The 43,793-nt window shown below is 30.4% G+C and carries 34 protein-coding genes, 1 pseudogene and 1 riboswitch; of the genes and pseudogenes, 26 read left to right on the top strand and 9 right to left on the bottom strand.

What is annotated here, in order from left to right; genetic code table 11:
• The first annotated feature begins 347 nt into the window (after window positions 1-347).
• Window positions 348-941, top strand: a complete 594-nt coding sequence (locus tag KPL38_RS07570) for a hypothetical protein (RefSeq protein ID WP_216288541.1) — start codon at window positions 348-350, stop codon at window positions 939-941.
• Between the two features lie 59 nt (window positions 942-1,000).
• Window positions 1,001-1,666, top strand: coding sequence for a hypothetical protein (locus KPL38_RS07565; RefSeq protein ID WP_216288540.1), 666 nt, complete (start codon window positions 1,001-1,003; stop codon window positions 1,664-1,666).
• A gap of 122 nt (window positions 1,667-1,788) precedes the next feature.
• Here the strand turns inward: KPL38_RS07565 and KPL38_RS07560 are convergent, their stop codons facing one another.
• Window positions 1,789-2,544 carry a YdcF family protein gene (locus KPL38_RS07560; RefSeq protein ID WP_216288539.1) on the bottom strand — a complete coding sequence of 252 codons (756 nt, stop codon included), beginning with the start codon at window positions 2,542-2,544 and terminating at the stop codon, window positions 1,789-1,791.
• 103 nt (window positions 2,545-2,647) lie between these two features.
• Complete coding sequence (locus tag KPL38_RS07555) at window positions 2,648-3,637, bottom strand: VgrG-related protein (protein ID WP_216288538.1); 990 nt, start codon at window positions 3,635-3,637, stop codon at window positions 2,648-2,650.
• 366 nt (window positions 3,638-4,003) lie between these two features.
• Between KPL38_RS07555 and KPL38_RS07550 the strand changes: the two genes are divergently transcribed.
• A complete protein-coding gene (locus KPL38_RS07550) occupies window positions 4,004-4,150 on the top strand; it encodes a hypothetical protein (RefSeq protein WP_216288537.1) in 147 nt (48 codons plus the stop codon).
• A gap of 168 nt (window positions 4,151-4,318) precedes the next feature.
• Here KPL38_RS07550 and KPL38_RS07545 read toward each other — a convergent pair whose 3' ends face one another.
• Entirely contained in the window at window positions 4,319-4,843 is a 525-nt protein-coding gene (locus KPL38_RS07545; protein WP_216288536.1) for a hypothetical protein, read from the bottom strand.
• 467 nt (window positions 4,844-5,310) lie between these two features.
• On the opposite strand from KPL38_RS07545, the gene KPL38_RS07540 reads away from it, so the two are divergent.
• Complete coding sequence (locus KPL38_RS07540; RefSeq protein WP_216288535.1) at window positions 5,311-6,675, top strand: fibronectin type III domain-containing protein; 1,365 nt, start codon at window positions 5,311-5,313, stop codon at window positions 6,673-6,675.
• A gap of 172 nt (window positions 6,676-6,847) precedes the next feature.
• A complete protein-coding gene (locus KPL38_RS07535; RefSeq protein ID WP_216288534.1) occupies window positions 6,848-7,360 on the top strand; it encodes a VanZ family protein in 513 nt (170 codons plus the stop codon).
• A gap of 287 nt (window positions 7,361-7,647) precedes the next feature.
• Here the strand turns inward: KPL38_RS07535 and KPL38_RS07530 are convergent, their stop codons facing one another.
• Window positions 7,648-8,550 (bottom strand): cation diffusion facilitator family transporter, encoded by a 903-nt coding sequence (locus KPL38_RS07530; protein WP_216288533.1) that lies wholly within the window; start codon window positions 8,548-8,550, stop codon window positions 7,648-7,650.
• Between the two features lie 241 nt (window positions 8,551-8,791).
• Window positions 8,792-8,960, bottom strand: a riboswitch (M-box (ykoK) riboswitch).
• Between the two features lie 184 nt (window positions 8,961-9,144).
• Between KPL38_RS07530 and sigG the strand changes: the two genes are divergently transcribed.
• A complete protein-coding gene (gene sigG / locus KPL38_RS07525) occupies window positions 9,145-9,918 on the top strand; it encodes an RNA polymerase sporulation sigma factor SigG (RefSeq protein WP_216288532.1) in 774 nt (257 codons plus the stop codon).
• Between the two features lie 129 nt (window positions 9,919-10,047).
• On the opposite strand, the gene KPL38_RS07520 is transcribed toward sigG, so the two are convergent.
• Together KPL38_RS07520 and KPL38_RS07515 are read right to left on the bottom strand one after the other, a co-directional pair.
• Window positions 10,048-12,177 (bottom strand): transglycosylase domain-containing protein, encoded by a 2,130-nt coding sequence (locus KPL38_RS07520; protein WP_216288531.1) that lies wholly within the window; start codon window positions 12,175-12,177, stop codon window positions 10,048-10,050.
• Between the two features lie 127 nt (window positions 12,178-12,304).
• A pseudogene (locus KPL38_RS07515) lies at window positions 12,305-12,652 on the bottom strand (C40 family peptidase); the annotation flags it as partial.
• Between the two features lie 623 nt (window positions 12,653-13,275).
• On the opposite strand from KPL38_RS07515, the gene sigK reads away from it, so the two are divergent.
• The 8 genes from sigK to KPL38_RS07480 all read left to right on the top strand — a co-directional run bounded on the left by sigK (window position 13,276) and on the right by KPL38_RS07480 (window position 24,783).
• Window positions 13,276-13,968 carry an RNA polymerase sporulation sigma factor SigK gene (gene sigK, locus KPL38_RS07510; RefSeq protein ID WP_216288530.1) on the top strand — a complete coding sequence of 231 codons (693 nt, stop codon included), beginning with the start codon at window positions 13,276-13,278 and terminating at the stop codon, window positions 13,966-13,968.
• 141 nt (window positions 13,969-14,109) lie between these two features.
• Window positions 14,110-14,244 carry a hypothetical protein gene (locus KPL38_RS19990; RefSeq protein WP_281419335.1) on the top strand — a complete coding sequence of 45 codons (135 nt, stop codon included), beginning with the start codon at window positions 14,110-14,112 and terminating at the stop codon, window positions 14,242-14,244.
• An 18-nt stretch (window positions 14,245-14,262) separates the two neighbouring features.
• Complete coding sequence (locus KPL38_RS07505; RefSeq protein ID WP_246577863.1) at window positions 14,263-15,717, top strand: sensor histidine kinase; 1,455 nt, start codon at window positions 14,263-14,265, stop codon at window positions 15,715-15,717.
• A gap of 130 nt (window positions 15,718-15,847) precedes the next feature.
• A complete protein-coding gene (locus tag KPL38_RS07500) occupies window positions 15,848-16,903 on the top strand; it encodes a leucine-rich repeat domain-containing protein (RefSeq protein ID WP_216288529.1) in 1,056 nt (351 codons plus the stop codon).
• A 165-nt stretch (window positions 16,904-17,068) separates the two neighbouring features.
• Window positions 17,069-19,663 (top strand): M4 family metallopeptidase, encoded by a 2,595-nt coding sequence (locus KPL38_RS07495; protein WP_216288528.1) that lies wholly within the window; start codon window positions 17,069-17,071, stop codon window positions 19,661-19,663.
• Window positions 19,664-19,867: 204 nt separating this feature from the next.
• Window positions 19,868-21,013: an SGNH/GDSL hydrolase family protein gene (locus KPL38_RS07490; protein ID WP_216288527.1), complete on the top strand. Its 1,146-nt coding sequence runs from the start codon at window positions 19,868-19,870 to the stop codon at window positions 21,011-21,013.
• 67 nt (window positions 21,014-21,080) lie between these two features.
• A complete protein-coding gene (locus KPL38_RS07485; RefSeq protein WP_246577862.1) occupies window positions 21,081-22,043 on the top strand; it encodes an LCP family protein in 963 nt (320 codons plus the stop codon).
• A 373-nt stretch (window positions 22,044-22,416) separates the two neighbouring features.
• Window positions 22,417-24,783: a SpoIID/LytB domain-containing protein gene (locus KPL38_RS07480; RefSeq protein ID WP_216288525.1), complete on the top strand. Its 2,367-nt coding sequence runs from the start codon at window positions 22,417-22,419 to the stop codon at window positions 24,781-24,783.
• Between the two features lie 132 nt (window positions 24,784-24,915).
• On the opposite strand, the gene KPL38_RS07475 is transcribed toward KPL38_RS07480, so the two are convergent.
• Complete coding sequence (locus KPL38_RS07475) at window positions 24,916-26,181, bottom strand: VanW family protein (RefSeq protein WP_216288524.1); 1,266 nt, start codon at window positions 26,179-26,181, stop codon at window positions 24,916-24,918.
• A gap of 475 nt (window positions 26,182-26,656) precedes the next feature.
• Here KPL38_RS07475 and KPL38_RS07470 point away from each other — a divergent pair, with 475 nt between their 5' ends.
• The 3 genes from KPL38_RS07470 (at window position 26,657) to KPL38_RS07460 (ending at window position 30,686) form a co-directional block, all read left to right on the top strand.
• Window positions 26,657-28,438, top strand: a complete 1,782-nt coding sequence (locus tag KPL38_RS07470; RefSeq protein ID WP_216288523.1) for a hypothetical protein — start codon at window positions 26,657-26,659, stop codon at window positions 28,436-28,438.
• 241 nt (window positions 28,439-28,679) lie between these two features.
• The gene (locus KPL38_RS07465) at window positions 28,680-30,050 is read left to right on the top strand and encodes an APC family permease (RefSeq protein WP_216288522.1); all 1,371 of its coding nucleotides are present in this window, start codon (window positions 28,680-28,682) and stop codon (window positions 30,048-30,050) included.
• A gap of 168 nt (window positions 30,051-30,218) precedes the next feature.
• Complete coding sequence (locus KPL38_RS07460) at window positions 30,219-30,686, top strand: S-ribosylhomocysteine lyase (RefSeq protein WP_216288521.1); 468 nt, start codon at window positions 30,219-30,221, stop codon at window positions 30,684-30,686.
• Window positions 30,687-30,814: 128 nt separating this feature from the next.
• On the opposite strand, the gene KPL38_RS07455 is transcribed toward KPL38_RS07460, so the two are convergent.
• A complete protein-coding gene (locus tag KPL38_RS07455; RefSeq protein WP_216288520.1) occupies window positions 30,815-31,378 on the bottom strand; it encodes a TetR/AcrR family transcriptional regulator in 564 nt (187 codons plus the stop codon).
• Window positions 31,379-31,637: 259 nt separating this feature from the next.
• Here KPL38_RS07455 and KPL38_RS07450 point away from each other — a divergent pair, with 259 nt between their 5' ends.
• The 8 genes from KPL38_RS07450 to KPL38_RS07415 all read left to right on the top strand — a co-directional run bounded on the left by KPL38_RS07450 (window position 31,638) and on the right by KPL38_RS07415 (window position 40,931).
• Window positions 31,638-33,287: an NAD-dependent malic enzyme gene (locus KPL38_RS07450; protein WP_312884171.1), complete on the top strand. Its 1,650-nt coding sequence runs from the start codon at window positions 31,638-31,640 to the stop codon at window positions 33,285-33,287.
• 225 nt (window positions 33,288-33,512) lie between these two features.
• Window positions 33,513-34,505 (top strand): LCP family protein, encoded by a 993-nt coding sequence (locus KPL38_RS07445; RefSeq protein ID WP_216288518.1) that lies wholly within the window; start codon window positions 33,513-33,515, stop codon window positions 34,503-34,505.
• Between the two features lie 178 nt (window positions 34,506-34,683).
• Window positions 34,684-35,991: a hemolysin family protein gene (locus KPL38_RS07440; RefSeq protein WP_216288517.1), complete on the top strand. Its 1,308-nt coding sequence runs from the start codon at window positions 34,684-34,686 to the stop codon at window positions 35,989-35,991.
• A gap of 158 nt (window positions 35,992-36,149) precedes the next feature.
• Window positions 36,150-37,442 (top strand): hemolysin family protein, encoded by a 1,293-nt coding sequence (locus KPL38_RS07435; protein ID WP_216288516.1) that lies wholly within the window; start codon window positions 36,150-36,152, stop codon window positions 37,440-37,442.
• Between the two features lie 127 nt (window positions 37,443-37,569).
• Window positions 37,570-38,103: a GNAT family N-acetyltransferase gene (locus KPL38_RS07430; protein ID WP_216288515.1), complete on the top strand. Its 534-nt coding sequence runs from the start codon at window positions 37,570-37,572 to the stop codon at window positions 38,101-38,103.
• A gap of 195 nt (window positions 38,104-38,298) precedes the next feature.
• Window positions 38,299-38,871, top strand: a complete 573-nt coding sequence (locus tag KPL38_RS07425) for a hypothetical protein (RefSeq protein ID WP_216288514.1) — start codon at window positions 38,299-38,301, stop codon at window positions 38,869-38,871.
• A 176-nt stretch (window positions 38,872-39,047) separates the two neighbouring features.
• Window positions 39,048-39,461 carry a MerR family transcriptional regulator gene (locus KPL38_RS07420; protein WP_216288513.1) on the top strand — a complete coding sequence of 138 codons (414 nt, stop codon included), beginning with the start codon at window positions 39,048-39,050 and terminating at the stop codon, window positions 39,459-39,461.
• Between the two features lie 3 nt (window positions 39,462-39,464).
• Window positions 39,465-40,931 (top strand): MFS transporter, encoded by a 1,467-nt coding sequence (locus tag KPL38_RS07415; RefSeq protein WP_216288512.1) that lies wholly within the window; start codon window positions 39,465-39,467, stop codon window positions 40,929-40,931.
• A 219-nt stretch (window positions 40,932-41,150) separates the two neighbouring features.
• On the opposite strand, the gene KPL38_RS07410 is transcribed toward KPL38_RS07415, so the two are convergent.
• The gene (locus KPL38_RS07410; RefSeq protein ID WP_246577861.1) at window positions 41,151-42,767 is read right to left on the bottom strand and encodes a PAS domain-containing sensor histidine kinase; all 1,617 of its coding nucleotides are present in this window, start codon (window positions 42,765-42,767) and stop codon (window positions 41,151-41,153) included.
• Between the two features lie 383 nt (window positions 42,768-43,150).
• Between KPL38_RS07410 and KPL38_RS07405 the strand changes: the two genes are divergently transcribed.
• Window positions 43,151-43,636, top strand: a complete 486-nt coding sequence (locus tag KPL38_RS07405) for a DUF6241 domain-containing protein (protein ID WP_216288511.1) — start codon at window positions 43,151-43,153, stop codon at window positions 43,634-43,636.
• Window positions 43,637-43,793 lie beyond the last annotated feature (157 nt).

The raw sequence follows: 43,793 nt of genomic DNA, 5'->3' as shown, positions 1-43,793 counted from the left end.
TAAAGAATTCTTCTAAAAATGTTTCAACAAAATTTTGATATTGAGTATGTGAAGCCTTAACAGTTAACATAAAAATCACTCCTTATAAATGAAAAATGGTAATAATATACATAATTCATTTTGCGAAATTTTTACTACTGTCAAGTCTTATTACATACTATTTAATTTAAATAAATCAATAATACTAAGGATAGCTTAGATTACCTATGCTATCCTCAAGATAGAAAGCTCGAAGAAATTCTGGGGTGAAGTTGATATATGCATAAAAATGAACCTAGAATTAGCAATGGCTTGAGAGTTTCCGAGAGTACTATGTATTATCTGTGGGGTGCGCAAAACAAGCAACAATGCCGCCGAAAACCACTCCAAATGTGGTGAATACAGTTCCAAACACGGTAAATAAAGTCGAAGAAACTGCTTTTGAAAAATCTATAAGTAGCAAAGGAACATGGATTATTGCAGTTACAAAAAATTTAACTATCAACAAAGATCTTGCAGTTGATGGTGTATATAAAAATGACAAAAATGTTGTGCAACGTAAGATAACTCTATTTAGTCTAGACAAAGCTAAGAATAAAACTTCTAAATTTACTTTGACTGTTCCAAAATTAATCATTAATAGTCCCCAAACAAGTATAGAATATGGAACTTTTAAAGGAGACCTTTATGTTTCAGCAAATAACTTTAAATTAGTAGATACAATAGTTGAAGGAAATGTATATTTTACTACTAATGAAGCTAAATCTACATTCAAAATGGATGCTAAAAGTAAAGTAACTGGGAAACAGGAGTTAGCAACAAATCCAATGGTAAGTACTGTAGTTGCTTTTGAAAAGGCTATAAGTAGCAAAGGTACATCAGCTATTGCATTAACAAAGAACCTAACTACTGATAAGGATCTTGTGGTCGATGGTGATATAAAAATGATAAAAACATTATAGAACGTAAAATAGATTTATATAGTCAAGACAAAGAGATGAATATAACTTCTAGATTCACTTTGACTGCTCCAAAATTAACTATTAAAAGTTCTAACACTAGTATAGAACATGGAATTATTAAAGGTGACATTTATGTGTCATCAAATAACTTTAAGTTGATAGATACCACAGTTATGGGCAATGTATATTTTACTACGAATGAAGCTAAATCTACATTCAAAATGGATGCTAAAAGTAAAGTGACTGGAAAACAGGAATTAATGCCAGAAAAAATAAGCGCAAATGTAGGAAACACAGTATCAATAGTAAGTACCCCAGCTGCTTTTGAAAAGGCTATAAGTAGCAAGGGAACATGGATAATTACAATAACAAAAAATTTAAATATAAATAAAAAACTTGTTGTCGATGGTGAATATAAAAATGGTAAAAAAGATGCTAATGGTAAAGATATTATACAACGTAAGATAGATCTATTTAGTCAAGATGCAGACAAGAAGATAACAAACAAATTTACTTTGACTGTGCCAAAATTAACTATTATTAGTCCTGAAGCTTGTATAGAGCATGGAACATTAAAAGGTGACCTTTATGTTTCAGCAAAGAACTTTAAATTAATAGATGCCAAAGTTGATGGAAATGTATATTTTACTTCAGATGAAGCTAAATCTACATTCAAAATGGATAGTAAAAGTATAGTTACTGGAATACAGCAATTAAGAAAATAGTTTTTAATTTATTAAGGATAACTAATAGATTATAGAAGCAAGCCAGACGGATTTTCTATAGTGGATGATCCGGCTGTTTTGAGTTAAGGAGAGAGTCGTATCTTAATCTGGTAATATCTTTATTATTTCTTTATTATTAATTGAATTATACCTAAGTATTCATGAAATGCTTCGCAGGAATAACTTAAACTTGAATATGATGGCACGAAAGAATTAAAATTTATAGATAATGTTTTATTTGTAGTGTAATCAGTGGGATAGATTTGAAGATTCTTTATTTCAGAATTATTAAAATTAACTACTGCTCGTGGCATATGAAAAGCAGAGGTTAGAAGTATTGGTTTGGTATAGTTATATTTTTTTAATAAAACTGAGGTAAATTTAGCATTTTGGGTAGTATTCAAACTCTTATTTTCCATAATTATAGAATTTTTGTTTAGTCCTAAATCTAACAACTGACGTTTTGCAATTTCAGCTTCATTTCCGCTAGTTTTAAAAACCTGACCACCTGTAAAAAGTATAGGCAATCCAGTTTTCATATGTATTCGGGCAGCTGTAAGCAAACGATTGCCTGCGGAATTGTAAAGATTACCGTTTCCACTTAAATCGGGAGAAGTTAAAGTAGCACCACCACCTAATACAATGATGACATCACCATTCACTTTACTAGGTTGTTGATATTTGTATTCGAGTGAATGCATTAATAAGTTTGAGGTAAGTGGTATTGATATTATATAAAAGGGAATTAATATAGCAACAATAAGTTTAGGTAACTTTTTATTTTTTTTGTAATACAACACAATATATATAAACAAAGCAATAATTAAGCAACCTGGTGGCAAAATTAGATTAGCAATAGTTTTAATTAAATATAACATTAATTTCATCCTTTCATTTTACGTTATTGGTTTAATTATACTATATATGTATAAAGTCTCAATAGAAGTTGTAAAAAATATAGACATAAAAAAAGAAACCGTCTTATTTGACGATTCCCTTATAACTATTATACATATCTATCACATCATCTTTTTCAGATAAAGCACGATTTTTAAGAAAATTATTATTTTTACTTTCAGCATGCTCAATTTTTAAATCATATATCTTTGTAATCAATTCTTTTTCTTTTTTGTTAAGTCCAGCCTCTGTGAATATATCTACTGCACCTTTTGTAGTCCCATTTCCTTTTATTCCATATTGCACAGCAGTGGACCAAAGTGCTTCTTTTAGAGCGAGACTTTTAGTACTTATATCAAAATTATATTTGTTTTTCAACATCAATGCTGCAACGTCATAATACTTTGTTTTAACAAATTTGTGTTGTATTTTAAAAAACTTACTCCGGTTATTGGTGGCTAAACTCTGCCATGTCTTGTCAAAATTAGTGCTGTATTTATTGTTGTCGGAGGCTTTAGCCTTAATAAGTTTATCATAAAAATATTTTCCATCAGATTTTGTTCCCAAATACTTTAAAAATACATCTAGGGTGCCTCTATTAGATGAGAGGTGGTATAATCCATAAGATTTACCACCTGCATCAAAAGTGTTGTTAGATAGTGTACCAGGGTCACGAAAGCTTGTTAATATATTCCCAGTATATACAGTAGACTCATACTTAGAAGAAATAAATCCTAGGTAACTATCAGTTTTATCATCCCTAATTGGCATAGTAAATAATGCATATACATAGCCATCTTTTAGAATACCATTATCATTGTACTTAATTTTATACCATTCTCCAAGATCATCAACAATATAAAAGTGATCCGATTTCATTAGAATACCTATTTTATTATCATCACTTTTCATATCTGGAGTTGATCTTATGTTTATAGATTGACCAATGGCGAGTCCTAAACCAAAATTTAAATTGTTAGACTTATATAAATCTTTAGCAAAGGTCTGTGAAAAACCAGAAATAAATATGTAAAATAGTGTTGTTAAAGCAGTAATTTTAAGTAAACTCTTCATGTTGTATCCTCCAATAAGTTTTGTATATTAAGCTTCAATTTAAAAAGCTAAAATGGGACTTATGTGTACAATTATACATAAATATAGAGAAATAACAACAATTTTAACAAAATTAAAGCTAAATTATAGAAATTAATCAAATAAATTAATATTTAATTAAAATTTAAAACAATAAAATTGGGACAAATAGTTAAAATAATGAGCTTATATAAGAAATGTATGGAGAATTCATTAATAAGGGTGATTTGCAGATGAAATATGATTATTGAATTAAGAAGGTTATATTTTTTAGACTATTATTAGGATAAACTAAATATAAAATATAGACTTTTATGATTTGTTGTTTAAATATAGAGAGGTGTTCTAATGGATGCTTATAATAGAATATCACTACACAGAAATATAGCCATCAAGAATGATGGCATAACAGATATTTATGATTGTTTTTCGTATTTAGAGCCATCTATAAAGAAGTTAGTAGATGTATCAATATACCTTGAAGGTCTAAGCTAGGTAACTTGTATATGGGTTTGACATACTAGTATGTCGTTTTAGACATGACTAGCATGTCGTTTTAGACATGACTTGCATGTCGTTTTAGACATGACTTGCATGTCGTTTTAGACATGACTTGCATGTCGTTTTAGACATGACTAATTAGTCCGAATGTTTGAATAACGTTTACAATATAAACTTATCCACGAAATCATCAACAACGCTAATAGTATCAAATTTATTTATATTTTTTGTATTTATTTTAATCTTTTTATTGGTAAAAATTAAACTCTTGTTTTTACTAGATTTTGATTCTTCGTCTATCAAATATCCTGATATATATTTATTGCTTTTAGTATAGTTATGTAAGTATACGCTTTTTTCATATAAGTGTACAATAATTATGTCACGATTAATTGCATCGATGTGTTTTGTTACTTCTCCATTTATAGCAGTATATTTTCTTATAGGAGTTATGCTTCCATTCTCAGTATATCCCTTGCATAAGAAGTAACTGCTGTCTACCTCATTGCTACATCCATCAGAGATTATTAGATTTAATTTGTCATCATGTTTATTTAAATGATTATTCTTAAACAAATATGTTTCAATGGTATTACAATCTTTAATTGCTTTATTTACTTTATGATTAAAAAAAAGTTTAGTGGAAAAAGAAGATTTCCCATATTGTTGTATAGCTTGTTCACTCATGTTATTTGCCTCCATATTAATATTATGCAAAGTTTGAATTAACGATGACCAAGATTTGCATAAATTCTTTTGTATGTTTATATTTTGACTTGTTTTTTAGTCCCAAACATATTTTACATTATTTATTATATAATTCGTATATATTTATGTCAAGTAATTCCTTTTAGCAGATCTATTTTAAATTTATTATTAAAACCTATTTTTTATTGCAAGTTGAAAATATTTACTTTTATAGAAATATATTAAAGGACTATACAAGGCAATTGCCGAATGTATAATTTTGGTGCATTAATAAGTCAGTAACTAAATATTTTTTGATTTTTATTTTTTAATGTTATCATAATGAAAACATTTATTAGCATATAATCATTACAGTTATGTCTTATTAAATAATACAAATAAAATATATAATTAGTGCGTAGAGGGGAAAACATTAGCAACACTAATAAATTTGGGGGAAGATTATAGTGAAATGCAGAAAGAGAGTATTAATGACAACAACATTAGCAGTGGTAACATTCTTAAGCACTAGTATTGGAATAGTTTTAAGTAAGGGGCAAGAACCAGTCAAAAATAATGTTTATGCTGCAAGTCAAAAAACAGTGATATCCACAGTAAGTTCTCACAATACTTTAAATTCAGCAGTTGCCGAAAAAGCTAAACAGACTGAAGCTACAAAATTGGCACAAATTGTCGCAGATAAAGCTAAACAAGAAGAAATTGATAGAATAGCTATTGAGAGGCCAGCTATGTCTAAGCAGGCGAAGATAGCGGGAAATTATAGAACAATGAATGCAACAGCGGCTAAAGCAGAGTTAGCTAGAGTCGCAGCAGCGGGGCCTAATCAAACAGTAATTGGTGCGAAATTATCAATGTACTTAAAATCTTCAACCAATATTAGTAGTGTAATAAACAGAGCTGTTGCATTACATTGTGGGGATCCTCACAATATTTGTGTTTATTTTTCTAGTGAAGCAATGAGAAGCATAGGTGTGCCGGTTCCAAAATCAGTAGCTAATACAGGACTGTATTTAAGTTATCTACGTTCACATGGGTGGGTGACCTCTTATAATATTAAAGAGCTTACGGCAGGTAGTATTTGCTTTACAACTCATGGTAGCGAAGGGTATAATCCAACTCATACTTTTGTATTCATGGGATGGGTTACTCCTGGAAATTATACGTTAGCATATGTTGCGGATAGCCAAGGTACATCTGTTCATGTACGAAACATGGGTGTAACTTCTGCTACAGAGGCTTTTGGATTATTTATGCATATACCGACAGCACCAGCAGAAATTCATGCAGCATCACTAGGATATAACACAAATTATATCCGCTTTAGCAGTGTAGCTGGAGCAAGTGGGTATGAGCTTTATAGAGCAACATCAAGTAGGGGTTCATATGCTTTAATATTAAGAAGCACTGCTAAAAGTTATTACAACACAGGACTTACAACAAACAATACTTATTACTATAAAGTTCGCGCATATAGAATAGCTGGGTATACTAAGGTGTACAGTAATTTTTCAAATACTATAAATTTAAAGTCGATACTTTCCAAACCAAGAGAAATACATGCGGCATTATTGGGATATAATCAGATTTATACTCGTTGGAGTAGCGTAACTGGAGCAAGTGGCTATGAACTTTACAGAGCAACGACAAGCAATGGATTTTACGCTTTAACATTAAGAAGTACTGCACAAAGTTATTACAATACAGGACTTACAACAAATCGCATTTATTATTACAAAGTTCGAGCATATCGAAATGTTGGAAAAATAAGAGTATATAGCAATTGGAGTACAGTAGTACATGCAAAGGCTTAGTATAAAATTAAATTAATTTAGACTAATAATATGGAACCACTAAATTGATGCTTTAACTGTCAATTTAGTGGTTTTCTCTATTTAAAAGAAATCATATTAGTAAAGTAAAAGGATGATATTAAGTTCAAAAAATGGTATAATGTGTGTTATTACAAAATTGGATGGTGGTAAATTGAAAAAATTAGGAATTTTACTATGCTTGTTATCATTGGGTTTTATATTTTATAATTCCTCTAGACCTGGAGCATTATCAAATTTAAGAAGTTATGGAATTGTGCAATCAATACGGGATGTTAAATACGATGTAGAAGGTAAAACTAATACAACTAAAGCAAAAGCTGGAGTATTACCCATAAGCTCACGAGATGAGAAAATAAACTTAATTATTAGAAAAAATGCACATGCATTTGAGTACGCATTATTAGCGGTTCTTGTTTCCAATGTTTTATTTTCTCTTGGACTTAAGGGGAAAAATGCATTAACTACTATAATGTTTATTTGTCTATTATTTGCAGTAACTGATGAATTTCATCAAATGTTTGTTCCGGGTAGGACTTCACTTGTAAGTGATGTTATAATAGATTTCTCAGGTTCTTTAGTGGGCATCGTGTTATTTTATATAGCATATTATAAGATATATGTTAAGCGCTTAATAAAGAATAAAAAAGGGTTAGATATTAAATAAATTAAGTTAAATTAAATTTAAGTTAACTTAACTTAAGATAGTAGACTATAGAAAATAATATTATGAAAAATAGATACCCCAAAGGGTGTCTATTTTTTTTGGGTAAAGAATATCCCACAAAATCATTGAAAATAGTAGAAGATAATTATGCTAAAATGTTATTTAGAAAGTATGAATTTGAAATTTATAAATAAAGGCTTAGGGGAACACTAATGTTACCCTAAGCCTTTTGCTAGTCAATATAAGATTTGTTAAAAAATAACGATATATCTCGGAGAGAAATATTATTATGAAAGTTTATTTATGAGTTCGCTGTTTTGATTAACGGGGCTCATAGACATTTCTGGTTCTAAATGAATCATTACATATGGATTTCCAGGAAAAACATTCTTTATTTCCTCTTCAATTTTATCAGAAAGAGTATGTGCATCAACTAGTGATTCCTTTGCGAAAAGATGGACATTCACGTTAATTTCTCTTGTAGGTCCACTTTTTCTAGTTTTTAAACTATGATATCTAGTTATTTCTGAATGAGAGTCAAGTATGTTTATTATTTTTGAAATATCCTCATCTGGAAGCTTAGAATCTACTAAATCAGTTAAAGATTTTTTGATTAAGTTTATAGAAGTCTTAACTATTAGTAATGCAACAAATATCGCAGTAAGTGGATCAATAATTGGTATTTTTGTTATTTGTAATAATACAAGTCCAATAAACACTCCGAGAGATGTATATACATCTGTTAAAAGATGCATAGCATCAGCCTCTAGAGCAATAGATTCTGTCTTCTTAGCTGTTTTTAATATTACCATTGAGACAGAGAAATTAATTACAGATGCTAAAAGCATTACAAATATACCAGCATCTACATTCTCAACTGTTCCGCCTTCAAACATTCTTTTTATAGCTTGATAGACTATAAGAGCGGCAGCGAGTAAAATTAATAAAGCTTCAACGAATCCAGATACATTTTCGTATTTACCGTGTCCAAAGGGGTGACCAGTATCCTCAGCTTTCGAGGCTGCTTTAATGGAGAAAAAGGCAATAACGCTTGCCAAAAGATCTATAGAAGAATGGATTGCTTCAGATATAACACTAACTGAGCCCATTAATATTCCAGCTATAATTTTAAAAATTATTAACGCACTATTAGAAAATATAGATAATAATGCAGTTTTTTGCTTGTTCATTTTTATTCATTCCTTTCAAATTTAACATAATTGATAATAATTTATGTCAATTACACTTTTACAATTAAATCATCTCCTGGGTCGCAGCAAAATCGACCTGGAAGATGCAACAGCTTCAAAGAAGATGCATCATCTCCTCTATGGAGCTTTAACGACTTCGGAAATGCCGTTAAAGTAAAAAAGCTCTCCACAATGAAGTGGAAAGATTAAATGCTTTTAAATAAAAGCGCACGAATAAATTAACTCATCCCACTCGTTGAGTTTTAGCACTGTATAGCTTAGAGATTTGATACTCAGCTACATTAAGTAAAACCTTAATCCGGTAATACCTGCTGACCCGTTGGCGTCTCTCGACATTTCTGGGCAGTAGCGTGTGTCTTATACAGTAACCTCACCTAACAAGAATATTAAATTGTAATTATCAATTAACATTACCCCTAACAATAGTCCTAATTTTTGATATTGTCAATATTTCAAATTATTTAGAATCAAGGTGGAAAAATTAATTAAATATTGTAGGGTTGTCTGTAGTATAAAAAATAAATCATAGGGACATAATTTTAATACAGATATTCTGAAGGGAATGATGACCTTATGATGTTCAATAAAGTAGAAATATGTGGAGTAAATACTTCAAAATTACCTAAATTAAAAGAAAAACAAATGAAAGACTTACTATTTAGGATACAAAATGGAGAACCTGAGTGCAGGGATGAATTTATCGAGGGAAATCTAAGATTAGTTTTGAGCGTGATAAAGCGCTTTAATAACAGAGGAGAAAATGTAGATGATTTATTTCAAGTAGGTTGCATAGGGCTCATGAAATCAATTGATAATTTCAATTTAAGTCTAAATGTTAGGTTTTCTACATATGCAGTCCCTATGATCATTGGGGAAATAAGAAGATACTTAAGAGATAATAACTCTATAAGAGTTAGCAGGTCCTTAAGGGATATTGCATATAGAGCTTTACAGGTTAGAGAGCGATTGGTGAATGAGAATAATAAAGAACCGACTGTAACTGAAATAGCAAAAGAATTAGAATTGCCAAGAGAAGATGTGGTATTTGCACTAGATGCTATTCAAGATCCAGTATCATTATTTCAACCAATATACCATGATGGTGGGGATGAAATTTATGTAATGGATCAAATTAAGGATGGTAAAAATCTAGATGATAGTTGGCTCGAAGACATATCAATTAAAGAAGGAATGAAAAAGCTAAAAGATAGGGAAAAGTTAATTCTTAATTTGAGGTTCTTCGACGGAAAAACTCAAATGGAAGTGGCTGATGAAATAGGTATATCCCAAGCACAGGTTTCCAGACTAGAAAAAACTGCGTTAAAGCACATGAGAAAGTATGTATGATGTGACATCGTGAGATTATGGCTTATTAAAGTCAGTACATACATAAAAAAATCTTTTAATTTAGGAATAAGTAAAGGAGGAGCGAAAGCTCCTCCTTTACTTATTTACTTATTTAATTAGTTTATAATGTTACTTAAAAAATTTTTTAACGTCATTTAATATAGAATTTATATTTGGTGTAACTTTAACGACTTTATCCTTTGTTTTAATGACTTTTTTCTTATCTTTGGAAGTATCTAATAATGATTTAGCTCCAGCTGGCGGTGTGATATCTTTTACAGGAAGGTTAGCATTTGCTTCCTTCATTAATTTTCCCCAAATTAAAGCAGCATCATTACTGCTTAAATTGTAAAACTTTTTATTATCATCATTTCCTATCCAAACAGCAGCTGAATAATAAGGGCTTAAACCACAAAACCATAAATCTTTTAAATTAGTAGTAGTTCCTGTTTTGCCTGCAATTGGCATAGTGCCATATTTGGCATTGGTACCTGTACCACCAGAACTTACCGGACCCTTTAATAAATCATACATTGTGTAAGCGCTTAGGGGACTAAGTGTTTTTTTAGTTGTATATTTGGTTTCTAATAATACTTTCCCAGTTTTGTCTACAACCTTGGTATATAGTCTAGGGCTTGAATACATACCAGAGTTTCCAAAAACTCCATAGGCGGCTGCCATTAGCAGTGGAGTTTCACCACCATAAAACTGTCCAAGTGCCATGGTAGCAATATTCTTATCGGCGCTTGTAACACTTAGGCCAAACTTTTTAGCATAAGTATATCCTGTGGCTACACCTATTTGATCCTCAAGTTTAACAGCAACTAGATTTTGAGATGTTTTTATAGCAGAACCTATTGTAATTGGTCCCATAGCTTTATTATCATCAGTTGGATTATAGGAAGCTCCATTAGTTTTATATTTATTGGCTATTTTTGCAGATAGAGGTGAGTCATCTATTACGGTACTCGCTGAAGCTTTTTTAGAGTCAATTGCAGCAGCATATACTGTTAAAGGCTTAATGCTTGAACCAGTTGATCTTGGAAAACTTTTGATATCAACTGCTCTATTATAGGATTGAGCTGGCTCATCTCCTCTTCCACCTATAATGGCTTTAACTTGCCCATTGTGGTAATCAAAAATCACTGCAGAGGACTGAATATTTTTACTACTTGTATTTTTAACTTTTTTAAAGACTGGGTCAGTATCCACTATTTTTTGAGATTTAGTTTGAAGATCTTTATTCATAGTTGTATATATTTTTAATCCACCATTAATTAATAAAGATGTAACTTGTGAATTACTATAATTATATTTGGCCATTAAATCAGTCTTAATTTGTTTAACAACGGGGCTTGAAAATGATTCATAGTTATATTTATTTAAATCTTCGTTAGGTCTTGTGAATACAATTTTATTGATTTTTATACTACTGATTGCATTGTCATACTCTTCTTTTGAAATTGAATTAGTTTTATACATATTATATAATACTAATTTAGTTTTATTAATATAAACACTTGGATCTTTTTCATTGTAAGTTGTAAAGGGATAAGATCCAGAAGGACTTTGAGCCATACCTGCGATAAAGGCACTTTCTACTAAAGTTAAATTTTTTGAGGTTTTGTTAAAATACTGGTATGCTGCGGCTTCCACACCATAAGCATTACCACCTAAAAAAATAGTGTTCATGTAAGCGTCTAGTATATTATCCTTTGACATAGATTTCTCCAGGTCTATAGAAAGATAAGCTTCTTGTATTTTTCTTTTATAATCAAGTCTATTGTTTAATGAATCATCTAGGAACATCCGATTTTTTATAAGCTGTTGAGTTATAGTGGATGCCCCTTGAGTACCTTTGTCGCTATTAAGAAGTTTATTTTTAACATCCATAAGTACTGCCCTAGTAATTCCTTTAAGATCTACGCCTCCATGTTTATAGAAACGTTCATCCTCGATAGCTATGAAAGCTTCACCTAGATATTTAGATGTGTTATTTAACGACACATTGGTTCTCATTACAACCTGACCGCTTTCATTTGTGCTAATAATGTTGTCCATTTGGTTTCCTTTATCATCATAAATTATAGAGGTTTGGTTTAAAGCTAATATTTGTTTGGTATCTAAAGGTGGTGACGCTTGAATTATTGTAAAAATTGTACCTGAACCGATTATAATTCCTAAAAATATAATTCCTATAACAATTTTAGTGATTTTATGTGTGCGTTTAATTTTCTTCTTATTTTTTGTTCCTTCCATATACTGTTCTCCTTTACAAAAATACAATATTTAAAATTTTATATTAATAAGTGTGGAAAACTAACTAAATTTTTTATTTGATGAGGAGAAAAAGGAAAAAGGAAAAATGCATTCGATTTTTCCTTTCCTAATTAACTCTGCGACCATATGTAAAATCACTGTTTAGATTCTGAATTCTAATCACAGCTCCTGTGTGAGGTGCATTTATCATTTTACCGTTTCCAACATATATTCCTACATGATGAGCAGGTGTTCCGAAAAACACTAAATCTCCTGGCTGAAGATCAGATCTAGATATAAGTGTTCCTACATTTTGCTGATCCTCGGAAACTCTTGGTAGGTTTATGCCAAAACGTGCAAATACATATTTTGTAAATCCTGAACAGTCAAAACCACCTGAAGGGGTTGTCCCACCCCATACATAAGGGATGCCTAGAAACTTTGATGCATATGCTAAAACTGAATTAGAAGAAAGTTTAGCTGTAACTACAGTGTCCTTATTTTCTTTCGTTTGATTCACAGTAGGACTGCTTGGTTTTGAAATATTAAGAGTTTCACCAATAGAAATAGAATCATTCCATTTATTATTAGCTTTTCTTAATGTATACAATGATTCTCCATTGTCTTGAGCTATTACGGATAAACAATCTCCACTTTTTACAGTATAGGTAAAAGTTTCTAATGTTGCTGCAAATAAATTAAGTGATGCAGTTGCTGATATAGTGATTACTAATACTGATGTTAAAAAAATAGATTGAAAACTCTTAAAGTTAATCATTATTTCCTCCTCCTTGTGCCTACTAGTAAGTATTGATAAAGCAATAATAAACAAGCAAAATTTCCTTAAAAATTAATTTAGATAAAATCAATTCAATATTTTTCCAACTCGATAATGCGTTGGTGTATTTAAATTATAGACAATTTCCAAAAAAAATATTCAAAATATAGTTATTTATAATTAACTATTAGAAATAAATTAAATAGAATGAATAAATAGAATGAATAAATAAAAAAATAATTATATATATTTTCCTTATACAGGCACTATTAATGAAATAAATCATATTATATTAAGAAGCATTATTAGGAGGAATACCTGTGTTTTTCATAAATTGTTTATTGAATATGATTGGGAATGTTACATTTTTGACAGCTTATATAACTGGGAATAATTCATTCCCTCAACCACTTAGCGAAGAAGAAGAAAAATCCTATTTGATAAAATTGAAAGAAGGGGACTTACTTGCAAAAGGCGTATTAGTTGAACGAAATTTGAGACTAGTTGCGCATATAGTAAAAAAATATTCATACCCAGGAAAGGATGTAGATGATCTTATATCTATCGGAACTGTGGGTCTTATTAAAGGAATAGATTCATTTAATATTAATAAGGGAACAAGACTTGCTACCTATGCTGCAAGGTGTATAGAAAACGAAATACTTATGCTTATTCGAAATAATAAGAAAACAAAAGGAGAAATTTATCTTCAGGACCCTATTGGTACTGACAAAGAAGGCAAAGAAATATCTCTTATAGATGTATTAAGTAGTGATGATGATTCTGTTGTTGATATGGTAGAAACTAAAATACAAATCAAAACACTTTATGATAAAATAAATGCATCTTTACTAGATAGAGAGAAAATAGTAATCCAAATGCGTTATGGTCTAGTTGATGGTAATCCTCGAACTCAAAGAGAGATTGCAGTAATACTTGGGATTTCAAGGTCTTATGTATCTAGAATTGAAAAGAGGGTATTAAAGAAACTTAATAAGGAATTAAATCGTTAAAATTCGTATACGTAGGTATACATATAATGAATTAGAATAATTGAAAAGTGCAAACAGCACTTTTTTATTTTTGTAACATTTTAAAGGATATAAGAGAAACTTGTCGAATACTTTAAAAAGAAAGTAAATAAGGGGTATTTTATGAACGTCGTTAGTGCAAGTGTATATGACAGAGACTTTAACAACATAAGAAAAATAAAAGTTATAGTTGGAATAGATAAAAGTAACTTAATAAAAAGTGGAAAAAGAATAGTCGTTTGTGGAAAGAACTTTTGAAAAGTGGGGATAAGTGTTATGGCAAAAAGTAGAAGTAGACGAACTATGATATTTGGTTATATTTCAATTGCTTGTTTATCATTAGTTATAGTATTGTTTAGTATATATAGCATGAATAAGGTATGCACAGAATCAGATTTTGTTATAAAAAAAATACTCCCAGCAAAAATATTTTCAACGGAGATTTTAACATCACTAATAAATCAGGAAACAGGTATAAGAGCATATATTATATCTGATAATAAAGAATTTTTAGAACCTTATTATTTGGGGAGCAAACAAATACCAGGATATTACAATTCATTAGATAATTTGAAAGATACGAATTTGGAAACGGGTCTTACTAATCAACTTATTTCCGAAATGAAATCCATTCAAAGTTTTTATAATCAACAAATAATATTAGTCGCAAGTGGTAAATCAAGTCAGGCAAAATTAAATTTAAATCAAGGTAAAAATTTAGTTGATAAATTTAGGGCAACTGATAATATTTTAATGAATAAAATTAATTTAGAAGTAAATAGTTCGCGAAATAAAGTTGCACATACTCAAATAATTCAGCGATGTTTGCTTGCTTTTTTAGGATTTTTACTAATTGCAGGAAACTTAATATTTATTAAATATATTTATAATTATATGTTCGAAGAAGTTGAGAAAAAAAATCAAGTCAACAAACAGTTACAGGGTGTACTGATTTCACACGAAGAGTTTATTGCAAACATTTCACATGAACTTAAAACACCATTAAATGTAATCTTTTCTGCGATTCAGTTATTTCAGCTGTATTGCAATAATGGGTCATTAGACGCAAAACGTGATACATTTATTAAATACCTAGACTCGATGAAGGTTAATTCATATAGATTATCAAAACTTATTAATAATATAGTTGATTCATCAAAAATTCAGGCAGGGTTCTTTAAATTGAATTTGTCTACTAATAATATAGTTGAAGTTGTGGAAGACATTGTTATGTCTGTAACTTCTTTTACTGAATGTAAGGGGTTAAACATTGTTTTTGATACGGATGTAGAAGAAAAATATATTGATTGTGATCCAGAAATCATAGAGAGAATAGTATTAAACCTTTTATCAAATGCTATAAAATTTTCAGATGAAGGTAACGAAATATTTGTTGATATTAAGGATAAAAATGAATTTGTTGAAATATCAGTAAGTGACAATGGTATTGGTATTGAAGAAAAAAACTTGAGTACAATATTTGATAGATTTAAACAAGTTGATAAATCATTATCGAGGAATGCAGAAGGTACTGGCATTGGTTTAAGTTTAGTTAAATCGATTGTAGAATTACAAGGTGGAAGAATATATGCACAAAGTACATTTGGAAAAGGAAGTAAGTTTACTTTTACAGTTCCATCAGGAAAAATACATGAAGAAAATATTGTACATAGTAATAAAGTAAAAGGTCAAGATGAAAGCATACGAGTGGAACTCTCAGATGTTTATTAATAATTCTTTAAAATTTTGTGGCGACTCAGAAAATAATTTAATAATATAATTCCCTCAATTGCTAAATGATTTTTTTAAATTGAGTATATTGTTAAAGTTTAATTATTACAACAAATGGGGGATTAAGAATATGAAAAATATTTTTTATATGAAAATTAAATTGCTATATGTTTTTGTCATCTCTTTATTAGGCATTGGCATTGTTTATTGCAATTTTGCAAACAGCAAACCAAAACGACAATTAGTTAGCGTATTAGTTACAGATAGTACAGCTATTAAATTCCCAGATAAGAATTTGGAAAAATTAATAAGGGAGAAAATACAATGTCCTACTGGAGATATCTTAAAAGATGATGTGGATAATATAACGAGTCTTCAAAATGCTCAAGACAAACATATTACTAATCTTTCAGGAATTGAGAATCTCACTAATTTAGTTACGCTGAATTTAAGTGATAATAATATTAGTAACATAGCACCATTAAAAGGACTAACTAACATAACTGATTTGAATTTAGCTACTAATAAAATTAGTAATTTGCAGCCTCTAGAAGGATTAACTCATTTGACTAATTTAAATTTAAACACTAATAAGACAAGCAACATCGAGCCATTAGAAAAATTGAAAAGTTTGAGCAAGTTGGATTTAAACACTAATCAAATAAGTAATATAGTGGCATTAAAAGGATTAACTAACCTTACTAGTTTGAATTTAGATACTAATAAGATGAGCAATATAGAAGCATTAAAAGGATTAACAAAGTTAACTAATTTGGATTTAGCCTCTAATAAGGTAAGTAATACAGAACCTTTAAAAGGATTAACTAAGTTAACAAATTTAAGTTCAGATGCTAATCAGGTTAAAGAAACTTCAATAGTTAGTAATTCTAAAAGTATTTTGATGAAAACAGATATACATAATAGCACTTTGACTTCTAAGCAAAATGAAATAAAAGACAGCAATAAATCTACAGAGAGCAAAGCCATTACATTCCCAAATAAGAATTTAGATGAGACAACAAAAGATGATAAAAAAGAACCTGTTGTAGATATAACAAACCATGATTCTGACAAAATAACAAATCCAGAAAACTCCCAGGATAAAAATTCTACGAATATACCGGATGAAGAGAGTTCTACAATTCCAACCTCAAATACTAAACAGGTAAGTAACATAGAACCGTAATCATTTCCTCTTTTATTTTTTTGCGTGCAATTATACCAGATTTAACACTGGATTTTATGGCTGAAAAAAATATATATTTTTTAACAATTAATGTATCATTTTTATAAAGAAAATGTATATAATGGTATACAGTGCATTTATTATTCTAGTTTAAAGGGAGAAAAAATGAGAAAAAATAAATTTATAAAAAAAATTATAGCTGTTACAATCTCTACGTTAATGGTTTTATTAAACACTTCAACTTTAGGCTTTGCAGCAACGACAAGCAGTGCTACCAATATAAGTGTTACAAGCAATTCTATACATAATAATTTTTTAAACAATTTAAAAAAATATAATAAAAGTAATGTTCAAGTAGATGAAAACAATGAAAGCAATGGCGAATTGTTTATATCAGGTATTTTGTCGGACCCAAAAACGCCAAGCGTAAAAGAAGCGTTAACATTTTTAGATCAAAACAAAACAATTATTGGATTAAATAATATTTTTAGTGATTTTAAAGATGCAAAAATAATAGTAGACAATGCAGGATTTACACACATAAAATTATATCAATATATATCAGGTTTACCAGTTGAGGATAAACAGATAACCGTGCATTTTAATAAAGGGGGTATTATAACCTCAGTCACTGGAAATGTAGTTCTCAAAACTGCGATTCCTGTTAGGTCCCTTGCAAAATCATTTATTAATAAGATAACATCAAGTGAAGCTATTTCGATTGCAAAAGGCGAATGCACTAAAATGGACAGTTTAACTTCTAAAAATTCACAAGGGCTATTAAAAGGACAAGCCGCTAAACTTAGCTCAGAGCCAACAGCAAACAAAACATTTTTGGTTATTGGGAAAAAGGTTTATGAGGTATATTTAGTAAATGTAAAATATACAACTCCAATTATAGGAAATTGGGATGTTTATGTGGATACAAGTTCAGGAAAGGTAATTAGTAAGCAAAGTAATATTAGGTATGGAGATGTTCCCGCTATAGGAACAGGTACTGGCGTTAATGGAAAAACTAAGTCATTAAACTTAGAATTAGAAAACAATAAAACATATTTAATGACAGATTTAACTAAACCAATGCTCAATTCTAATAATATAACAACTTTTAGTGCAAATAATGGAGATGGAACTAAAGTATACGAGGGTACTTCTTCTAATGGTAAATTTACATCAGAGAAAGATAAAGCACTTGTTGATGCACATTATAATGCAGGAGCAGTATATGATTTTTATAAAACTTTATTTAATCGTAACAGTATTGACGGCAAAGGCATGGAAATAAGATCTGTAGCTCATTTAGGTTCTAAGTATAACAATGCATTTTGGGATGGTTATTCAACTATGTGGTATGGTGATGGTGATGGATCGATGTTTACGTATCTCAGTGGAGACCTTGGAATCGTTGGACATGAGATGACTCATGGGGTAACGCAGGCAAATGGAGACTTATCTTACAATAATCAATCAGGAGCACTTGACGAATCAATATCTGATGTTTTTGGCGTTTTGATTAAGACATATAATAAATACAATGTAAAAAATCATGGTACATGGACATTTAATCCATCAGACTGGGTAATAGGTCAAGATGTTTATACACCTAAAACTTCCGGGGATGCATTAAGAAGTTTAGCAAATCCAACTCTTTATGGTCAACCAGACAATATAAATAGTTATGAGAATCTACCAGATGATTATGATGATGATTATGGTGGAGTGCATACAAACAGTGGAATCCCCAATAAAGCCGCTTACCTTATAGCCAAATCTATAGGCATGAAAAAGACAGCTGAAATTTATTATGATGCATATAATTATTTTAACTACAATATAGATTTTAAAGGAGCTGCGAATGCAATTATACGAGCAGCAACAGATTTATATGGAGCTAGTAGTTCAGAGGTTAAGGCTGTAAAAACATCATTTATAACTGTCAATGCATTACCTATACCAACAAGCTTAAAAGTGGCATCATCTTCATACAACAGTATTAACGTTAGCTTCAATAAAGTACAAGGAGCAAGTAAATATGAGATTTGGAGAACTAGTAAAGGAATTTATACATTAATAGGTACAACAACATCAACAAAGTATAATAATACTGGACTTATACCAAATAGTAAATATTACTATAAAGTTAGAGCATATAAGATGGTTGGTGCACTTAAAGAGTATAGTGGTTTTACAACCGGGTTAGGTTCGAAACCAATACCATCGGTGCCAACATCACTAAAAGTAGCATCATCTTCTTATAACGGTATAAATGTTAGCTTCAAGGCAGTGCAAGGAGCAAACAGATATGAAGTTTGGAGAACTAGTAAAGGAAAATATACGCTAATAGGTACAACATCGTCTACAAATTATAATAATACTGGACTTACAACAAACAATACTTATTATTATAAAGTAAGAGCATACAGGATGGTTGGCACACTTAAAGTGTACAGTGGTTTTACAACGGGACTAGGTGCGAGACCAGTACCAGGAGCACCAACAACTGTGAAAGCCACTCGAGTTAGTTCTAGAAGTATAAAACTAACATGGAGAACTGTATCAGGAACAAGCGGGTATGAAGTATATAGAGCTAGCTCAAGCAATGGAAAATATGGCATATTATCAAGAACTTCACATGCATATTATACCAATTCAAGTTTAGCAAAAGGTAGAACTTATTATTATAAAGTTAGGTCATATCGAAATGTTGGTAAAACACGAGTGTATGGCAATTTGAGCAGCATAGTACATGCTAAACCATAAAAAATTAAAACTATCCAAGTGCATGAAAATGTATTTGGATAATTTTTGTCTTAATAAGATATATTTTACGTAAATATAATTTAAAAGTAAGATATAATCCCAAAATCCAATAAGTATTACAAATATTTCGGAAAATAATAGCAAAATAGTAAAAATAACAGTATAATTGCATGTAGGCATTTTATATGTAAGGGGAGATATGACATGAAAAAAATTGTAGTAACGTTATCTATACTTTTAATTATAGCAGCAATTTGTGGAATTGGCGTAGGGGCCAAACGTGAAAGTCAAAACCAAAAAAAACTTATTGCTTTAGCAGAAAAGCATAATAATGAAAGCTTAAATCAGGACGAAACAATGCCAACTTCGAATGTCTATGAGAATCTTACTCAAAAACAAGACATAAATGCATTGGTAATAGGAGACAGTATTGCTCAAAGTAATGGGTCTACTAATGATAGTGAAAAGTGGTTTAATTTAATAGCAAAGGATGTTAAAACTAAATATAAATCAACTGTAACAACTGATTTAATTACAGGTGGTGGTACTACAGGAATACGTGCGTGGGTTGAGTTAAATAACGATAAGGCTACAAAAAAATACGACATAGCATATATGTGTTTCGGACAAAAGGATCAATGGAGTATGACTCCTGCGCAATTCGGAAATTTCTATGAAAGTATTATAATTAAACTTAAAAAAACTAATCCTAATATTGAAATAGTACCAATTATAGAAAGTTCATTTAGAGAGTATAATAGTTATTCAAAGGTTATACAAGAATTATCAAAACAGTACAACCTTCAAGTTGCGGATACTATATCAACATTCACGGGTACTCCAGAATCATATGAAAACCTAACAACGGATGTAGAAATACCTAATGATAAGGGATATAGTTACTATGCAAAGACAGTTGAAAAAGTTATTGATAAAAATTATAAAGCTAAGAAAAAAACAAATATTAAATATAGTGCCTTGTACAAGGATACTAAAAAACTTAATACTTTTGTTTTTGATAGTACACCTGATATAAATAGCGGATTTACTGTAAACAGTGGGGTTACTATAAATAATGGATTGGTTGGGGACAAGCTTTCAAATACTTTAACTTTTAATACAACCAATAGTTTAGCAATTATACATTATCTCCGCCAGCCAAATGGTGGAAAATTCAATGTATATTTAGATGGTAATCTTGTGAAAACAATAGATACTAGTTCAACTTATAAAGCAACTTATTCTGATCTAATATCTGATAATTTAGTAGGCAAACATATAATTAAAATTGAAGTATCAGCTGTTAACCAAGGGGGAACAGTGAATATTTTAGGACTCGCAACAAATTAGTTAATTATATTTAAAATTACATATGTGGGAAGAAAAAAATAATTATTATAAACAAGGGGATGTAAAGATGAAACGGTGGAAAAAGATTCTTATAAGTATAGTTGTTATTTGTGTTGTGATTGTAGGAGCAGGTTTTGGCTACGCTTTTTATCAACTAAGTAAAATGAGTACTACAAAAATATCAAAAACTAATTCAGATTTGGGTATTAGTAGTACAGCGACAGAAAGCAATGATATAACCAATATTGCTTTATTTGGTGTAGATAGAAGACATAAGACAGATGCAAGTCGTTCAGATTCTATGATAGTTTTATCAATAGATCAAAAGCATAAGAAAATTAAAATGTCATCTTTGATGAGAGATATATATGTACCAATAGATGGTCATGGTTCAACAAAAATGAACGCTGCATATGCCTACGGTGGACCACAACTAGCTATAAAAACTATTAATGAGAATTTTAATTTAAATATTAAAGATTATGTCACAGTTGATTTTTTTGACCTTCAAAAGCTAATAGACGCTATTGGTGGAGTACCAATAAATGTTGAGAGTGATGAAGTTGCTTTAATTAATAAATATATGAGTGAAACTGCCGGACTTGAGAAACAATCAATAACAAAAGTAACAGGTTCTGGAGTGCAGAATTTAAGTGGTATGCAGGCAGTTGCATATTCACGAATACGTTATACTACTGGTGATGACTTTAAAAGAACAGAAAGACAAAGAACAGTATTAACAGGCATGTTTACAAAAGTTCAGTCATTAGGTGCATCACAATTTCCATCAGTTGTATCTAAACTTCTACCACTTACTGAGACAAGCATGAGTAGTATAAATTTAATGAAACTTGGTACAAAAGTTATGGGATCTAATATAACAACTATGGATCAAACAAGATTCCCAGTAGATGGTTATTGGACAGATAAAATGATTAATGGACAGGATTGTCTTGTTATTGACATGATTGCTGCAACAAATCAGCTTCATAAGTATATATATGATGATATAAAACCTGTATCTAAATAAAATCATATTGTAATAGAAAAAAGAACTATTGAAATATTAAGATAGTACTTATAGAACACTTTGAAAAAACTGTTCTATAAGTACTTTTTTTTGTATATTTGGTTGTTATTTATATTTTGAGCTTAATTTAGAAAAATAAAAGCGATTTATGTATTTAGTAATCACATTTTTGAACGATATACATTATATATGTTGAATAAATTTTATAATAATACAATAAAAGTGATAATAATTTTATAAATGAGGGGGAAGTATGTCTATTTGAATATGAACTTATATTAAATTATCTCCTGGGTCACTGCAACATCGACCTAGAAGATGAATACATAATTAGATTTAATTGTAATGTAATGAAGTAAAAGGGGGTAGTAAGGTGAAAAATAAATTCAGAATATTTACAGTGGCTTTGTTTGCTTGCATTTTTATGTTAGGAAATGGTGCTTATGCATTTACTGGTTCAAATTATGTTAATAGTCAAAATATTAGTGTAGGACTTGAGAGTATGGGGTGTGCTCAACTAACGATAACATTAAATGGGGATTATACCTTAAACGGCAACGTCAAAAAAAGTGGTACAAGCTATTTATTAAAAGTATCTGGATCACAGGTGAGTTTTAATGGAGTACTGTACAGTAATTTAAGTCTTATACCAGTGATTTCAACAAATACTATTAAGATAACATCTATTTATACTAGAAATTATAGAGGAACATTAAATTTTAAAATTAGTTCAGGTAAGGTATTACCTGTTAATACTTTATACATAGAAGATTATTTAAAAGGTGTTGTTGGGAAAGAAATGTCTGATTATTTTCCTATTGAAGCACTAAAAGCACAGGCAGTAGCCGCTAGAAACTATGCTTTAGCTAATGTAAGCAAACATACGAGTGCAAGGGGTTATAGTATTTGTGATACTACTGACTGCCAAGTTTATGGCGGCTATGATTCTTCATTAAAAAATGTAATTGCTGCAGTCGATGCGACTAAAGGTAAGGTACTTTTAAGTGGGACTAACATTGTTGATGCTTTTTACTCGGCATATGATGGCGGATATACAGAAGCTTCTGAAAATGTGTGGGGAAGTGCACTTAGCTATCTTAAAACTAAGCAAGATATTTATGATGTAGACTATGGTTGGAATTCAATGTATACATCTATTACTATGAACACCTTATTAAAAATAAAAACTACTTTAAAAATACCAGTAAATTATACATTTGTGAAAATAGATTTAAATAGCATTACCAAATTTACTAGTGGTAGAATTAAAAATATTACTATAGTTTTCAAAGATCAATATGGGACTCTTTATTATAGATCTTATGGAAAAGATTCTGCAAGGACGTTCTTAGGTTTAGAAAGTGCTTTGTATAATGTAACTTATGATGCTGTAACTGACATTTATACTTTTAATGGCAAAGGCAATGGCCATGGGGTAGGTATGAGTCAGATTGGAGCAAAACATAGAGCATCGGCAGGACAAAGTTTTGAAACTATTCTAAAGTTTTATTATGACGGTACAACGATAATAAATGCTGCAAGTGATTATGCGGTCTCATTTGATAGCCAAGGTGGAAATGCAGTAAGTAGTAAAATCGTGAGTTATAATAGTGTTATAGCAACTCCAGTAGCACCAGCAAAAACTGGTTATACATTTGGTGGGTGGTACAAAGAATCTAAGGGCGCAAATGCATGGAACTTTACAAACAATAGTGTTACTTCAAATACAATACTATATGCAAAATGGACAGCTAATAAATATACAGTTTCATTTAATAGCCAAGGTGGAAAAGCAGTAAGTAGTAAAATCGTAAGCTATAATAGTGTTATAGCAACTCCAGTTGCGCCAACGAAAACAGGTTATACATTTGCTGGCTGGTATAAACAAGTCGGATGCTCAACAGCATGGAACTTTGCAACTGATAAAGTAGCTGCAAATACAACTCTTTATGCAAAGTGGACAATGAATAAATGTACAGTTACATTCAATAGCCAAGGTGGGAAAGCAGTAAGCAGTAAAATTGTTAACTATAATGGTTTAATAACAACACCAGTAGCGCCAACAAAAGCAGGTTATACGTTTGCTGGTTGGTATAAACAAACTGGGTGTTTATCTGTATGGAACTTTAAAGCTGATAAAGTAACAACTAACACAATACTATATGCAAAGTGGAATGTTGATGTTTCAATTGGAGCACCTAAAGGGTTAAAAGTATCATCATATTCATATAACAGCATCTATGTTAAATTTAACGCGGTAACTAGAGCAAGTGGGTATGAAGTTTATAGAGCAACAACTGTTAAAGGTTCGTATAAATTGATATCAACAACTACTAAAGGAAGTTATAATAATACAGGACTTGTGACAAATACGACTTATTATTATAAAGTGAGAGCATATAGGATGGTAGGCAACGTTAAAATCTATAGTTATTTTTTAACAACAATTAATGCAAAACCAATTCTATCTATACCAACAAAGGTTAAAGCTAATAGAATTAACTCTAAAAGCATTAAACTTACCTGGAGTGGCGCTACCGGCGCAAGCGGGTATGAGGTTTATAAATCTAATGCAAATAATGGAGTTTATAGCTTACTTGCAAGAACATCAGGTTTATATTATACAAATTCGACGCTCGTAACAGGTAGGACTTATTTTTATAAAGTGAGATCATATCGAACTGTTGGAAAGACTAAGGCGTATAGTAATTGGACAGCCGTCGTAAATGCAAAATTATAAAATTAGGGTAAGTGAAATAGCATTATAGAAAAGCAGTAGAATAGATAGTTACTAAATGGTAGTAGAAGAAAATAACCACCAAATCGCATAAGTTGCGATCTGGTGGTTATTTTTATTAAAGTTTAAATTGTTTTATACAATTCTATCAGTATAAAGAAGAACTCTAGATATTTGTTTACCATTCTGAGTTGTTATTCGATATACATGTACATGACTTCCAACTATGTCATTTATAATTTCATAATGTTTACTGTTAAGAGCTGCATTTGAGTAGACACTAAATGTTAATTGTTTGTTTTGTATTGAAGATTCTAAATATATTGGATATGAATAAGTATTTTTAAATCTATAATCTAGAAGACCGTAAGCAACTGTAGCGTCGAGTCCTCTACCAATATAAGCTGATCGCAAAGTATGAGCGTATCTTTCTCTAGAAACTATATTAGTTCTAAGCATTGCATTATAAAGTGTTGTTGAAACCTGGCAGGTTCCACCCCCTATATCAGGTACATCTTTATTATTTATAATTCCTATTGCTGTTTTATATCCATTAGCTGTAGATCTTGCTCCGACTACATCATTAAAGCTAAAAATTTCTCCTGGCATAATTATATGACCATTTAGATTACTAGAAGCTATTCTAATATTTGTTGATCGATTCTGGGTTGAAGATCCAAAGCTGGTTGTGTAACTTGATATTACAGTATCTATACCTGCTAAATCAGATTTTTTTATTCTAGGTGTTACTTTTATAAGTTGTGGTTCTATTAATAGATTTTGTTCCTCATCAAGATTGTTAACTTTTTTTGTTATATCTTTTTTTAGAAGTACTGGATCAATAGTATGACCATATGCTTCTTTAGTTACAAGTAATTTTCCAGAATTACTTCTAATAATAGATGCGTTTGTTGCATTTTTACTATTATCTTTAACAACTTTTTTAAGAATCGAGTCTACAACAGCATAATTGTATGAATGTGATATTGTAAATTTATTTTGGCTTGGAAATGCTATATCAAAATATTTTTGAAATATATTTCCTTGTCGCCCAATAGCAAAAGCTTTATCAATTATTGCACTTGAATTAGATTTCATATCAAGTTTTGATGCTTCAATTGTATATTGTTTTCCGTTCACTTTTATTGTTATATTTTTCTTGCCAATTATAGCATGTTTTTGCATAATAATGTTTGTTGCTTCTGCTTTAGTTTTTCCACTTAAATTTGTGTCTTCCACCCATACTTTTAGATGTATCTTTTCTTTGTATTTTGATAAAGATGAATACATAAGGATGCCTTGAATAACTACTAGCAATCCTACTACCCCAACGATTATCTCTACGGCTTTTAACTTTCTTTTCTTTGGTTTTTCTGGCTCTGTAACAAATTGTAACCCCATTTTTATTCCCCTTTTCAGTTAAGCAATACTAACTCTTTTCATGTGTATTTTTTGTAAATAACATCTATATACAATAATAAAACTATTGTTGCTATTTTACAATACTTTTATAAGATATATATTGGTAAAAAAGTATATTTCCGATCGTTTAATATATTTAAAATCTTTATGTCGTTAATGACTAACTTTTATAAAAAATTAGACGAATATAGTGTAGTGGGGAGAAAAACAGACAAACCATTAATTAATTGTTTTAGATGGCATATTGCGACATTAGTCGATATTTGTAACTCGAAAATTAGAGGGTTATGCCATGTAATATGGAAATGAATAGTTTGAAGTATTTGTGGGGGAGGGTTATTTATTAGCAATTTTAGAATGGCAATTATGCCGTGGTAAAGCACTAATAATTACATAATTGGAAGACGTATATTAGAATTTAAATGATTCTAAAAGATCCGGGGGGGGATAACAAATGTCAAGAAGAACAAGAAAAAGAACGAGAGCAAAAAAAAGGGCACGAACTAGAATTGTAACAATAACAGCATTAGCAACAGTTGTAATGTTAGGTAGTAGTGCTATGGTAATTGCAAATAAAGCAGAAAAACCAGGGAAAAACATGGCATTTTTATCAAAGCATCAAAAATCTAATCAACAAACGACAATTGCAAAAGTTACTAAAAGTTATACTTCAAATGCAGCAGTTGCTGTTAAAAAACTAATTGCTAAAAATAAAGTTGATGTTGCAACAAATAAGGTTAAACAGGACAAGCTAAGTAACCCAATTAAGACTAGCAACCAAGCAAATATAGCTACAGACCAAAGCAATAAAGTAGAATCTACTAATGTTTTATTGGCTACAAACCAAAATACAACTAGCAAAGATGCTGACAATGTTGCAGCTAATTCTGCAAAAAACGTTGCAGCAAATGTAGCAAAGAATACTGCAGCAACAAATGCGGCAAGAAGTGCAGCAAATAGTGCAAAACAAGAAGAAATTAATAAGATAGCTGCTGAAAATGCAAATAAAGCTAATCAGCTTAAAACAGCAGAAAATTACAAAATAGCAAAAGCAGCATCTGATAAAGCAGAAAAAGAAGTTCTTGATGCAAAAAAAGCAAAAGAGGATAACTTAGTTCAAGTAGAGGCAGATAAGATTGCTAAATTAAAAGAAGAGACTGCAACTACTAATGAAGCAGTTGATACTACTAAAGAAGAAGCAGCTAGTAGTGTTACTAACGAAGTCGATAGTAATTCTAAAAATGAAGCCGTTAGTACTACTAAAGATCAACCAGCTAGTACCACTAGTATCGAAGCAGACAAAGTAGCTAAAACTGAAGCAGATAGGCTTGCTAAAGTTGAAACAGATAGATTAGCTAAAGTTGAGTCAGATAGATTAGCTAAAGTTGAAACAGACAGACTTGCTAAGGTAGAATCAGATAGACTTGCTAAAATAGAAGCAGATAGAGTATCTAATGTACAAGCGGGTACTATATCTAAAGATGAGTCAGACAGAGCAGCTAAAATAGCTAAAGATAAGTTAGCGAAAGTAGAGCAAGATAGACTAGCTAAGGTAGAATCAGATAGATTAGCTAAGGTCGAAGTTGGCAGAGTGGCTAAGATTGAAGCAGATAGGCTAGCTAAAGTTGAAGTTGACAGATTAGCTAAAGTTGAAACAGATAGATTGGCAAAGATAGCAATAGACAAAACATCTAAAGCACAAGTAGAGAAACTAGCTGAATTACAAGCAGCTAAGGCAGAAGCAACAAGACTTGCAAAAGTTGCAGCAGATAAAGCAGCAGCTTTAGCATCAGCACCAATTCAAACAAGCAATGGATCAGTATTATCAAACTATTTAAGTTCTGGTTCTAATGTAAGCAGTGTAGTAAATAGGGCTGTAGCATTGCATGGTGGAATCACTTCAAATAATTGCGTTTATTTTTCTAGTGAAGCAATGAGAAGAATAGGCAACAATGTACCAACATATATATGTAATACAAGTCAGTATATAAGTTATTTAAGATCAAGTGGATGGGTATCCACATATGATATCAGTAAGCTATCACGAGGAAGTATTTGTTTTACAACTTCTGATGGATCAGGATCTTCAACCCACACATTTGTGTTTATGGGTTGGGTTAACAGTGGAAGTCATACTTTGGCATATGTAGCTGATAACCAAGGTAATACAGTTCATGTACGAAACATGGGTGCAACTTATTCAACAGATGCTTTTGCATTCTTCATGCATAAATAGGCATTAAAATAATTAAATATATAAACTCAATTAAGAGCTCTAAATTTTTTAGGGCTCTTAATTGAGTTTAACGACATTTCAAAAGGGAAGTATACTATTTCTATAAGTGGATTTAACTTTAAAATACTTATTATGAAAGTGTTTATTATAGATTGCATAGGAATTCAAAAAAAGATATAATATTTTAAGAATGAATTAGATATTATAAAAAATATAAAATATATGGAGATGTAAATTTAATATGGGAAATTCAAATAAGTCAGATGGACTGAAAAAGGAAATAGGTCTTGGGACCGCTATACTATTCGTAGTAGGAAGTACTATTGGTTCAGGTATTTTTATGGCACCTCAGAATATGGCTGCGGCTACTTCACCGGGAGTTTCTATTGTCGCTTGGATTGTTGCTGCAATCGGATCTGTTTTAATCGCATTAAGTTTTGCAAACATGGCAACAAAATTTCCTGAAACAGGGGGATGCGTTCAATATACATATACTGCTTTTGGTGAATTTCCTGCTTTTAGTGTTGCATGGTTATATTGGATTGGTCAGTCAACAGGAGGGGCGGCACTAATTATTGCTTGCCTACGTTATATGAGCAAAATTTTTCCTGTAATAGGTACAAATAATTTACTTGCATTTGGTATAGGTTCTGCAATATTAATAATATTAATTGTCATTAATATACGAGGTATAAAACAAGGAATGATGGTTTCAAATATAACAACAATTTGCAAACTATTACCTTTAGTATTATTTGTACTTCTTGCTTTATTTCATTTCAATCCTGCATTATTTCACACGGTATCTCAGGTATCGGTTAAAAAAGATGGTGCTGGTTTTTCAAGCTTTCCAATGGCGATTGCAATAGCGATGTGGTCATTCGTAGGATTAGAGAGTGCGACTACAGCAGGTGGTGAAATTAAAAATGGTGCAAAAAATATTAGAAAAGCAACTATTTTTGGTACATTAGGTCTTGTAGCTGTATATTTGCTTGTAAGCATTCTTTCAACAGGAATTTTATCGCAGAATGAACTTGCACAGTCTAAAGCTCCTATTGCAGATATGTTTAATGCAATGACAGGAGGAAACTGGGGTGGCCTTTTAATAGCTATTGGTGTTGTTATTTCAACAATAGGATGTGCTAATGGAGGAATTATATTGGCATCAAGGTCCGCTTTTGCTGCGGCGGAACATAAGCTCTTTCCACCTATATTTGCTAGTGTAAATAAAAAATATAAGACTCCAGTTTATTCTATTATATTAAGTGGTGTTGTATCTATAGTCTTACTTTCAATGAATTATTTCAAAGGGCTTAATGCAGCATACGAATTTGTTATGCTACTTGCTACAATGACAGCTCTTCCACCTTATATTATGGTAGCTGCTGCAGATATAGTAGTTGCAAGAAAGCAATCAACAAAGATTAACATAGTAAACTTTATTACAAATTCCATTGTTCCGTTGGGTGCTTTTACATATGTTTTATATGCAATATGGGGTACGGGATCTGATTCGGTTATGTGGGGATTTATGCTTATGATTGCTGGTATTCCTTTCTATTTATATGTCAGACTTAAAAACAAAAATGAAAAATCTAATGCAATTGGGTAATAAATAAATTTGAAAAATTGCAATACAATGTTTATGGCTAAGATTATTTAACGACCCAGGAGATGATTTAAGGTAATTTTTTGATATCCGATATGTTATAATGGAATATAACATATTGAGGAGAGATAGACAACCTTAATTCTATAATAAAATTAGGAGGAGATAATAATGGAAGTAATATCAAGTTTTCAAGTTAATCATATTAAATTGTTAAGAGGTTTGTATGAGTCTAGGATAGATGGAGATCTAATTACTTATGATCTTAGAATGAAAGAACCTAATAGAGAAAAGGTTATGTCAACAGGTGCTTGCCATACTATTGAACATATTGGTGCAACGTATCTAAGAAATTTAGACATAGCTAAAGAAGTTATATATTTTGGCCCTATGGGTTGCAGAACAGGTTTTTATATGATTATGAGAAATATAAATAAGACAAAAGCTTTTTCTGTAGCAACAGATATGATGCGATTTATATTAGCTTTTGAAGGAGAAATACCAGGAGCACAACCTGATCAGTGCGGTAATTATTCAGACATGGATCTAGTAGCTGCTAAAAAAGATGTACAAGAATATCTTAATACTCTTGTTAATGCAACTGATGCAAATGTAACTTATCCAGAAATAAAAGCTTAAAAATTTTTGAAACTTTATATATAATGATATTTTAATTAGATATATAGTGTTTAAAATCTAATATAATATTTTAAAAAAGAAAGATACACAAATTAATTTGTGTATCTTTCTTTTTTTGCGATCAAGAGTTATAGTCCTATAGCCATACGAATGATTTTTAACTTATTCGTAAAATACTCTTCATTCAAAGTACCTGGATTAATTAATAGACGAAAATAAAGTGATGAATAAATTAAATCCAGTACAGATTCTTTATCGATGTTTGGATTGATTTCTTTTCTTGAAATACCTCTTTCCAATATTAAAAGTGCATTTGCTCTAGCTGGTGCAAAGTAATTATCTCTATACATTTCCTTTGCTTTTTCATCTGAATTGCTATTAACAACTATCTCTAAAGTAGATCTACCTAAAGGACTACTAAATATTTCTGATATATTCATAACTTGAGATAAAATATCACTAAAAGTATTGTTAGTATCTGGATATTGAGTTTTGCTTTTTATTTCACAAATGAATATGTCCATTATTAAAATATCTTTATTAGCCCACCACCTGTATATAGTAGATTTACTAACTCCAGAAATTTTGGATAGCTCATCAATGGTGACGCTGTTATAATTTTTTTCACAAAGTAGTTTTTTTGTACAGTCAAAAATTGATTCTTTTGCACTTAAACTTCTTGGTCTTCCCATATATTTATATATTCCTCCTAATTAAAAAAATCATCTCCTGGGTAGCATAAATATTAATGACTTATAAAATGTCGTTAAAAAAATGTACACCTTACCATTAAAAATAGCAAACCATTATTGATATGTCAATCAAATCATAATATATTAAAGCTTATATCAGGCAAACAATTTATACTTCCTTGTTTATTAAGTTGAAAATTGTTACAATATATTTAAAAATAAAATGAATCCAAAGTAATTTAGTGAAAATAATAGAAATATAGAGGAGTTTTATGAAATGATAAATTTAAAAGGTCAAGATTTGTTAAGAAATCCTTATTTGAACAAAGGAACTGCTTTTACTGAGCAGGAAAGAGAAAAATATGAACTTACAGGATTATTACCAAAGGCTGTAAGAACTATTGAGGAGCAAGCACAAATAATTTATAAAAGAACTAAAGATTTTGAAGATAAATTAGAAAAACGTAATTATCTTATGAATTTATATGATACTAACAAAACGCTTTTCTGCTACGTTATAGGCAAACACATTACTGAATTTCTTCCTATAATATATACACCAACTATAGGTGATGCAGTAATAAATTACTCTAAAATTTATGATACTCCAAAGGATGCTGTTTTCCTTTCAATTGATCAACCCGAGAACATTAAAAAATCCATTAAGAATTCTTTAAAAGACCTTGATGAAATAAAACTAATTGTTGTAACTGATGGTGAAGGAGTGCTTGGAATAGGTGATTGGGGCGTTCAAGGAGTTGATATATCTATAGGAAAACTTGCTGTATATACAATTGCTGCAGGGGTTAATCCTAGAAATGTACTTCCTATAGTAATAGATTGTGGAACAAACAATGAGGTTTTATTAAATGATCCACTTTATATTGGTAATAAACACAAAAGAGTCACTGGAGAAAAATATTATGATTTTATAGATAAATTTGTAAAGATATCTCTTGAGTTATTTCCTAAAGTACTTCTTCATTGGGAAGATCTTGGACGTGGGAATGCAAGTGCTATTCTTGAAAAATATAGATCAAAGATGTGTACATTTAATGATGATATACAAGGAACTGGAGTTATGATGGTATCAGCAATGACTGCTATTGCAGAGGTTACTGGTATACCAATTAAAGATCACAAAATATTAGTATTTGGTGGTGGTACTGCAGGTGTTGGTGTATCAGATCAAATATTACTTGAAAAGGTGCAAAGTGGATTATCAAAGGAAGATGCAATAAAGCAGTTTTATCTTGTTGATCGATTTGGTCTAATTACTGATGATATGGAAAATCTTACTGATGGTCAGAAAAAATATGCAAGGGCTAAGAGTGAATTTAAAAAACCACTTACAGATCTTGCAGAAATAGTTGCGGCTACCAAACCTACAGTGCTTATTGGAACTTCTGGTGTGCACGGTGCATTCGCAGAAAAAGCTGTAAGAAAAATGGCAGAGTTAAATAAAAAACCTGCTATTATGCCGATATCTAATCCTACAAAACTTGCAGAAGCAAAAGCTACTGACTTAATAAAATGGACAGATGGCCGTGCATTAGTTGTAACTGGAAGCCCATCTCAGCCAATTGAGCATAACGGGGTAACATATACTATTGGTCAGGCTAATAATGCACTTTTATACCCTGGATTGGGACTTGGAATAATAGTTGCAAAAGCTAAAACTGTATCTGATGGAATGTTATCTGCAGCTGCTCATGGAATAACATCTCTACAAGATTTTTCAAAGGCAGGAGCTGCAATTTTACCTTCTGTTGAAAAAATTCGAGAAGCATCAAAACTTGTTGCAATTGCGGTGGTAAAACAAGCAATTAAAGAAGGATTAAATCGCATAGAAATCAAAGATGCTACAAAGGCAGTGGAAGATGCTATTTGGGAACCAATTTATAAATAAAATAATTTTAAAATATCTTGCTCATGTTATATTAACGTGAGCAATTTTTCCATTTACCGTAAGTTTCCTATTGATATGACAAAATATTTACTTTATAATAAGTTAAATCATCTCCTGTGGAGCTGTATCATCTCCTGTGGAGCTGTATCATCTCCTGTGGAGCTGTAACAAAGTACTGAATATACTGTATAATTTATATCATGCGAATTATGGAAGGGTGAAAACATGAAAAAGAAGAAAAAGGTGACGAAGGTTGTTGTAAGTGTGATTATTCTTGGGGCACTAGTTTTTGGAGGAGTAATTAGTTATACATTTTACCAACTTAGCAAAGTAAAAACTGTAAAAATATCAGGAGCAAATTCTGATTTAGGCATTAGTGCTGCCGCAGCTGCAAAAGATGCATCAAGTGGGATAACAAATATTGCTTTGTTTGGTGTAGACAGAAGAGATAAGGATGAACCAGGTCGATCTGATTCTATAATGATACTTTCTATAGATACAAAACATAAGAAAATAAAAATGTCTTCTATTATGAGAGATACATATGTTAAGATTAAAGGTCATGGTCAGACAAAGATTACCCATGCATATGCTTATGGGGGGTCACAGCTTGCCATAAGAACTATAAATGAAAATTTCAATTTAGATATAAAAGATTATGTTACTGTTGATTTTTTTGATCTTGAAAAGTTAATAAATGCTATTGGTGGGGTTAAGGTAAATGTTGCTCAAGATGAAGTTACTTTGATTAATAGCTATATGAATGAGACTGCTGGAATTGAGAAAAAAGCAGTGACTAAATTAGAAAATCCAGGAACTCAAAATTTAAATGGACTCCAGGCGGTTGCATATTCACGAATACGATATACTACTGGAGGAGACTTTAAAAGAACAGAAAGACAAAGAACAGTATTAACGGCAATGCTTACAAAAATTGAGTCACTAGGAGATACGCAGTTTCCGTCTGTTGTTTCGAAGCTTCTTCCACTGACTGAGACAAGCATTAGTAGTATAAATATATTAAAACTTGGTACAAAGGTGATTACAACAAAATCAACTACAGTAGTTCAAGAGAGATTTCCAGTGGATGGATACTGCTGGGGAAAGACAATAGATAAAGTATGGTATTTGGTTTGTGATATGAATACTACTATAGATCAAATTCATAAATTTATTTATGATGATATAAAGCCAGTCCCTACAACTCCGCAAATTTAAACAATATAGAAACATATTACGAACAATATTATTTATAATATAAAAGGAACCAATATTAGTAAATATATATAATATATAGATATATTTATATAATTATTTTCATATTATTAGTAAAACAATTAACTTTTGTGATATGATTAAAGTATTAAATGTTTTTAATTAAGAGGAGGAATTTTTAATGGATTCAGACCCCGCGCCCAACGATTTAATGGTGCAATTAATACTAATTGTTATTTTAACATTGATAAATGCGTTTTTCGCATCAGCAGAAATGGCAATAGTATCGCTTAACAAAAATAATATTAAAAAACTTTCCGAAAACGGAAATGAAAAGGCTTTGCTACTTGCAAAACTTATAAAGGAACCAACAAAAATTTTATCTACTATTAGAATGGGAATAACTTTAGCTGGATTTTTATCTAGTGCAATAGCAGCTACTACCATAGCTAATTATTTAGGAGGTTACTTAAGAAATTTAAGTGTGCCTTATAGTCGACAATTTGCATTAGTTGGTATAACTATTGTTTTATCTTTTATAACGCTTGTGTTTGGTGAATTATTTCCAAAACGTTTAGGTTACCAAAGATCAGAATCTATAGCAATGTTTTCAATAAAACCTATTTACTACGTATCTAAAATGATAACTCCTTTTGTATGGTTATTATCAGTATCAACTAATATGCTAGTTAAACTTACTGGTCTTGATAGTTGCAAGGTAGAAGAAAAATTATCTAAAGAGGAAATCGTATCGATCATAGAAGTAGGACAAAAACATGGCATTATAAACGAAACTGAAAAAAAGATGATAAATAATATTATTGATTTTGATGAAAAAGCAGCTGAGGAGGTTATGACACCAAGAACAGATGTATTTGCAATTGATGTTAATGAACCTGTAAGTGAGTATTTAAATCAGTTATTAGAAGAAAAGTATTCAAGAGTACCAGTTTATGATGATGATGTTGATAATGTTATAGGAGTGCTTTATATGAAAGATTTTATAATTGAGGCACAAAAAAATGGTTTTGAAAATATAAATATTAAGAATATACTACATTCGCCTTATTTTGTTTATGAAAGCAAAAATATAGATCAGCTATTTAAGGACTTACAAAAATCTAAAAATCATATGGCTATACTTGTAGATGAGTATGGTGGATTTTCAGGAATAGTCACTATCGAAGACCTTGTTGAAGAAGTTATGGGAAATATTGAAGATGAATTCGATGATGAGGAACCTGACATAAAAAAAGTTGATAATAATACTTATATAGTCAGTGGATTACTTTCTTTAGATGAATTAAATGATAATCTAGATTTAAATTTATTTTCAGAGAATTATAATACAATAGGAGGATTTTTAATTAGTCTTATGGGATGTATTCCGAAGAAAAATGAAAATAAAACTATTGAATATGGTGATGTAATATTTAAAATAGAGGAAGTTAAGCAAAGAAGAATAGAGAGAATTAAAATATGCATATAAAAGATGCTCTGCTTTTAAAGTAGAGCATTTTTCATGTAATAAATTTATAAATATGGTATTTTATAAAAATTTAAAATATGTTATGATATATTATAGAAATAATTGAGAATAATAGTAAATGAAGAATAAAGATACTTACTTGGAAGGGGCTTTCAAAATTGACTACTCTGGTAAATATTATTATAGTGCTTTTACTTGTATTTATGAACGCCTTTTTTGTTGCAACAGAATTTGCAATGGTTAAGGTTAGAAAATCAAGGATAGAAACACTACTGCATGAAGGTACACAAAATGTGAAATACACTTCAAAGGTTGTTAACAATTTAAATTCATATTTATCTGCATGTCAGTTAGGAATAACACTCGCCTCACTTGGTCTTGGATGGGTAGGAGAGCCTGCTGTTGCAGCTATGCTAGGTCCTATTTTTAGTTTGTTTAATCTTCAGGAAAGTGTTATACATTCGATTTCATTTATTGTAGGATTTTCAATTATAACTGGTTTTCACATTGTATTTGGAGAACTTGTTCCTAAGTCTCTTGCAATTATAAATACAGAGAAGATTGCTATGTTTACAGCGTTTCCTCTTGTAGTGTTTTATAATATAACTTTTCCGATAATGTGGGCATTTAACCATAGCACGAGTTTAGTTTTAAAGGCTTTTGGTGTATCACTAGTTGATGAGCATGAGGCTGCACACACTGATGAAGAAATAAAGTTATTGGTTGAAGAAAGTTATAAGTATGGACTAATAGATAAAACTGAACTAACTTTTATAGATAATATATTCGATTTTTCTGAAAAAACTGTAAAAGAGATAATGATACCGCGAACTGATATGAATTGTATATATGCTGAGGATTCTTATGAGGATATTATTAAATTCACAATAGATCAACAACATACTAGATATCCAGTATGTAGAGATAATAAGGATAATGTTATAGGATTCATTCATATTAAGGATTTATATAAGCAAAAGATTCAAGGTAATAGTCAAAACATAGAAGACATTATACGAGTAATTAAATTTGTTCCAGAGTCATTATCTATTAGTGAATTATTAAAAGTATTCAAGACAGAGAAAATGCAAATGGCTATAATAATTGACGAATACGGTGGAACATTTGGACTTGTAACTGTTCAGGATATTTTAGAAGAAATAGTTGGCGAAATGCAGGATGAGTTTGATGAAGAAGGAAATGAAATTATTAAGAACGAAGATGGTAGTTATTTTGTAGATGGAAAAGTTCTTATTGAAGATGTCATTGAACTTTTAGATATAGAAATAGAGGTTGAAAATATAGATACAATTGGTGGATGGATTTATTCACAATTAGATTCTTATCCTAAAATTAACGATAAAGTTGAATATGGAAAATACGAATTTATAATACTCAAGTGTGATAGTAAAAGAATAAGTAAAGTATTGATTAAGAAAATAGCGAAATAACAATGCAAGATTAACATACCTATTTTAAAGATTTAACAATTTTTTAACAATATAATGGGATGTTTTTTGATAGAATAATAGGAATAGAAAATTTATTAAATAATAATATGAAATTGGGGGTAGATACATGAAAAACATGTTCTTTGAAGTTAGAAGAGCTGCTAAAAAGGATATTGAAGCAATACGAATACTTGCAAAAACATCTTTTAATACGTATGCTAAGAATGCAGGAATTACAGAAATGGTTGTACCTTTTGAGGAAACATATGATGACGTTTTAAAGGCTATAGAGAATACTAATGTTTATGTAGCTTTATTTAATGAAGAAATTATTGGTTCTGTGCGAATAGAGATAAAAAATGATAATACTGCTTATTTAACTAGATTTGGGGTTAGTCAGGAGCATCAAAACAATGGTATTGGAAAGATATTAATGAATTCTGTTGATGAGTTAATGGAAGAATCAGGTGTTACCAAATTATATCTTCATACTTCATCAAGAATGTTTTCTCTTATTAGGTTTTACTATGGAAGATGTTTTTATATAAAATCAACAAACAATGATAGGGGATATATTAGAGCATTGTTATGCAAGGAATATGAATCAGTAATGGTTGAAAAAACAGATGATAATTTAACTTGTGAGAGTGCTGTGATTTAAATATATTATATTTATAATAGCTAAAGACCGATTGCTAAATAGTGATTGGTCTTTAGCTATGTAAAAATATAAATGTTGTTAAAGCTTAATATAGAAAAATGTTTTTTAGGTTATAAAATAGTTGAAGATCAGGGGAAGTAACATAATCGAAAATTTAGAATAATATAAATGGTAAATATTATTTTGGAGGTACTTATGTATTATTACCCTTGTAAAAATTGTGACAAAATGGCAAACAGCAATCCAATGATGGATATGCCTATGAATATTGATAATTCAATGGACAATATGCAAATGAATAATCAAATGGACAATCCAATGGACAATCCAATGAATATGCCTATGATGAACATGCCAATGATGATGTCAATGATGAATAACATGCCTATGATGATGCCTATGATGAATATGAATAATTCAATGGATGATGATGATTTAAAAAGCATGTATCCTAAAATTTATATGATAATGTATCCTATGGTAAAATATCATTGTGATATGATGGAGTCAAAGTATGGCAAAAGACATTGCCCTAGCAAAGAGGAAATGGATTATATTTGTAACGATATATGTGACAAGTGCGATAAGCATCATAGAGGTGACGAAATAGAAGATTTTGATGAAAATGAAAATTTTGATGAAAATGAAGATAATGATACAAGGCAAAGACGTCGATACGGCAGAAGACGTGGATATAATGATTTAGCAAAAATATTGATTATTAGAAATTTAATTAGACGACGACGAAGACCAGGATATTGGAGATAAAATTTAATTTAATCTAATAAATTATCATGAAAAATGAGCATAAAAAATTATGCTCATTTTTTATTTTGTTAATAAAAAATATATTTTATTGTAAACGTGCCTCTTTTATATATTACGCTACTATAGCCTTGACGTGAAGGTTATAGTAGCGTAATATACTTCAATGGGGGTGAAGTATGGATACAAAATATTATAAAATTGAAGAAGTTGCTACTAGAACTGGGCTTACCAAAAGAGCTTTAAGATATTATGAAGAATTGGAACTTATAATTCCTAAAAGAACGGAATGCTCTTATAGATTATATAGCGAAAAAGATATTGAAAATATTAATAGAATAAAAGATTTAAGAGAAAGCCTAGGATTCTGCTTAAATGATGTCAAAACTATATTGTTACTTGAAAAAGACTTAAAACGAATTTTTAAAGAAAATATAAAAGATGATGTTACAATAGATAAATCTATAAACCTTATTAAAAAACAAATAGATTCAATTGAAAAAAAAGAACAATCACTAGCAAGATCAAAAGGAAAATTTAAAATGGCTTTAACAAAAATTGAAGATTATCGTGGAATGATACAGGAGGAATAATTAATGAAAAATATTAACTACAAATGGACAGCGCTATCGTGTACAACACTAGGAGCTCTCTTTTCAGTTCTTAGCGGAAGTACACTGCTCATAGCGCTTCCAGTTATTATGAAAGATTTAAACACAAGTATGAGTATAGTTACTTGGACTATTATGGGGTACATGCTTGTTATGACGATATTAGTTCCTTCCATTGGAAGGATGGCAGATATGGTGGGGAGGAAAAAGCTTTATGTTGGTGGATTTGCGCTTTTTACCTTAACATCGCTTTTATGTTCAATAGCTCAAACGGGATTTCAACTTCTAGTATTTAGAATGATACAAGCAGTTGGTGGAGCTTTAATGGTTGCAAATAGTACCGCAATAGTTGCAGATGCTTTCCCTAAAAAAGAACTTGGGAAGGCACTTGGAATTAACAGCATGATAATATGTGTTGCTGCAGTTGCTGGACCTATACTTGGAGGATTTCTTATAAGTATTGGTTGGAGAAGCATTTTTTACATCAATATCCCAATAGGTATTATTGGAACACTTTGGGCAGCTTTTAGACTCAAAGAAACAAAAATAACTTCAGAAAAACAAAAGTTTGATATGAGTGGTACGACTACTTTTTCAGCAGGTATGCTTGCGCTACTAACAGCCTTAACTTTAGGTGGATTTAGTGGTTGGATGAATATCTATGTAATAACATTATTTGTAGTAGCTATTGTTCTTTTAGTATTGTTTGTTCATATAGAAAATACAGTTGAGTTTCCTATGCTTGATTTAAGATTACTTAAAACTAGAGTGCTTGCATTTGCTTTTGCTGCTAATTTTCTAAATGGTGTTGCAAGAGGTGCAGTAACATTTTTATTAATATTCTACTTTCAAGGGGTAAAAGGAATAGACCCAATGCTTGCTGGAATACTCTTATCACCATTTGCTTTAGCTATGATGGTTGTGTCACCATTTAGTGGATGGTTATCTGATAAATACGGCGTTCGAATTTTAAGCTCGATTGGGCTCGTGATTTCAGCTGTTGGTCTTGCAGGACTGATGGTTATTAGCGCTGATACACCTATAGCTGAACTTGTTATATGGATGTCGATTATGGGATTTGGATCAGGAATGTTCTTTGCACCCAATACAAGTGCAATAATGGGTGGTGTACCAGCAGATAAAAGAGGTATTGCTGCTGGACTTCGTACAATGATGACTAATGCTGGAATGGTACTAAGTATCGCTATATGTATGGCTATTATTTCATCAAGTATATCACCTGATGCTATGCAGGCCCTTTTCATCGGATCTCAAGTAGGTGGCAAAGGAATTGCTACAGGCCAATTTATTGCAGGTCTTAGAACCGCATTTACACTTTGTTTCGTATTTAGTTTACTAGCTGCATTTATGTCCTACTTAAGAGGGCCAAGTGTAGTGTGGAAAGAAACAGAAGCAGAAGTGAAAGCTAAGGCTAAAGCGGTTATTAATTAACTAAAGTTACTATTAATTAACTAAAGTTACTACTAATTAACTAAAGTTACTATTTATTAACTAAAGTTACTATTAATTAATATTCATTGTAGTTATAGATGATTTAATAGATATAGCTATTTTATATAAAAAACTGGAATAAAAGCAGAGCTTAAGTTTTAAACAGCTCTGCTTTTTTCTGCTTTTTTAAAAGTTGATTTACTATGTTATTTAGAGTAGTTAAGAGTATACATCTGAAAGTTCTACTAGTATATTTTGATCCATGCTTCTTACTTCACTATTATATAGCGGATCGTCTTTAAGTACGTTAACAGAGGGAAGTGTAACTATAAAATTACTACCTTTGCCAAATTTACTTTTAACATGGATGTTACCATCATGCAATTCTACAATTGATTTAACTAAACTTAACCCAATACCTGTACCTTCCGCATTTCTTGATAAAGATTTATCTACTTGCTTAAATCTATCAAATATTATATCTAAGTACTTGTCTTCAATGCCAATACCATTATCTCTTACTGATATATCAATAAACTTATCATTGTCTATAACAGATACGACTATTTCATCACCTTTATCTGTGAATTTTATAGCATTTGATATAAGATTTAAAACAACCCGTTCTATTTTTTCTGTGTCAATAGCAATAATTTTTTCTTCTAAATTAGTATCAAAAACAATGTTTAGGCCTTTGCTGTCAGTGAAATTAGTTACAGACATCACTATATCTTCTACAAATTTAACTATATCGTTATTTGTTAGCTTCAATTTAAAAAATCCTGCTTCTATTTTTGATAAATCAACGATATTGTTAATCATTTTAGACAATCTATATGAATTTTGTTTAATACAATCTATATATTTTATAATTGAGGCCTTATTTTTATCCAAAGTGTCAGTAGTACAATACATACTAAATAACTGAGCGGTTGCAAATATAACATTTAATGGAGTTTTAAGCTCGTGTGATATATTCACAAGAAATTCACCTTGCATCTTTAATTCGTTTTCCATGACTTTAACCGATTTAATTTCAGGTGTAACATCAACTATTAAAATTAAAAGTTCTTGGACTTCTCCATTTACTTCAAGAACAGGTTCAAAGATGACATTCCAATATATCACGATTCCATTTATTAGATTTTTTAGTGCATACAAATACTTAGTTTTCTTTTCCTCTAAAGCTTCGCGCATACACTGGTAATATTCAATAGTTTTGAGCTTTCCAAATAAGTTATAAAGTTTGTTGTCTTTTATTTGATCAATAGAAGTAATGTTAGAGTTTATCAACTTGATGGCACTATATGCTTTCTTATTAATATCAATAATTTTTAAATTTGGGCATGATAGTCTAATAAGGGGTAAGTCAAAAGTATCTACTACTCTGTTTAAAATCTCAAATCTTCTTTTTATAGCTTCTTCATGTCTGCGAGAGTCGGTTGTGTCACGAATTGAAAGTACACCTAAACTGAATATTCCATTTTCGTCATAAATGGGAGTGCCACTAACATTTATATCCAATATTTCATGGGAAAGTCTTACTGTCATTTTCCTTTCTTTAAATTGTTCACCTCTCATAATCATTTGAGTTGGATTGTTTGCAGGTTCTATGTTTTCTCCGTAAATACCATAAAAACATGGTTGTTTATATGCATCAGTTAATTTACTAAGAGACTGATTGTTAGGAAAAAATATATTCCTTGCTGATTTGTTAAATATTATATATTGACCGCTTTTGTCAAAAATACAAATGCCATCGGAGACATTCTCAATAATAGCTGCCAATTCGTTTTGATTTTTTATGATTTCTGCGTTGTTTAAAGGATTTGACAATACATTACCCCCATTTTTTAAAAAACATATGTTCTAATTTTATCGTCTTAAACAAGCACATTACAAAATAATGTACAATTTTATTATTTATACATTTTACCATAATTTATAGTATATTACTATATTTAATACCTAAAATTTAATTTATTTAGGTTTTTATGAATTTTTATAGATTACCATACTACAGATTTTAAAAATTAGGCAAACTAATAGAGAAATTGGTCAATATTAATATTAATTATCTTAATAAAATAATATTGGAATAATATGACATAAGTGTTATAATAATATATATTAAATAATATAACAAAAAAATGAAAAGTAAACGATATAATATCTTTCAATTGACTATCAAAGCCATATATTAAAGGGGGTAAAATTATATGATGAAAAATCGATTAAAAGGGAAATGGCTTGTAATGAGCAGTATAGCATTAGTAATTGCCATATTAGGGGCAGGTGGTTATTATTCACAACATAAACCAGATAAACAAGGGAGTCCATCAATTGTACAAGCTGTTCAAATAAAAAAGAATATAGTTAACAAAGTGGTTGCAATAAAGCCAAATGAATCGACTGATGTTATTAGTGATCAAGAGGCAGTGTTATATAATAAAATGCATAAAATGATAAATACTAAAATTGTGGCAGTAGACGGAGAAGTATGGGGGGAAGTACCGATAACTACTAATAATTGTAACCAGCTCATTGCAGAGGTTAAAGACAGTGGATATCCTGATAAAGTTACTTTATTGCAATTTCTTACAACCTGGAAAAATAATGATTATGCTAATGGGGTAAATCAACATAATTACTTATGGAATGGACTTCATGGAACAATAGGTAAAGCAAAATCGCTTAGGAACTAATTATCTCTTACAGAGCTATAATCATCTCCTCCCGGAGCTGTATCAGCTCTTGGCAGAGCTGTAAGCATCTCTTGGCAGAGCTGTAAGCATCTCTTGGCAGAGCTGTAAGCATCTCTTGGCAGAGCTGTAAGCATCTCTTGGCAGAGCTGTAAGCATC

This window comes from Clostridium psychrophilum (genome assembly GCF_018861705.1).
Lineage (GTDB): Bacteria > Bacillota > Clostridia > Clostridiales > Clostridiaceae > Clostridium_AD > Clostridium_AD psychrophilum.
Note: the sequence above shows the minus strand (reverse complement) of the source record. Positions and strands in the feature narration are given on the sequence as shown.

What these genes read in the sequence shown, in the direction of transcription:
- KPL38_RS07570 (WP_216288541.1), top strand. Translation starts at nt 348, where the DNA reads ATGCCGCCGAAAACCACTCCAAATGTGGTGAATACAGTTCCAAACACG.
- KPL38_RS07560 (WP_216288539.1), bottom strand. Translation starts at nt 2,544, where the DNA reads ATGTTATATTTAATTAAAACTATTGCTAATCTAATTTTGCCACCAGGT.
- KPL38_RS07555 (WP_216288538.1), bottom strand. Translation starts at nt 3,637, where the DNA reads ATGAAGAGTTTACTTAAAATTACTGCTTTAACAACACTATTTTACATA.
- KPL38_RS07550 (WP_216288537.1), top strand. Translation starts at nt 4,004, where the DNA reads ATGGATGCTTATAATAGAATATCACTACACAGAAATATAGCCATCAAG.
- KPL38_RS07545 (WP_216288536.1), bottom strand. Translation starts at nt 4,843, where the DNA reads ATGAGTGAACAAGCTATACAACAATATGGGAAATCTTCTTTTTCCACT.
- KPL38_RS07530 (WP_216288533.1), bottom strand. Translation starts at nt 8,550, where the DNA reads ATGAACAAGCAAAAAACTGCATTATTATCTATATTTTCTAATAGTGCG.
- sigG (WP_216288532.1), top strand. Translation starts at nt 9,145, where the DNA reads ATGATGTTCAATAAAGTAGAAATATGTGGAGTAAATACTTCAAAATTA.
- KPL38_RS07520 (WP_216288531.1), bottom strand. Translation starts at nt 12,177, where the DNA reads ATGGAAGGAACAAAAAATAAGAAGAAAATTAAACGCACACATAAAATC.
- KPL38_RS19990 (WP_281419335.1), top strand. Translation starts at nt 14,110, where the DNA reads ATGAACGTCGTTAGTGCAAGTGTATATGACAGAGACTTTAACAACATA.
- KPL38_RS07505 (WP_246577863.1), top strand. Translation starts at nt 14,263, where the DNA reads ATGGCAAAAAGTAGAAGTAGACGAACTATGATATTTGGTTATATTTCA.
- KPL38_RS07500 (WP_216288529.1), top strand. Translation starts at nt 15,848, where the DNA reads ATGAAAAATATTTTTTATATGAAAATTAAATTGCTATATGTTTTTGTC.
- KPL38_RS07495 (WP_216288528.1), top strand. Translation starts at nt 17,069, where the DNA reads ATGAGAAAAAATAAATTTATAAAAAAAATTATAGCTGTTACAATCTCT.
- KPL38_RS07490 (WP_216288527.1), top strand. Translation starts at nt 19,868, where the DNA reads ATGAAAAAAATTGTAGTAACGTTATCTATACTTTTAATTATAGCAGCA.
- KPL38_RS07485 (WP_246577862.1), top strand. Translation starts at nt 21,081, where the DNA reads ATGAAACGGTGGAAAAAGATTCTTATAAGTATAGTTGTTATTTGTGTT.
- KPL38_RS07475 (WP_216288524.1), bottom strand. Translation starts at nt 26,181, where the DNA reads ATGGGGTTACAATTTGTTACAGAGCCAGAAAAACCAAAGAAAAGAAAG.
- KPL38_RS07470 (WP_216288523.1), top strand. Translation starts at nt 26,657, where the DNA reads ATGTCAAGAAGAACAAGAAAAAGAACGAGAGCAAAAAAAAGGGCACGA.
- KPL38_RS07465 (WP_216288522.1), top strand. Translation starts at nt 28,680, where the DNA reads ATGGGAAATTCAAATAAGTCAGATGGACTGAAAAAGGAAATAGGTCTT.
- KPL38_RS07460 (WP_216288521.1), top strand. Translation starts at nt 30,219, where the DNA reads ATGGAAGTAATATCAAGTTTTCAAGTTAATCATATTAAATTGTTAAGA.
- KPL38_RS07455 (WP_216288520.1), bottom strand. Translation starts at nt 31,378, where the DNA reads ATGGGAAGACCAAGAAGTTTAAGTGCAAAAGAATCAATTTTTGACTGT.
- KPL38_RS07445 (WP_216288518.1), top strand. Translation starts at nt 33,513, where the DNA reads ATGAAAAAGAAGAAAAAGGTGACGAAGGTTGTTGTAAGTGTGATTATT.
- KPL38_RS07440 (WP_216288517.1), top strand. Translation starts at nt 34,684, where the DNA reads ATGGATTCAGACCCCGCGCCCAACGATTTAATGGTGCAATTAATACTA.
- KPL38_RS07430 (WP_216288515.1), top strand. Translation starts at nt 37,570, where the DNA reads ATGAAAAACATGTTCTTTGAAGTTAGAAGAGCTGCTAAAAAGGATATT.
- KPL38_RS07425 (WP_216288514.1), top strand. Translation starts at nt 38,299, where the DNA reads ATGTATTATTACCCTTGTAAAAATTGTGACAAAATGGCAAACAGCAAT.
- KPL38_RS07420 (WP_216288513.1), top strand. Translation starts at nt 39,048, where the DNA reads ATGGATACAAAATATTATAAAATTGAAGAAGTTGCTACTAGAACTGGG.
- KPL38_RS07415 (WP_216288512.1), top strand. Translation starts at nt 39,465, where the DNA reads ATGAAAAATATTAACTACAAATGGACAGCGCTATCGTGTACAACACTA.
- KPL38_RS07405 (WP_216288511.1), top strand. Translation starts at nt 43,151, where the DNA reads ATGATGAAAAATCGATTAAAAGGGAAATGGCTTGTAATGAGCAGTATA.